This is a genomic window from Fusobacterium sp. IOR10 (genome assembly GCF_010367435.1).
Taxonomy (GTDB): domain Bacteria; phylum Fusobacteriota; class Fusobacteriia; order Fusobacteriales; family Fusobacteriaceae; genus Fusobacterium_B.
In genome coordinates this window covers 1-57,671 of record NZ_WJWY01000010.1, presented here as the reverse complement: position 1 = coordinate 57,671, position 57,671 = coordinate 1, and the positions used below count along the sequence as shown (strand labels likewise).

At 28.8% G+C, this 57,671-nt stretch carries 52 protein-coding genes and 3 riboswitches (1 of these 55 running past the window's edge); of the genes, 35 read left to right on the top strand and 17 right to left on the bottom strand.

What is annotated here, in order from left to right:
- The 14 genes from topA to GIL12_RS04235 form a co-directional block, all read right to left on the bottom strand.
- Positions 1-748, bottom strand: partial view of a type I DNA topoisomerase gene (gene topA / locus GIL12_RS04300; protein WP_163469127.1) — the beginning only. 1,601 nt of this gene lie to the left of the window's left edge; 748 of the gene's 2,349 nt are visible here — the first part of the coding sequence; the start codon lies at positions 746-748; its stop codon lies off the left edge, out of view.
- 100 nt (positions 749-848) lie between these two features.
- A complete protein-coding gene (gene dprA, locus GIL12_RS04295; protein ID WP_163469126.1) occupies positions 849-1,904 on the bottom strand; it encodes a DNA-processing protein DprA in 1,056 nt (351 codons plus the stop codon).
- A 16-nt stretch (positions 1,905-1,920) separates the two neighbouring features.
- Entirely contained in the window at positions 1,921-2,730 is an 810-nt protein-coding gene (locus GIL12_RS04290) for a tetratricopeptide repeat protein (protein ID WP_163469125.1), read from the bottom strand.
- A complete protein-coding gene (xseA, locus tag GIL12_RS04285) occupies positions 2,730-3,932 on the bottom strand; it encodes an exodeoxyribonuclease VII large subunit (RefSeq protein ID WP_163469124.1) in 1,203 nt (400 codons plus the stop codon). Before xseA ends, GIL12_RS04290 begins: the two co-directional genes overlap by 1 nt.
- A 14-nt stretch (positions 3,933-3,946) precedes the next feature.
- Positions 3,947-5,932, bottom strand: coding sequence for an excinuclease ABC subunit UvrB (gene uvrB / locus GIL12_RS04280; protein ID WP_163469123.1), 1,986 nt, complete (start codon positions 5,930-5,932; stop codon positions 3,947-3,949).
- 65 nt (positions 5,933-5,997) lie between these two features.
- On the bottom strand, positions 5,998-6,366 hold the full coding sequence (locus GIL12_RS04275; RefSeq protein WP_163469122.1) for an ankyrin repeat domain-containing protein: 369 nt from the start codon (positions 6,364-6,366) through the stop codon (positions 5,998-6,000).
- Positions 6,367-6,449: 83 nt separating this feature from the next.
- Positions 6,450-7,124 (bottom strand): tRNA1(Val) (adenine(37)-N6)-methyltransferase, encoded by a 675-nt coding sequence (locus GIL12_RS04270; RefSeq protein ID WP_239056062.1) that lies wholly within the window; start codon positions 7,122-7,124, stop codon positions 6,450-6,452.
- Between the two features lie 2 nt (positions 7,125-7,126).
- Positions 7,127-8,167, bottom strand: coding sequence for a stage 0 sporulation family protein (locus GIL12_RS04265; protein WP_163469121.1), 1,041 nt, complete (start codon positions 8,165-8,167; stop codon positions 7,127-7,129).
- A gap of 12 nt (positions 8,168-8,179) precedes the next feature.
- Positions 8,180-8,893 (bottom strand): DNA repair protein RadC, encoded by a 714-nt coding sequence (gene radC, locus GIL12_RS04260; RefSeq protein ID WP_163469120.1) that lies wholly within the window; start codon positions 8,891-8,893, stop codon positions 8,180-8,182.
- A gap of 14 nt (positions 8,894-8,907) precedes the next feature.
- Positions 8,908-9,966: a nicotinate-nucleotide--dimethylbenzimidazole phosphoribosyltransferase gene (gene cobT, locus GIL12_RS04255; protein ID WP_163469119.1), complete on the bottom strand. Its 1,059-nt coding sequence runs from the start codon at positions 9,964-9,966 to the stop codon at positions 8,908-8,910.
- Between the two features lie 3 nt (positions 9,967-9,969).
- Positions 9,970-10,563 (bottom strand): histidine phosphatase family protein, encoded by a 594-nt coding sequence (locus GIL12_RS04250; RefSeq protein ID WP_163469118.1) that lies wholly within the window; start codon positions 10,561-10,563, stop codon positions 9,970-9,972.
- 10 nt (positions 10,564-10,573) lie between these two features.
- Complete coding sequence (gene cobS, locus GIL12_RS04245; RefSeq protein WP_163469117.1) at positions 10,574-11,353, bottom strand: adenosylcobinamide-GDP ribazoletransferase; 780 nt, start codon at positions 11,351-11,353, stop codon at positions 10,574-10,576.
- A gap of 15 nt (positions 11,354-11,368) precedes the next feature.
- The gene (gene cobU, locus GIL12_RS04240) at positions 11,369-11,929 is read right to left on the bottom strand and encodes a bifunctional adenosylcobinamide kinase/adenosylcobinamide-phosphate guanylyltransferase (protein WP_163469116.1); all 561 of its coding nucleotides are present in this window, start codon (positions 11,927-11,929) and stop codon (positions 11,369-11,371) included.
- A 119-nt stretch (positions 11,930-12,048) separates the two neighbouring features.
- Positions 12,049-12,330, bottom strand: coding sequence for an HU family DNA-binding protein (locus tag GIL12_RS04235; protein WP_163469115.1), 282 nt, complete (start codon positions 12,328-12,330; stop codon positions 12,049-12,051).
- 214 nt (positions 12,331-12,544) lie between these two features.
- Positions 12,545-12,646: riboswitch (purine riboswitch) on the top strand.
- 232 nt (positions 12,647-12,878) lie between these two features.
- Between GIL12_RS04235 and purE the strand changes: the two genes are divergently transcribed.
- The 10 genes from purE to GIL12_RS04185 all read left to right on the top strand — a co-directional run bounded on the left by purE (position 12,879) and on the right by GIL12_RS04185 (position 27,592).
- The gene (gene purE / locus GIL12_RS04230; protein WP_163469156.1) at positions 12,879-13,367 is read left to right on the top strand and encodes a 5-(carboxyamino)imidazole ribonucleotide mutase; all 489 of its coding nucleotides are present in this window, start codon (positions 12,879-12,881) and stop codon (positions 13,365-13,367) included.
- Complete coding sequence (gene purK / locus GIL12_RS04225; protein ID WP_163469114.1) at positions 13,367-14,491, top strand: 5-(carboxyamino)imidazole ribonucleotide synthase; 1,125 nt, start codon at positions 13,367-13,369, stop codon at positions 14,489-14,491. Before purE ends, purK begins: the two co-directional genes overlap by 1 nt.
- Positions 14,492-14,518: 27 nt before the next feature.
- Complete coding sequence (locus tag GIL12_RS04220) at positions 14,519-18,211, top strand: phosphoribosylformylglycinamidine synthase (protein WP_163469113.1); 3,693 nt, start codon at positions 14,519-14,521, stop codon at positions 18,209-18,211.
- A gap of 93 nt (positions 18,212-18,304) precedes the next feature.
- Entirely contained in the window at positions 18,305-19,204 is a 900-nt protein-coding gene (locus GIL12_RS04215) for a GGDEF domain-containing protein (protein ID WP_163469112.1), read from the top strand.
- A 59-nt stretch (positions 19,205-19,263) separates the two neighbouring features.
- Positions 19,264-19,364: riboswitch (purine riboswitch) on the top strand.
- Positions 19,365-19,672: 308 nt separating this feature from the next.
- Positions 19,673-20,737 carry a phosphoribosylformylglycinamidine cyclo-ligase gene (gene purM / locus GIL12_RS04210; protein WP_163469111.1) on the top strand — a complete coding sequence of 355 codons (1,065 nt, stop codon included), beginning with the start codon at positions 19,673-19,675 and terminating at the stop codon, positions 20,735-20,737.
- The gene (gene purN, locus GIL12_RS04205) at positions 20,731-21,309 is read left to right on the top strand and encodes a phosphoribosylglycinamide formyltransferase (protein WP_163469110.1); all 579 of its coding nucleotides are present in this window, start codon (positions 20,731-20,733) and stop codon (positions 21,307-21,309) included. Before purM ends, purN begins: the two co-directional genes overlap by 7 nt.
- A 29-nt stretch (positions 21,310-21,338) precedes the next feature.
- Positions 21,339-22,874 carry a bifunctional phosphoribosylaminoimidazolecarboxamide formyltransferase/IMP cyclohydrolase gene (purH, locus tag GIL12_RS04200; protein ID WP_163469109.1) on the top strand — a complete coding sequence of 512 codons (1,536 nt, stop codon included), beginning with the start codon at positions 21,339-21,341 and terminating at the stop codon, positions 22,872-22,874.
- A gap of 16 nt (positions 22,875-22,890) precedes the next feature.
- Positions 22,891-24,126 carry a phosphoribosylamine--glycine ligase gene (gene purD / locus GIL12_RS04195; protein WP_163469108.1) on the top strand — a complete coding sequence of 412 codons (1,236 nt, stop codon included), beginning with the start codon at positions 22,891-22,893 and terminating at the stop codon, positions 24,124-24,126.
- Positions 24,127-24,324: 198 nt separating this feature from the next.
- On the top strand, positions 24,325-25,779 hold the full coding sequence (guaB, locus tag GIL12_RS04190; protein WP_163469155.1) for an IMP dehydrogenase: 1,455 nt from the start codon (positions 24,325-24,327) through the stop codon (positions 25,777-25,779).
- Positions 25,780-25,926: 147 nt separating this feature from the next.
- Positions 25,927-26,028: riboswitch (glycine riboswitch) on the top strand.
- 199 nt (positions 26,029-26,227) lie between these two features.
- A complete protein-coding gene (locus GIL12_RS04185) occupies positions 26,228-27,592 on the top strand; it encodes a sodium:alanine symporter family protein (RefSeq protein ID WP_163469107.1) in 1,365 nt (454 codons plus the stop codon).
- Positions 27,593-27,739: 147 nt separating this feature from the next.
- On the opposite strand, the gene GIL12_RS04180 is transcribed toward GIL12_RS04185, so the two are convergent.
- Entirely contained in the window at positions 27,740-28,456 is a 717-nt protein-coding gene (locus GIL12_RS04180) for an MgtC/SapB family protein (RefSeq protein WP_163469106.1), read from the bottom strand.
- Positions 28,457-28,727: 271 nt separating this feature from the next.
- Here GIL12_RS04180 and GIL12_RS04175 point away from each other — a divergent pair, with 271 nt between their 5' ends.
- The 17 genes from GIL12_RS04175 to GIL12_RS04095 all read left to right on the top strand — a co-directional run bounded on the left by GIL12_RS04175 (position 28,728) and on the right by GIL12_RS04095 (position 46,645).
- Entirely contained in the window at positions 28,728-29,288 is a 561-nt protein-coding gene (locus GIL12_RS04175) for a glycerol-3-phosphate responsive antiterminator (protein WP_163469154.1), read from the top strand.
- A 304-nt stretch (positions 29,289-29,592) separates the two neighbouring features.
- Positions 29,593-30,618: a C4-dicarboxylate TRAP transporter substrate-binding protein gene (locus GIL12_RS04170; protein WP_163469105.1), complete on the top strand. Its 1,026-nt coding sequence runs from the start codon at positions 29,593-29,595 to the stop codon at positions 30,616-30,618.
- A 177-nt stretch (positions 30,619-30,795) separates the two neighbouring features.
- Positions 30,796-31,287, top strand: coding sequence for a TRAP transporter small permease (locus GIL12_RS04165; RefSeq protein WP_163469104.1), 492 nt, complete (start codon positions 30,796-30,798; stop codon positions 31,285-31,287).
- A 15-nt stretch (positions 31,288-31,302) separates the two neighbouring features.
- A complete protein-coding gene (locus GIL12_RS04160; RefSeq protein ID WP_163469103.1) occupies positions 31,303-32,589 on the top strand; it encodes a TRAP transporter large permease in 1,287 nt (428 codons plus the stop codon).
- A gap of 104 nt (positions 32,590-32,693) precedes the next feature.
- Entirely contained in the window at positions 32,694-33,485 is a 792-nt protein-coding gene (locus GIL12_RS04155; protein WP_163469102.1) for an HAD-IIA family hydrolase, read from the top strand.
- A 266-nt stretch (positions 33,486-33,751) separates the two neighbouring features.
- Positions 33,752-34,480, top strand: a complete 729-nt coding sequence (locus GIL12_RS04150) for an MIP/aquaporin family protein (RefSeq protein ID WP_163469101.1) — start codon at positions 33,752-33,754, stop codon at positions 34,478-34,480.
- A gap of 55 nt (positions 34,481-34,535) precedes the next feature.
- The gene (glpK, locus tag GIL12_RS04145) at positions 34,536-36,032 is read left to right on the top strand and encodes a glycerol kinase GlpK (RefSeq protein ID WP_163469100.1); all 1,497 of its coding nucleotides are present in this window, start codon (positions 34,536-34,538) and stop codon (positions 36,030-36,032) included.
- A 105-nt stretch (positions 36,033-36,137) separates the two neighbouring features.
- The gene (gene dhaK, locus GIL12_RS04140) at positions 36,138-37,133 is read left to right on the top strand and encodes a dihydroxyacetone kinase subunit DhaK (protein ID WP_163469099.1); all 996 of its coding nucleotides are present in this window, start codon (positions 36,138-36,140) and stop codon (positions 37,131-37,133) included.
- 12 nt (positions 37,134-37,145) lie between these two features.
- A complete protein-coding gene (gene dhaL / locus GIL12_RS04135; protein WP_163469098.1) occupies positions 37,146-37,778 on the top strand; it encodes a dihydroxyacetone kinase subunit DhaL in 633 nt (210 codons plus the stop codon).
- Complete coding sequence (gene dhaM, locus GIL12_RS04130; protein ID WP_163469097.1) at positions 37,775-38,173, top strand: dihydroxyacetone kinase phosphoryl donor subunit DhaM; 399 nt, start codon at positions 37,775-37,777, stop codon at positions 38,171-38,173. The genes dhaL and dhaM overlap by 4 nt, the downstream gene beginning before the upstream one ends.
- A gap of 150 nt (positions 38,174-38,323) precedes the next feature.
- Positions 38,324-39,760 carry an NAD(P)/FAD-dependent oxidoreductase gene (locus tag GIL12_RS04125; protein WP_163469096.1) on the top strand — a complete coding sequence of 479 codons (1,437 nt, stop codon included), beginning with the start codon at positions 38,324-38,326 and terminating at the stop codon, positions 39,758-39,760.
- Between the two features lie 13 nt (positions 39,761-39,773).
- Entirely contained in the window at positions 39,774-41,033 is a 1,260-nt protein-coding gene (locus tag GIL12_RS04120) for an NAD(P)/FAD-dependent oxidoreductase (protein WP_163469095.1), read from the top strand.
- Positions 41,033-41,377 carry a DUF1667 domain-containing protein gene (locus tag GIL12_RS04115; RefSeq protein WP_163469094.1) on the top strand — a complete coding sequence of 115 codons (345 nt, stop codon included), beginning with the start codon at positions 41,033-41,035 and terminating at the stop codon, positions 41,375-41,377. The genes GIL12_RS04120 and GIL12_RS04115 overlap by 1 nt, the downstream gene beginning before the upstream one ends.
- A 132-nt stretch (positions 41,378-41,509) precedes the next feature.
- Positions 41,510-42,379 carry an RNase adapter RapZ gene (gene rapZ / locus GIL12_RS04110; RefSeq protein ID WP_163469093.1) on the top strand — a complete coding sequence of 290 codons (870 nt, stop codon included), beginning with the start codon at positions 41,510-41,512 and terminating at the stop codon, positions 42,377-42,379.
- Positions 42,370-44,154, top strand: coding sequence for an excinuclease ABC subunit UvrC (gene uvrC, locus GIL12_RS04105; RefSeq protein WP_163469092.1), 1,785 nt, complete (start codon positions 42,370-42,372; stop codon positions 44,152-44,154). Before rapZ ends, uvrC begins: the two co-directional genes overlap by 10 nt.
- A gap of 54 nt (positions 44,155-44,208) precedes the next feature.
- The gene (locus GIL12_RS04100) at positions 44,209-45,747 is read left to right on the top strand and encodes a PP2C family protein-serine/threonine phosphatase (protein WP_163469091.1); all 1,539 of its coding nucleotides are present in this window, start codon (positions 44,209-44,211) and stop codon (positions 45,745-45,747) included.
- A complete protein-coding gene (locus tag GIL12_RS04095) occupies positions 45,737-46,645 on the top strand; it encodes a DUF1385 domain-containing protein (RefSeq protein ID WP_163469090.1) in 909 nt (302 codons plus the stop codon). Before GIL12_RS04100 ends, GIL12_RS04095 begins: the two co-directional genes overlap by 11 nt.
- A 43-nt stretch (positions 46,646-46,688) precedes the next feature.
- Here the strand turns inward: GIL12_RS04095 and GIL12_RS04090 are convergent, their stop codons facing one another.
- Positions 46,689-47,102, bottom strand: coding sequence for a hypothetical protein (locus tag GIL12_RS04090; protein ID WP_163469089.1), 414 nt, complete (start codon positions 47,100-47,102; stop codon positions 46,689-46,691).
- Positions 47,103-47,325: 223 nt separating this feature from the next.
- Between GIL12_RS04090 and trmFO the strand changes: the two genes are divergently transcribed.
- Genes trmFO through GIL12_RS04060 form a run of 6 tightly spaced genes read left to right on the top strand, consistent with a single transcriptional unit; the run spans position 47,326 to position 53,149 of the window.
- Positions 47,326-48,636, top strand: coding sequence for a methylenetetrahydrofolate--tRNA-(uracil(54)-C(5))-methyltransferase (FADH(2)-oxidizing) TrmFO (gene trmFO / locus GIL12_RS04085; RefSeq protein ID WP_163469088.1), 1,311 nt, complete (start codon positions 47,326-47,328; stop codon positions 48,634-48,636).
- 22 nt (positions 48,637-48,658) lie between these two features.
- Positions 48,659-49,537: a tyrosine-type recombinase/integrase gene (locus GIL12_RS04080; protein WP_239056059.1), complete on the top strand. Its 879-nt coding sequence runs from the start codon at positions 48,659-48,661 to the stop codon at positions 49,535-49,537.
- A 19-nt stretch (positions 49,538-49,556) separates the two neighbouring features.
- Positions 49,557-50,090: an ATP-dependent protease subunit HslV gene (gene hslV, locus GIL12_RS04075; protein WP_163469087.1), complete on the top strand. Its 534-nt coding sequence runs from the start codon at positions 49,557-49,559 to the stop codon at positions 50,088-50,090.
- A 30-nt stretch (positions 50,091-50,120) separates the two neighbouring features.
- Positions 50,121-51,245 (top strand): ribosome biogenesis GTPase YqeH, encoded by a 1,125-nt coding sequence (gene yqeH / locus GIL12_RS04070; protein WP_163469086.1) that lies wholly within the window; start codon positions 50,121-50,123, stop codon positions 51,243-51,245.
- 11 nt (positions 51,246-51,256) lie between these two features.
- Positions 51,257-51,742: a hypothetical protein gene (locus GIL12_RS04065; protein WP_239056058.1), complete on the top strand. Its 486-nt coding sequence runs from the start codon at positions 51,257-51,259 to the stop codon at positions 51,740-51,742.
- Between the two features lie 9 nt (positions 51,743-51,751).
- On the top strand, positions 51,752-53,149 hold the full coding sequence (locus GIL12_RS04060) for an NAD(P)/FAD-dependent oxidoreductase (RefSeq protein WP_163469085.1): 1,398 nt from the start codon (positions 51,752-51,754) through the stop codon (positions 53,147-53,149).
- A gap of 97 nt (positions 53,150-53,246) precedes the next feature.
- Here GIL12_RS04060 and GIL12_RS04055 read toward each other — a convergent pair whose 3' ends face one another.
- Positions 53,247-54,308, bottom strand: a complete 1,062-nt coding sequence (locus GIL12_RS04055; protein WP_163469084.1) for a branched-chain amino acid aminotransferase — start codon at positions 54,306-54,308, stop codon at positions 53,247-53,249.
- Between the two features lie 470 nt (positions 54,309-54,778).
- On the opposite strand from GIL12_RS04055, the gene GIL12_RS04050 reads away from it, so the two are divergent.
- Positions 54,779-55,750, top strand: a complete 972-nt coding sequence (locus GIL12_RS04050) for a P1 family peptidase (protein ID WP_163469083.1) — start codon at positions 54,779-54,781, stop codon at positions 55,748-55,750.
- A 12-nt stretch (positions 55,751-55,762) separates the two neighbouring features.
- On the top strand, positions 55,763-57,526 hold the full coding sequence (gene ade, locus GIL12_RS04045) for an adenine deaminase (protein WP_163469082.1): 1,764 nt from the start codon (positions 55,763-55,765) through the stop codon (positions 57,524-57,526).
- The last annotated feature ends 145 nt before the right edge of the window (positions 57,527-57,671 follow it).

Below are 57,671 nucleotides of genomic sequence, written 5' to 3'. Positions count from 1 at the left end.
CTTTTTTATTAATTTTAGCTTTCTCCACATTAAATGTACTTTTGTTAAAAGATTTAATCTTTTTAACAACTGATTCGTCTTTAAGTTTATCAATTTTTTTATCATCAACTTTGTATAAATTTAATTTTATATTGTTTTCAAATTCACCATTAACATCCCAGTATTTTTCAGGAACAAATGCTTGTATTGAATTTTCAAGCTCACAAATTAATTTAAGAGCAACTGACTGAACTCTTCCTGCACTTGTGTTAGAGGAAATAGTTTTCCAAAGTAAAGGACTAATTCCGTATCCAACAAGTCTATCAAGAATTCTTCTAGCCTGTTGGGCATTAACTTTATTAATATCAATTTTTTTTGGGTTGTTAATAGCATCTGTAATTGCAGATGCTGTAATCTCATTAAATTCAATTCTATTGTTATCATTAGCATCTAATTTTAAAGTTTGTGCAATATGCCAAGCAATTGCCTCCCCTTCTCTATCTGGGTCAGAAGCAAGATAAACTTTTTCAGATTTCTTAGCAAGGTCTTTTAAAGTACGTGTAACGTCTCCCTTTCCACGAATTGTTGAATATTTAGGAATAAATCCATTTTCAATATCAACCCCCAATTTACTTTTAGGTAAATCTCTAATATGTCCAAAAGAGGCGGTAACTAAAAATTTATCTCCTAATATTTTTTCTATTGTTTTAGCTTTAGCGGGGGATTCCACAATAACTAAATTTTTTTTTGGTGCTTTTTTTCTCGCCATTTTCCCATCCCTTCAAACAAAACTATTTAAATTATATTTATAGTATATATTCTAATTATATTAGAACATACACAAAAAATCAATATTTCTTTAAAATGATTTATTTTTTTCGTCTATATTTACCACCACTAACGCTAGCAATAGCATTTTTTATTTCCATATTTATAAGAAGTGCAAGAATGATACTTGCTTTCATACCAGTGTCTATAATCAATTCATCCAAACTTTTTTCACCAGTGAGATTACTATAAATTATTAATTCTTCCTTTGTTAAATTTAAATCATTATCTTTGTAATTATTTTCCCAATTGAATTCTTTTAGTATATCCTCTCCACAAGAAACAAGTTTAGCTTCAGATTTTTTTATTAAATTATTAGTTCCAATTGAAACAGGAGAATATATGTCTCCTGGAACAGCAAAAATATCTCTTCCTTCTTCAAGGGCAATTGATGCTGTAATCAAACTTCCACCCTTTTCTTTACTTTCAACAACTAAGATTCCCTTGGAAATTCCAACAATAATTCTATTTCTCATGGGAAAATTATACGGTAAAGGTTTGGTACCTAAAGGGAACTCAGATAAAAGAAGACCCTTCTTGCTTATTTCATTCCAATATTTTTTATTTTCATAGGGATAAATTATATCTAAACCAGATCCAACAACAGCAATGGTGTTACCATTTAATTCAAGGGTAGTTTTATGACATATGGCATCAATACCAAGGGCCAGTCCACTAACAGTTGTTACTCCAGAATTTACAAGTTCAGTTGTAAACTTTTCACATGAAATCTTTCCATAGGTTGTAGGTTTTCTAGTTCCCACAATACCAATAATTTTATTTTTTAATAAATTAATATTTCCTTTGTAATATAAAAAAACAGGAGGATGGGAGATATTTTTTAAATAAATAGGATAATTGTCATCCTTAAAGGAAATAACCTTAATATTTTGATTTTTTAAAATTTCCAATTCTTCTTTTAAGTTTAAGCACCTAGAATTATAAATTTTATCAATGTCCTCATCCTTTAAAAAAAAATAAATAGTTAACTGTTCTCTACTAAGTTTAAAAATATCATTGTAGTTTTTAAGTTTCTTCATGAGATGAAGGATATGAGCATCCTTCAAATTAGCTAGTCTTAATCTGTACCAATCCATTTTAACCCTCCTAACTTTAATTTATATAGGATTTTTTTAGAAGTTCTTTCATTAATTTTGAATTTGGATATAAATTTCTTCCTTCATTTAAGATTCCATTAGCTTTTTTAAAATCTTTTCTTAGAATATAAATATTACCAAGTGCTAAATAGGCTTCTTCAGAATTGCTTCTTTTTTTATACTGAGTAAAATCAGAGAGAGCTTCCCTATATTGTCCTAAATTTCTGTAACAAATTCCTCTTCCTAAGTAAGGTTCACTTAAATCAGGTTCCCTATAAATAATTTCTCCATAATAATTTATAGCGTTTGTATAATTTCCTAAAAATTTATTAGTAACAGCTGCTCCAAAAAGATTTTCAACAATATCTGTATTTTTACTAAAAATCATTCTAGCTTTTTCATATTGCTTATTTTTAAAGTATTGGTTTCCAAGTAAATATATTTTTTTAGGATCGTTACTAATACTTTCAAGATATTCTTTAAAAGTTTTATTATAATATTTTAAAAGCACTACAGATTTTTCTCTCACAACTACACTGTTCATAATTTTTTCAATTGAAGCAATTTCTTGTGGTCTGTAATCTGTATTTTCAGTTTTTATTAAAGGAACTACAAATTCTTTTTCTATCCTTGTATCTTCTTCAATATATTTAAATTTAAGAGAATTCTTATCATTAATTATTAATTCTTCCTTTGAATTAGGTTTTTCAATAGGTTTTTCCTTTTTTGTTTTAAATATATCAAAAAAAGAAAAAGCAACTTTTTCTTCTCCCATGGAAGAAGTTCCCGAAGCTATAAAAATTAATAGAATAAATATTTTTTTCATTAAATTTTAATCTCCTTTATAGTACTAATTAATTCCCCTTCATACAATCTAGTTGAAATTTCATCTCCAACTTTCAAAAGATTACATGATTTTAAAATGGTATTTTCATATCTAGTTATAGAATATCCTCTTTTAAGGGTGGTAAGAGGATTTAAATTTATTAAAGTTTCTATTTTTAAATCTAAAGTTTGTTTTTTTCTTTCTAAGTTTAAATGTATAGCTCTATTTAATGCATCTTCTTTTAAAACTAAATTTTCTTTATAGTTGTCTAAATAATTTATAAATTTTTTAATTGTATAATTGTTTTTAAAAGAATTTAAACTATTTTCACAATTAATTAGTTTATTTTTCATTAAATTTTCAAGTTGATTTTTTCTATTGTTTAAAATTTCAAGAACTTCATACTTTGAAGGAATTGCAATTTCAGCACTTTGAGTAGGAGTAGCCGCTCTAACATCTGCAACTAAATCAGTAAGTAAGAAATCAACCTCATGACCAACTGCTGAAATTATAGGCTTAGTACAGTTATAAAAGGCCATAGCAGTTTTTTCTTCATTAAATGACCAAAGATCTTCAATACTTCCTCCACCACGCCCAGCTATAATTAGATCAATTTCAGGGATTTTGTCTAAAGTTTCAATTCCTTTTATAATTTCTTTAACTGATGATTCCCCTTGAACTTTAGCTGGGTAAAAATAAAAATTTAAACCTCCCATTCTTTTTCTAGCTGTAGTGACAATATCGTGGAATCCAGCTCCAATAGGAGAAGTTACAATTCCAATATTTTTAGGAAATCTAGGAAGTGGTTTTTTATGATTAAGTGAAAAATATCCCTTTTCCTCAAAGTCTCTTTTTACTTTTTCTAACTTTTCATAGAGAGATCCCAATTTATTATCCTTTTCTATGTGTCTAACAAGTATTTGAAGATTTCCTCTATTCTCATAGAATCCAACGTCTCCAAAAATTGTAACAGCATCCCCTTCTTTTAAATCATTTGGTATTTTTTTTAACTTATAATTAAAAGCTACACATTTTATTTGTCCCTTCTCGTCCTTTAAGGTGAAGTAAAGATGTCCACTTCTGTAATATGTAACTCCAGACAATTCTCCTTTTAAAAAAAAGTTATGAAAATTTTCATTTTTTTCCACAAAGGATTTTATTAATTTGTTAAATTCACTAACCTTATAAATTCTATCTGTCATATCTCTCCTTTATTTTAAAAGTCCATTAACATTTCTTTTAATTCTAGCATTTTATCTCTTTTTTTAATAGCCTTTTCAAAATCAAATTCCTCTGATAGTATTTTAATTTCTTTTTCTAACTTTTTAATTTCTCTTTCAATTTCTTTTTTAGAGGAATAATTTTTCAAGTTAGAAAATTTATTTAAGTCATTTTCAGAAATTCCATAATCTAAATTTAATATAGTTTTGGAAATTGAATTAACTATATTTGTTGGATTAATATTGTTAAATTTATTATATTCCCTTTGAACATTTCTTCTTCTATTTGTCTCTTCAATAGCTTCTCTCATGGATTTTGTTATTATATCCCCATAAAGTATAGCCTTCCCATTAATATTTCTAGCAGCTCTTCCAATGGTCTGGATAAAGGAACGGCGGCTTCTTAGGAAACCTTCCTTATCAGCTTCCAAGATAGCAACTAAAGATACTTCAGGGATGTCTAAGCCCTCTCTAAGAAGGTTTATTCCAACTAAAACATCGATCTCTCCATTTCTAAGTTCTTTTATTATTTCAATTCTTTCTAAAGTATCAATTTCAGAGTGCATATATTTTACTTTAATTCCAAGGTTAGAATAGTATTCTGTAAGTTCTTCAGAGGTTTTTTTAGTTAAAGTTGTAACTAGAACACGTTGGTTTATTTTTATTCTCAGTGTAATTTCATTTAGTAGGTCATCAATTTGATTGGTAGATTTTCTTACTTCAATTTCAGGATCAATAATTCCAGTTGGTCTTATTAGCTGTTCAGCTATATTTTTTTTAGAAACAGTTGACTCGTACTCTCCAGGAGTAGCAGACACAAAAATAGTTTGGTTGGACAGACTTCTAAACTCATTAAACTTTAGTGGTCTATTATCAAGGGCAGATTTTAATCTAAATCCATTGTCAACTAAATTTGTCTTTCTAGAGAAATCTCCCTTATACATTCCATTTATTTGAGGAATACTAATATGAGATTCATCAATTACAATTAAGAAATCCTTTGGAAAATAATCAATTAATGTATCAGGTCTTGTTCCAGGTTTTTTAAAAGTAAGATATCTAGAATAATTTTCAATTCCTTTACAGTGACCGATTTCTTTAATCATTTCTATATCATAATTTGTTCTTTGTTCAAGTCTTTGGGCTTCTAAAAGTTTCCCTTGATTTTTAAAATCACTAACTTCAATTATTAGATCCTTTTTAATTTCACTAATAATAGAGTCTATTTCACTAGTTTCAGTAACATAGTGATTTGCTGGGGGAATAATAATTCTTTGAATATTTCTTTTAATTTTTTGTCCAGAAAGAGTATCAATTTCAGATATTTCTTCAAGATCATCTCCAAAATATTCCAAACGATATCCTATCTTCATAGATGCTGGATAAACATCAATAACATCCCCTTTTATTCTGAATTTTCCCCTTTCAAAGGAAATATCATTTCGTTCATATCTTAAATTTATTAAGGAACCAATAAGTTTTTTTCTATTATATCCAGTTTTCAAATCCAATGGAATTGTAAGTTTTTTATATTTTTCAGGGGAACCAAGTCCATAAATAGCAGAAACAGAAGCTATAATAATAACATCTTTTCTATTTATAAGTGCAGCAGTGGCAGCATTTTTAAGTCTATCTATTTCATCATTTATAGCAGAATCCTTTTCAATGTATGTATCAGTTGATTTTATATATGCCTCTGGTTGATAGTAATCATAGTAAGAAACAAAATATTCAACTGCATTTTCAGGAAAGAATTTTTTATATTCTTGATATAATTGGGCAGCTAAAGTTTTATTAGGAGCTAGGATCAAGGTTGGTTTTTCAACATTTTTAATTACATTGGCAATTGTAAAAGTTTTACCAGAACCAGTAACCCCTAGCAAAATTTGATCTTGAACTCCATTATTTATATTATTAGTTAATGTTTCAATTGCAGATGGTTGGTCTCCTGTTGGATAAAAATTAGACTTTAACTTAAACATAGGTTCACCTCAAATAAAATTATAATTTAAAAAAAGCCAATCTATTGATTGGCAATAAGTTTAATTTATTCTTCTTCAATATTTTCAATAATTTTTAAAACTTTTTTGCTATGATATTCTTCTGCAATATCCTTAGGGATTTCATTGAAATTATTTTCTTGATACAAATCAGCACCATATTTTAAAAGTAATTCAAAAATTTCATCTGAATCTAGTCTAGCAGCCATATGTAAAGGTGTATCTTCCTCTTTGTTTTCAATGTTTGGATCAGCTCCATGATAAAGTAAAACTTCAACAAAGTTAATCTTTTTTTCTAAAACAGCAAAGTGAAGTATAGTATTTCCTTTTCGGTCTGTTTCTTCAATAGTGGAAATACTGAGATTCTCCTCAAAATTTTCTAAATCATTATTTTCTAAAAACGTTAACAACTCCATTATTTATTACTCCTAGTTATATTAAAAATTATTTTTATATTTTATAGTATCTATTATACTATAAAAATTATTAAATTCAAGTGTTAATAAGCTTTTTCTTCTAAAAAAAGTGGTGGAAGAAATTTCAGAATACATTTTTTGCCCTTTGAAGCCTGAATTAAAACTAAGTTAGAATCACTAGATTTATTAAAATATACAAATTTAACTGCTGAAATTGAAAGTCCAATATTTTCAAATTCCTTGGCAATTTCTAAAAATCTAAAACTTCGATGAACTAAAAATATCTCCCCCCTAGGTTTTAATAATCTTTTACAATTTATTGCTAAAGAATGTAAATCCAAAGAAATTTCATGTCTAGAAATCTGTTTGTTTTTATTAGAAGATATTTTTTTCCCATCTAAAGTCATATATGGTGGATTTGAAATGATATAATCAAAGGAGTTACCTTCTTTAAAGTCATTTACATCTCCTAAAATAACTCTCACTTTATTTTCAAGATGATTTTCCTTTAAATTTTTTTCAAGTAACTCAAAGGAATCCTCTTGAATTTCTATACCAGTTATATTTTCCATTTTCTTTTTTTTAGCCAAAAGAATTGGAATTATACCAGACCCACTTCCAATATCTAAAATTTTCTTAGTGGGATTTCCTTTGAAAAAGTCAACTAAAATAATAGGATCAACAGAAAATCTAAATCCATTTGTAAGCTGATAGATTTTAGTTTCATCTTGAAAGATAGTTAAGTCTATGTTTTCCATAATTATTCCTTTTCAAGTAAGTTTAAATGTTTAACATCATGTTGAGTAGGATTTTCATTTTTAATTTTTTTAGTTTCCTTTTTGTTAAACTTAACTTCTTGAATGCTAAATTTAGTAATTCCTTGGTTAGGAACATCAACATATAAAAATTCATTTAGAGGATTTATACTTATAACTTTTCCATCACCTTTAGCAGTTTTAACATATTGATTAACAGCTGGGAAGTTTTTAAGAGCTGCTTCATATTGAGAATACTCATAATTTATACAACATAAAAGTCTTCCACAAACTCCAGATATTTTAGCAGGATTAATAACTAGTCCTTGATCTCTTGCCATTTTAATAGATACAGAACTAAATTTATTTATAAATGTTCTACAACATAATTCTTTACCACAAACACCAATATCTCCAAGTATTCTAGCTTCATCTCTAACACCAATTTGTCTAAGTTCAATTCTAAGTTTGAAAATATTAGCAAGGTCTTTTACAAGATCTCTAAAGTCGATTCTTCCTTCTGCAGTAAAATAAAAAATAAGTTTTGTTTTATCAAAAGTAAATTCAGCATTAATAAGTTTCATAGGAAGTTCATGTTTTTTTATTTTTTCTTTTCCAATTTCATATGCTTTTTTAGCTTCTTCCTTTAAGGCATAATATTTTTCAATTTCTTTGTCACTTGCTTTTTTCAAAACAGGTTTTAAAGGTAGAACTAAATGTTTTTCAGAAAGGATCATAGGGGCAATATAAACTGTCCCAATCTCTTGACCTCTAATGGTATCTACAATTACTTTGTCTCCCTTTTTATAAGTTTCCTTGTCATCTACAACTTGAAAATAATATCTTTTTTTTGTAATTTCAAATATTATTCCTAAAACATTAAAAAACTTTTCCTCTTGTTTTTCTTTTTTAATTTCTTCCTTGGGAGTTGTATCCACTTTAACATTGTGTGTTTCAACATTAGCCTTTGATTTTTTGTTCGATTTTTTATTTATATTTTTATCAAGATTTACATGATTAGTTTTTTTCTCATTTATATTGTTCATTGGTCCTCCAATTTATATAATTCCTTCTTCTAGAAAACTAAAATAAGAATTTTTTCCTATTATAATATGGTCTATTATATTAACATCTACCATTTTAAAAAAATTTTCCATGGAACTTGTAAGCTCAATATCTTTTCTAGATGGATAAGTATTTCCAGAAGGGTGATTATGGGCAAGCACTATGGAACGTGCATTGTGATAAAGAACTCTTTCTAGTATTTTTCTTGGGTAAATAGCACTTTTATCAATGGTTCCTATAAATAATGTTTCAAAACTTATTATATTATTAGAAGTATCTAAAAATAAAACTTTAAAAGATTCATTTTTAGAAAATCCAATATTATTTTTCAAATAATTAATAAGTTGTTTTTTTGTTTTTATTTGTATATTATCATTAGATTCTAATTCTAATTTTAAATTTTCTTTTTTTATTTTATCTTCAAAAGAGTAAAGGGATAAATCTCCTAACAAATTCAAATAAATAGCGATTCTTTCAGTAATATTGTTGAATTTACAAAGGGATTTTATATCAGCCTTTAAAACTCCTTCCAGTGTGCCAAAATGACTTAAAAGATTTTTAGATATATCCTTAGTGTCCTTTTGAGGTATAACAAAGGTTAGTATTAATTCTAAGATTTCATAATCAAAAAATCCTTTATATCCAGAGGAAAGATATCTTTGTCTCAATCTTTCCCTATGACCTAAATAATTTTTATCTTTCACCATAGAACATCAAACTCCTATTTTTTAAAAAGTTTATATATTTCATCAGGGGTCTTCATTGTTTTGTAAATGTCTAAAGCACATTTCATCATTGGATGTGCTAAAACTGCTCCAGTTCCTTCTCCTAATCTCATATTCATAAATAAAAAAGGTTTAAGATTTAATTCTTCTATTATTAATTTCATTCCAGGTTCTTCACTTAAATGAGTTATAAGAATATAATTTTTAATTAAAGGGTTTAATCTACAGGCTACAAGTGCAGCAATTCCAGATATAAATCCATCAACAAGCATTATTTTTTTGCATTTAGCTGCTCCAATATATAGTCCAACTAAAAAAGCAATATCCAATCCCCCTACACAAGCCATTATTTCCAAAGGATCCAATTGAAATGTATTATATTTTATACAACTTTCAAAAATAATTTTCTTTTTTATACAAAGTTTTTCATCTGAAAGTCCTCCACCTTTTCCCACAGCACTTTCAATACTACATTTAGTAAGAGAATAAAGAATAGCTGAAGAAGTAGTGGTGTTTCCAATACCCATTTCTCCATTTGAAAATATATCATATTTATTTTCAAGACCTTCCATCATAATTATACCATTTTCAATAGTTTCAATTACTTGTTCTTTTGTCATAGCTTCTTTTTTATGAAAGTTGTTAGTACCCTTTAAATTTTTAAAATCATAGAAATTTCTAGAGTAGATATCTAAATTTTCACAGATACCAACATCTGCTAGTTTAAAATCAACATTTAAATTATTACACATGATACTTATAGCAGCACAATCATTTAGCATTGATTTTGAAACTAAAGAAGTATATTCTTTAGGACAAGAGGAAATCCCTTCCTCTACAACTCCATTATCTGCAGCAGCTACAATATGACAAGGTGTTAAATGAATTTTATCAAATCTATTTTCAAAAATCCCAGCAAGTTGTTTTAAAATATCTTCTAATTTCCCTAAACTTCCAATAGGTTTCATTTTCGAATTTAGTACTTTTTCGCATAAGTCTATAGAATTTTTATTTAAAGGAGTTATTTCCTTTAAACTTTCTTCAAATCTTTTCATAAATTAATTCCATCCTCCAATATTAAATCCTGCTAAAATCGGGAAATTATCCTTGGTAAATTCAATAATTACAATACCGCAGTTATCAATTTTAAATTTCCAATAAGCATTTAAATTGTAGGAAAAATAATAGCTTAAAATTGTACATATTACACCCCAGTGAGTAACTATTAAATAATTTAAATCTTTATCTAAAGAGTTTATAAACTGGACAGACCTTTTTTGTAATTCACAAGGACTTTCTCCTGTTTTAAAGTTATAATTTTTCCAATTTTTAGTAGCTTCTTTAAGTTCATAGAGATATTTATGTGAAATTTCTTCATAGGATAATCCTTCAAAAATTCCAAAATTAAGTTCCTTGATTTTATCAGAAAATTCAATATCCAGCTTCTTATAATTTAAAATTGTTGCTGTTTCATAGGCTCTCTTTAAAGGGCTTGAAAAAATTTTATCATAAGAAATATTTTTAATTATATTATAAGCTTTTTCAGCTTGTTTTATACCAGTTTCATTTAATGTGGGGTCAAGAATTCCATGATAAAGATTATCTCTATTCATGTTAGTTTCCCCATGTCTAACTAAAATAATTTTTCCCATAAAGTCTCCTTTAGAAACTGAAAGATATGTATAATCCTAAAAGAAATAATATTTCAGATAGTTCTAAAATAGCTCCTAAAGTATCCCCTGTAATACCACCTATTTTTCTATCCATAAGTTTAGCAAAGTAAATTCCTAAAACGTGGATAACAAATACAATATTAACTAAATGAATAGGATTTAGTTTAGGAAATAAAATTCCTTGAACTAAAAATAAAAATATTGTTGAAGAAAGTATTGCAAAAGTAGCCCCTTGTCTAGTTGTTTCTTTAACAAAATCCTTGGCCATACCAACAGATTTAGCATATTTCCCAACAGAGCAGTTAAGGACACTATTTGCCCTTGCTATTACTGGAGTCATAAGAACAGCAATACCCATTCCGTGAAAAGGGAAGCTAGTTTTAAGTCCAGCAAGTAAAAGTACCTTTAAAAAGAAATATATAATTAGAGCAAGTGCTCCATTAGTTCCCACTCTAGAATCCTTCATTATTTCTAACATTTTTTGTTTGCTACGATAACTAAAAATTCCATCAAAGGTATCAGCTAAGCCATCAAGATGTAGTCCTCCAGTCATAACTATCTCAGATAAAACTAAAATAGTAGCAAGAATATAAGGTGATGGTATAATTATTCTTCCGTAATAATATATAACATAGAGTAAAACTCCAATTATAATTCCAACAAATGGAAAGAATTTCATACTATTCCCTAGCTTTTTAGAGTCATATTCAGGCTCTATGGGAACAGGAAATCTAGTCATAAATTTTAATAGTAAAATGAATCCTTTCATAAATCCTCCTAAGTATTATTTCAACTTTATAGGTAAACCAGAAACTATGAAGTATGCTTCATCAGATTCTGTAGCTACAAATTGATTAAGTTTTCCATTTATATCTCTAAAAAATCTTCCAAGTGGATAATCAGGAATACTTCCCATTCCAACTTCATTTGAAACTATTAGGATATCAATGTTATTTTCTTTTGTAAAGTCAATAAGAGAAGAAATTTCTTTAAGTATTGTTTCCTTCATATTGTCAACTTCTTTAGGAATTGCTTTCTCCCAAATTATATCCTTGTTTCCAATCATATAGTTTGTAATTAAATTTGTTAAACAATCTAGTAAAATAATATCATATCCTTGAATATGATCCCTTAAAATATTTGCAAGATTTTTATAATTTTCAATTGTTTTCCAATTTTTACCTCTTTGCTTTTTGTGCTTCTCTATTCTGTCCTTCATTTCTTCATCAAAAGGAATTCCAGTGGCTAAATAAATTTTTTTAGAGTATCTTTTTTCTATATATTTTTCAGAAAAAGAACTTTTTCCACTTCGAGCTCCTCCACTAACATAAATAACTTTTCCCAAGGGTAACAACCTCCTAAATAAAAATATTTATATTGATAATTATAACATATATTTAAATAAAATTCTCAAAATAAAAAGAGCAATTAATATTAATTGCTCTTTCCTTGTATTGCATAATGTTATTTATTATTTAATCTATCTTCTAAATCTTTACCCACTCTAAATTTAATATATTTTTTAGGAGTAATCTTGATAGATTCACCAGTTCTTGGATTTCTTCCTTCTTTTCTTTTAGTAATTCTTCTTTCAAAAGTACCTAATCCTCTAAAAATTAGAACTTCGTCGCTTTCTAAAGCATCTTTCATAGTTTCAATAAATAGTTCAACTTGTCTTTTTGCTTCTTCCTTACTTTTCAATTCAGCTTTAACCATAAATAATTCTGCAAACTCTTTCTTTTTCATAAAATCTCCTTTTTAAAAAATGAATAAATAAGAAATATAAAACTCACCCTAATTACTTTACTATGACTGAGAAAAGAAAGGTTTTGTTTTAAAAAAATAAAAAAAATTTTTTTGTAAAATTTTAGTCAAGATTTTTTCATTCTTTAGGATGAAAAAAATTTTATTTTTTTATTATTCCCAGTTGAAAAAATCTAAGAAGTGTGATACTCTAGGGTTAATTAATTGAATAATAGCTTATATAAACGTCATAATACGGATGACAAGTTTCTACCTACTGACCTTAAATTAGTAGACTATAGGCACAAAGATATAATGAAAACTCGTTATAACTTAAGTTGCTTTTTCAAATGGTTGGTGTAATCATTTGTTTTTTTATAGATTAAAAAAAGGGGACTAAGCAATGTTTTTTATTAAAACAAAACAAGTTTTTAAAAAGATAAATTATAAATTATTAGACGTCATAATTTCAGGGATAGTTCGCCCTTGATTTATGGCGTTTTTTTTGATTAAAGTAAGCTAAAAATATTTAAATAAATTTTTTGGAGGTAATTATGTCAATGGTTAGTGTAATTATGGGGAGCAGATCAGACCTTCCAACAATGGAAAAAGCTGTTGAAATGTTAAAATTGTTTGGAATTGATTATGAAGTGAAAATAGTATCAGCTCATAGAACACCAGATTTAATGTATGACTATGCAAAAAAAGCAAGGGGTAGAGGAGTGAAAGTTATAATAGCAGGAGCAGGGGGAGCAGCTCATCTTCCTGGAATGGTGGCAGCTTTAACTACAGTTCCAGTTTTAGGTGTTCCAATAAAATCAAGAGCATTAAGTGGAAAAGATTCTTTGCTATCAATAGTTCAAATGCCAGGGGGGATTCCTGTTGGGACATTGGCCATAGGAGATGCAGGTGCTAAAAACGCAGGAATTCTAGCAGCTGAGATAATAGGGTTAATGGATGAAGAAGTTGCAGATAAAGTATTGAAATTTAGAGAAGATCAAAAAAATAAAGTATTAGAAACAAGTGAGGTAGACTTATAATGATTATTGAGAAAGGTAAAAGTATAGGAATTTTAGGTGGAGGACAACTTGGAAAAATGCTTTGTGAAAGTGCTATTAAAAAAGGATACAAAACTATAATTTTAGATCCAGGAAAGGATGTATGTGCTGCTTTAGTGGCACAAAAGCATATTCTAGGACCTTATAATGATAGGGAAAGTATTTTAGAATTGTCAAAAATATCAGATGTAATAACTTATGAATTTGAAAATGTAACTTCAGAATCAATAGATGTAATAGAAAATAATGGAGGCTATATTCCTCAAGGGATAAAGCCATTGTTCATAAGCCAACATAGGTTTAGGGAAAAAAGCAAGATAAAGGATTTAGGTATAAAAACAGCAAACTTTAAAATAATAAATGTGGAAAATTCCTTTGATAAGGGCATAAATGAAATAGGTTATCCTTGTATACTTAAAACTTGTACAGGGGGATATGATGGGAAAGGTCAATGGATTATAAAAACCAAAGAGGATAAAGAAAAAGTAGAAAAAGAACTAAAAGAAGAATTTAGAAAAAGAGAATATATATTAGAAGAAATGATAGATTTTAAGTGTGAATTATCTTGTTTTGTTGTAAAGAGCACAGATAAAAGTGTAGCTATTTTCCCAGTTGCTGAAAATATACATAAAAATAGTATATTACATTTAACAATAGTTCCCGCTAGAGTATCTAAAGAAGTAACTGACAAAATTAAAAAAATCAGTGAAAAAATAATAAATGGATTAGACTTTGTAGGACCCCTAGCAATAGAATATTTTTATGGGAAAGATGGAGAGATTTATGTTAATGAAATAGCTCCAAGACCTCACAATTCTTTTCATTATACAATGGATGCCTGTGATAATTCTCAGTTTGATATTCAAATTGATGCTATCTGTGGGAAAAAGATAAAAGATCCTAAACTTTTAAAGAATGTAGTTATGTTAAATATTTTAGGACAAGATGTAAAAAAAATAGAGAAAATATCCTTGAACAAAAATGAGATTTTACATATTTATGAAAAGGGTGAAAATAAGTTTAACAGAAAAATGGGACATTTAAATATAGTTGGAAATAATGTTGAAGATTTAATAATAAGAGCAAATGAAATATATAATAAATAATCATTATGAAAATATAAGGAGAAAAAAGTGAATAAAAGAATATACGTTTCTAAAAAAGAAGGATTTAGAGTTGAAGGGAAATCTCTTTTAAATGAATTAAAAGAAAATTTACATGAAGATAAAGTAAAGGATTTAAGATTATTCAATGTATATGATGTATTTAATTGTGAAGATGAAGATGTAATACTTTTAAAATCAAAAGTTTTATCAGAAGTAGTGACAGATAATGTGTATGATGAAATTAATTTAAATGGTAAAAATTATATTGCTATAGAAAATTTACCTGGGCAATATGATCAAAGGGCAGATTCAGCAGAACAATGTTTAGTTCTTCTAAATAATAAAGAAAATGTTAAAATAAAAAGTGGAAGAGTTATTGTACTAGAAGGGGATATAAATGATTTTGATAAAATAAAAAAATACATAATTAATCCTATAGAAACAAGGGAAAAGGATTTAAATGTATTAAGTAATGAAGAAGATATAACCATTGAAGATGTACCTATTGTAAAAGGGTTTATAAACTATTCTCAAGAAAAGTTGGAAAATTTTATAGATGAAAATGGACTTGCTATGAGTTTAGGAGATTTACAACATATTCAAAATTATTTTAGAGATCAAAAAAGAAATCCAACAGATACTGAAATAAAAGTTTTAGATACTTATTGGTCAGATCATTGTAGACATACAACATTTGAAACTTACTTAAAAAATATTCAAATAGTTAAAGGTAATATGACAGAGGGAATACAAAAGTCATATGATAATTATTTGAAACTAAGAGAACAAGTTCATGGAAATAGAAAACCTATGACTCTAATGGATATGGGAACTATAGGCGGGAAATACATGAGAAAAATAGGTAAATTAGATGATATGGAAATTACAGATGAAATAAACGCTTGTAGTATTGAAGTTGAAGTTGATGAGGATGGGAAACTAGAAAAATGGTTACTAATGTTTAAAAATGAAACTCATAATCATCCAACAGAAATAGAACCCTTTGGTGGAGCTTCAACTTGTGTTGGGGGAGCTATAAGAGATCCATTGTCAGGAAGATCATATGTATATCAAGCTATGAGAATTACAGGGGCTGGAAACATATGTGAAAAACTAGAAAATACATTACCTAATAAATTACCTCAATCTAGAATTTCCAAAGGAGCAGCTCATGGATATTCATCTTATGGAAATCAAATTGGATTAGCAACAACTTTTGTTAATGAAATATATCATGATGGATATAAGGCAAAAAGAATGGAAGTGGGAGCAGTTGTAGGAGCAGTTAAAAAGAAATATGTTTTAAGGGAAGAACCTAAAGCAGGAGATGTGATTCTTGTTTTTGGTGGAAAAACAGGAAGAGATGGAGTGGGAGGAGCCACTGGTTCTTCTAAAGAACATACAGATTCTTCTTTAACAAAGTGTTCTTCAGAAGTTCAAAAGGGTAACGCACCTGTGGAAAGAAAAATTCAAAGAGCTTTTAGAAATCCAGAAGTAACAAAACTTATAAAAAAATCAAATGACTTTGGAGCTGGAGGGGTTTCTGTTGCAATTGGAGAATTAGCTAGAGGGATAGAAATTGATTTAGACAAGGTTTCTGTGAAATATTTAGGACTTAGTGGAACAGAGCTTGCTATTAGTGAATCACAGGAGAGAATGGCAGTTGTAGTAGCTCCAGAAAATGTTGAAAAATTTGGGGAACTTTTAAGAAAAGAAAATTTAGATATAAACATTGTGGCCAAGGTTACAGAAAATGAAGATTTAATAATAAAATTTAGAGGGGAAACAATAGTTAATCTATCTAGAGAATTTTTAGATACAAATGGTGTAACTCAAGAACAAAATGTAAAAGTTTCACTAGAAGACAATACAAATATATTTAAATCTAATAAAACAGGAGATTTAAAAGAGAAATTAACATCAACATTAAAGGATATGAATGTTGCTTCTCAAAGAGGAATGGTTGAAATGTTTGACTCAACAGTTGGAAGATCAACAGTTTTAATGCCATATGGAGGTAAATATCAACTTACAGAAAGTGAAGCAAGTATACAAAAATTTCCAACAAATGGTTATACAAATACAGCTTCAATAATGGCATATGGATTTAATCCTTATATAAGTGAAAAATCACCATATTTAGGTGCCATATATGCAGTTGTAGAATCATTAGCTAGAATAACAGCTGTAGGGGGAGATTCCACTAGGGCAAGATTAACATTCCAAGAATATTTTGAAAAATTAGGTAAAGAAGATATAAGATGGGGGAAACCATTTATGGCTTTACTTGGAGCATTGGAAGCTCAAGTTCAGTTTGAAACTCCAGCAATAGGTGGAAAAGATAGTATGAGTGGAACTTTTAAGGATATAGATGTTCCTCCAACATTAATTTCCTTTGCTGTTGTAACAGAAAATGTAAATAATATTATATCTTCAGAGTTAAAAGAAGAGGGAAATTATATATACTTAGTAAAACCACAATACAAAGATGACTTTACTCCTGTATATTCTAGCTTGAAAAATAATTTTAAAAATGTAAGAGAGAAAATAAGAGAGAAAAAGATAGTGTCTTCTTCAGTTATTAAGTTTGGAGGGATATCAGAAGCTCTAATGAAAATGTCCTTTGGTAATAAATTAGGAATTGAGATAGAAACAGAGGAAAATTTATTTGATTTAATTCCTGGGGGAATAATTGTAGAATCAAAAGAAAAATTAAATTTTGGAATATTACTAGGAACAGTTAGTAAAAATAAAATTATAAAAATAAATAATGTAGAATTAAATATAGATGATGCTATAGAAATTTGGGAAGAAAGATATTCAAAAATCTATCCAACTAAAAGTCATGAAATAAAGAGTAAATTAATTGTTCCAAAGGAAAAAGTAGTAGAAATGCCTCAAAAAGCAAAGAAACTATATGATAATCCTAAAGTTCTAGTAATAACATTTCCTGGTACTAATTCAGAATACGATACAGCTAAGGCCTTTAATAGAGCTGGAGGAAAATCAGAAATTTTTGTTATTAATAATTTAACAGTTGAAGATCTTAATAATTCAATGAAAGAGTTGGCAAATAAAATTTTAGAATCTCAAATCATTGCAATTCCAGGTGGATTTAGTGCTGGGGATGAGCCAGATGGATCTGGGAAATTTATAACAAATATATTATCAAATAAAAAAATAAAAGAAGCAATTAAAGTATTCTTAAAAAATGAAGGACTAATGTTAGGTATATGTAACGGATTCCAAGCTCTAATAAAATCAGGACTATTACCATATGGAGATATGGATAAATTAAATGAAAACTCTCCTACACTATTTAAAAACGATATTAATCGTCATGTTTCTAGAATGGCTTATACTAGAGTTTCTTCAAATTCTTCTCCTTGGTTGTCATCATTTAACATAGGGGATGTTTTCCCAATGACTTTATCCCATGGGGAAGGGAAATTTGTAGTTAGTGATGAGTTTGCTAAGGAACTATTTGAAAATGGTCAAATAGGGACTCAATATTGTGATTTAAATGGAGAACCTACTTTAGATACAGAATATAATTTAAATGGTTCGTACTATGCAATAGAAGGGATCACTTCTAAAGATGGAAAAATCTTTGGAAAAATGGGACATTCAGAAAGATATGAAGAGGGATTATACAAAAATATATATGGGGAAAAAATGCAAGATATTTTCAAAAATGGAGTTAATTTCTTTAAAAAATAATGAAATCATTTAAAAATTTAGAAAGGATAGTTTTAAAACTATCCTTTCTTTTATGGTATAATCAAATATGGGAACTTAAAGTGGAGGTGTTAAATGGATGAAAAAAAAATATATACAAAAATATTAAATGGAATTAGTGAAGGAGTTTACTTTGTAGATATAAACAGAAAAATAAGTTTTTGGAATAAAGGAGCAGAGAAAATAACAGGATATTTATCAGAAGAAATAGTTAATAGATATTGTTGTGATAATATCTTAAATCATGTGGATGAAACTGGGAAGAAATTATGCATATCAGGTTGTCCCTTGCTAGATACTATGAATGACGGGAAACCAAGGGAACAAAAATTATATTTAAGACATAAAAATGGTTTTAGAATTCCTGTTATTGTTAAAGTTATTTCTATTTATGAAAAAGGAAAAATAATAGGTGCTGTTGAAACTTTCACAGATGTATCTCCAAATAAAATGTTACTTCAATCTAATAATAATTTAATGGAAAATATTTTTAAAGATGAGTTAACAAAACTTCCAAATAGAAAATATTTAAATGTTCATTTAAATTCAGTAATGTTGAAATACAAAAATTTAAAAACTCCCTTTGGGTTAATGTTTTTGGATATAGATTTTTTTAAAAAAGTTAATGACAATTATGGTCATAATATAGGGGATGAAATTTTAAAGATGGTTGGTAAAGTTTTTACTAGTGCCTGCAGAGATAATGATATAATTGGTAGATGGGGTGGAGAAGAGTTTATAGGAGTTTTTGAAAATATTGATGAAAAAAGAATAATTGAAATTGCAGATAGAATTAGAATGCTTATTGAAAATAGCGAATTAGATATAGATAATGAAAAAATAAAAGTTACTATTTCCATAGGTGTTTCTCTTATTAAAAATGATGAAATAATTGAAAGCTTAATAAAAAGAGCTGATGAAGGGGTTTATTTGGCAAAGAAAAATGGAAGAAATAGAGTTGAGTTTAAAAAATAAATTTTTATTATTTTGTAGTTGTAAAAATAAGGAAAATATGATATTCTTAGGAAGTAAATAGATGAATAAAAGTTTACGCTTATATAATAGTCGTGATATGGACGACGAGTTTCTACCTGCAACCTTAAATTGGCAGACTATAAGCAAAAGAATACAATATTAGACAGGGTGACTGTCTTTTTATTTCATTGTAATTATTTTGCTTTGTAATGGTTAAAAAATCATTAAAAAAAAGGAGATAAATACAATGTTTTTTATTTTTGGTGTAAAAATAAAAAGAATGGTTAAAAGTATAACAAATAGTTTTTCCATAAAATTCAAACTTGTAAAGTTTGGAATTGTTTTTATGTGCATTGAAAAATATAAAAAAAACATAAATATTTTAACAAGTAACGCTACAAAATCATTATGCTGTGAGGCAATGTTTTGTAGCGTATTTTTTTATTAAAAAATTTGGAGGAAAATAAAATGGTGGAGAATTATATGGAAGATGTAAAAAGTAGTAAAAAATATGCTGAATCTGGTGTTAATTTAGAAGCTGGTTATGAATCTGTAAGAAGAATTAAATCCCATGTTGAAAGAACAAGAGTAAAGGGAGTTATGGACAGTATAGGAGCCTTTGGTGGAATGTTTGATCTTTCTGCTTTAGGATACAAAGAACCTGTTTTAATAAGTGGAACAGATGGAGTGGGAACAAAATTAATGTTAGCTTTCCAAATGGAAAAACACGATACTATAGGGCAAGATGTTGTGGCAATGTGTGTAAATGATGTTTTAGTTCAAGGGGCTATGCCAATATTTTTTCTTGACTATGTAGCAGTTGGAAAGAATTTTCCTGAACAAATAGAACAAATAGTAAAGGGTGTTTCAGATGGATGTGTTCTATCAGAATGTGGACTTATTGGTGGAGAAACTGCAGAAATGCCAGATATGTATAAAATAGGTGACTATGATCTTGCAGGATTTTGTGTTGGAGTAGTTGAAAAATCAAAACTAATAACAGGGAAAAAAGTTAAAAGTGGAAATAAAATAATTGGAATTCCTTCATCAGGTGTTCATTCAAATGGATTTTCCCTTGTAAGAAAAATAATTATGAAAGATAATCAATTTGATTTAAATGGATACAGAGATTTATTTGATGGAAAATCATTGGGAGAAGCTCTTCTTACACCAACAAGAATATATGTTAAAACAATAAAAGCTTTACTTTCTAAATTTGAAATAAACGGAATGTGTCATGTTACAGGTGGTGGATTTTATGAAAATATACCTAGAGTACTTCCTGAAGGACTAAGAGCTAAAATTGATACTAAAGTTATTGATACACCTAAAATATTTAAATTTTTAGAAGAAAAAGGTGAACTAGAAAAGGAAGAATTATACAATGTATTTAATATGGGAATTGGATTTATTTTGATAGTTGAAGAAAACAAAAGTGAAGAAATTGTTTTGGAACTAGAAAAATTAGGTGAAAAACCTGTAGTTCTTGGGGATATTATAGAAGGAGAAAAAGGAGTAGAGTTAGAATGGTAAAAATCGCAGTCTTTGCTTCTGGAAATGGTGGAAATTTTCAAAGTATAGTTGAAAAGAGCAAGGAAGATAAGTATATAAATTACTCAGTGGAGCTTTTAATAGTTGATAAAAAAAATTCCTATGCTGAAAAAAGAGCTAAGAATTTAGGGATACCATGCTATATAGTTATTCCTAAAGAATTTTCAACTAAAGAAAATTATGAAAAAAAAATAATAGAAATTTTAAATGAAAATGAGATAAGATTAATTGCCTTAGCAGGTTACATGAGAATCATATCATCTACTTTGTTAAAGGCCTATGAAAATAAAATTGTAAATATTCATCCAGCTTACTTGCCTAATTATCCTGGAAAAGATGGAATAGGAGATGCTTTTAAAGCAGGAGCTAAAGAAACAGGGGTAACTATTCATTATGTTGACGAAGGGGTAGATTCTGGTGAAATTATTTACCAAGAAAAATTAAAAATAAAAGATGGATGGAATATAGAAAAGTTAGAAGAAGAGATTCATAAAATAGAGCATAGAATTTATCCAGCTATATTAAATGAACTAAGTAAAAAAATAAAAGATTAGAATCATATAAACTTTGGAGGTAATCATAAATGAAAAGAGCTTTAATAAGTGTATCAGATAAAACTGGAATAGTTAATTTTTCAAAGGAACTTACTAGGTTAGGTTATGAGATAATTTCAACAGGTGGAACTAAAAAAGCTTTAGATGAAGCTGGAATAAAAACTATAGGGATATCTGAGGTTACTAAATTTCCTGAAATGATGGACGGAAGAGTGAAAACACTTCATCCAAATGTTCATGGTGGACTTCTATGTGTTAGAGATAATAAAGAACATATGAAAGATTTATTAGATAATAAAATAGAATTAATAGATTTAGTTGTTGTAAATTTATATCCATTTAAAGAAACTTTGAAAAAAGGTGGAACTCATGAAGAATTAATTGAAAATATTGACATAGGTGGACCAAGCATGCTTAGGTCAGCTGCTAAAAATCATAAATTTGTAACAGTATGTGTAGATCCTAGTGACTATGATAAAATTTTAGAAGAAATAACAGAAAATGGAGACACAAGTTTAGATTTCAGATGTAAATTAGCTGCAAAAGTTTTTAGAACAACAGCAGCTTATGACGCTTTAATAGCTGATTATTTAACTAAAAAGGAAAATATAGAGTTTCCTGAAATATTAACAATGACCTATGAAAAGGTTCAAGATTTAAGATATGGAGAAAATCCTCATCAAAAGGCTGCTTTTTATGCAGCTCCAATGACAGGATATTCCCTTGCTAGTGCAAAACAACTTCACGGAAAAGAGTTGTCTTACAATAATATTCAAGATGCCAATGGTGCAATTGATATATTAAGAGAATTTTTAGGAGGAAATAAAAAAGTTGTAGTGGGAGTAAAACATACGAATCCTTGTGGAATTGGAACAGGAGAAACTATGTTAGAAGCTTGGAAAAAAGCATATGATGCAGATCCTATATCTATTTTTGGTGGAATAATAGCTGTAAATGATGTTATTGATGAAGATGTGGCCCTAGAGTTACATAAGTTATTTTTAGAAATAGTTATTGCACCTGCTTATACAAAGAAGGCTCTTGAAATTTTAAGTAAGAAAAAAAATATAAGACTAATGACTTTAGATATAAATCAAGAAATTTTAAATAAAAAGAAAATTTTAGGTGTAAATGATGGTATTTTAATTCAAGATATGGATTTTGGAGAAATAAAGGCTGAAGATTTACAATGTGTAACAGAAGCTAAACCAACAAAAGAAGATATTGAGGAATTATTATTTGGATGGAAAGTTGTGAAAAATGTAAAATCAAATGCTATAGTAGTAACTAAATTAGGGCAAACAGTTGGAGTTGGAGCAGGACAAATGAATAGAGTTGGAGCAGCTAAAATTGCTTTGGAACAAGCTGGAGAAAAAGCGAAAAATTCTTATCTTGCTTCAGATGCATTTTTCCCAATGCCTGATACAGTGGAGTTAGCTATAGAAAATGGTGTTAAAGCTATAATTCAACCTGGAGGGTCAATTAAAGATCAACTTTCAATAGATGTGTGTAATAAATATGGAATACCAATGTTGTTTACTAAAATGAGACATTTTAAACATTAATTTATAGGAGGATGAAATGAAAGTTTTAATTGTAGGAAAGGGTGGAAGAGAACATGCTTTAGCTTGGAAAACAAGTGAAAGTCCTTTAGTTAATAAAGTCTATGTTGCTCCGGGAAATCCAGGAACTAGTAAATTTTGTGAGAATATAAATATAAAAGATAATGATATAGAAGCTTTAGTTGCTTTTGCTAAAAAAGAAAAAATAGATTTAACTATAGTTGGTCCAGAAACAACTTTAGCTTTAGGTATTGTAGATGTTTTTCAAGAGAATGATCTTAAAATATTTGGCCCTAAAAAATCAGTGGCTAGATTGGAAAGTAGTAAAGATTTTGCAAAGAAAATAATGGAAAAATATAATATTCCAACTGGCTCTTATAAAACTTTTTATAATTTAGAAGAAGCTAAATTGTATGTTGAAGAAAAAGGAGCTCCAATAGTAATTAAAGAAGATGGATTAAAAGCAGGAAAAGGTGTAACAGTTGCTCTTACTAAAAAAGAAGCTTTAGAGGCTTTGGAAATAGCCTTTGGAATCCCTGATAATAAAGTTGTAATAGAAGAATATTTAGATGGCTTTGAATTTTCTTTAATAGCCCTTGCCCATGAAGATAAAATTATTCCATTGGAAGTTGGACAAGATCATAAGAGAGTATTCAATGGGGATAAAGGACCAAATACTGGTGGAATGGGAGTTTATTCCCCTGTTAAAAGAGTAACAGATGATGTAATAAAGGATAGTGTTGAAAAGATAATAAGACCAACATTAAGAGGTCTTCAAAAAGAGGGACTTCCATTTACTGGTTTTATATTTGCAGGAATAATGGATACAGCTGAGGGAGTTAAAACCATAGAATTTAATGTTAGATTTGGTGATCCAGAAGCAGAAGCAATACTTCCTAGAATGAAAAGTGATTTAGTTCAATTAATTTTAGATATAATGGAAAATAAAGAGACTGTTGTTGATTGGAGTAAGGAAACTTCTTGTGGAGTAGTATTGGCCTCAGAGGGATATCCTTCTAGTTCTTCAAAAAATGCAGAAATAATAATTCCAGAGGATGTAAAATCTTTAATTTTTCATATGGGAACAAGGGAAGAAAAAGGAAAATTATACACAGATGGGGGAAGAGTTTTAATTGTAGTAGGAAAGGGGGAAAATCTAGAAGAGGCAAAAGAAAAGGCTTATATAGATGTTAAAAAAATAAATTGCAGTAAATTATTTTATAGGGACGATATAGGAGATAAAGACTTAATTTAAAGGAATTCCCATAAAAAAAGATAGAAAAAATAGGACAATTATGCTATAATACATCAATTAAACTAAAATATAGTTTAGTAAGAAATTGTATTTGAATATTGAGTATATAATTTATGAGGCTGTTAGAATTTGACGGCCTCTTTGTTGAATAATTTAAATTGGATAAATAAAGAATAAGGAGAAGATAGAATGTATACAATGAATGGAAAAATAACAAAGGAAGCAATAACATTTGATGATGTATTACTAGTACCAGCAGAGTCCTATGTTCTGCCTCAAGACATACAACTTAAGGCATATCTTACTGATACAATTGCACTAAATATACCAATAGTAAGTGCAGCTATGGATACAGTAACAGAGGCTCATTTAGCAATAGCTTTAGCAAGACAAGGTGGATTAGGTTTTATTCATAAAAATATGTCAATTGAAGAACAAGCTAAAGAAGTAGATAAGGTTAAAAGAAATGAAAGTGGTATGATTCAAAATCCAATAACTTTGTATAAGGAAGCTACTCTTGGAGATGCTGATGAATTAATGGGACAATATAGAATTTCAGGATTACCAATTATAGAAGCTGATGGAAAATTAATCGGAATAATAACAAATAGAGATTTAAAATATAGAAAAGATTATGAAACTGCTGTTGTTGAAGTTATGACAAAGGATCATTTAATTACAGCTTCAGTTGGAACTACTTTAGATGAAGCAAAGGAAATTTTACTTTCTCATAGAATAGAAAAATTACCTATAGTTGATGAGGAAGGATATTTAAAGGGATTAATAACAATAAAAGATATAGATAAAATTGTAGAATATCCAAATGCTTGTAAAGATGAACATGGTAGATTAAGAGTTGGAGCAGCAGTAGGGGTAGGTACAGATACACTTGATAGGGTAAGAGCTTTAGTTAATGCAGGAGTAGATGTTATAACTGTTGATTCAGCTCATGGGCATTCTATGGGAGTTGTAAAAAGAGTTAAAGAAATAAGAGATAATTTCCCAGATGTTCAATTAATAGCAGGAAATATAGTAACAGCAGAGGCAGCAAAGGCTTTAATTGGTGCAGGAGTAAATGCAGTTAAAGTAGGAGTTGGACCAGGTTCAATATGTACAACAAGGATTGTAGCTGGAGTTGGTGTTCCACAACTTAGTGCAGTAAATGATGTATATGAAGTTTGTAAAAAAGCTGGTGTGAGAGTTATTGCTGATGGAGGAATTAAGTATTCTGGAGATATTGTTAAAGCTTTGGCAAGTGGAGGAGATTGTGTAATGCTAGGAAGTATATTAGCAGGGACAAGTGAAGCTCCTGGTGAAGAAGTTATATATGAAGGAAGAAAATTCAAAATATATGTTGGGATGGGTTCTATGGCAGCTATGAGAAGAGGATCTAAAGATAGATATTTTCAAAATGATGCTAAAAAATTAGTTCCAGAAGGAATTGAAGGAAGAATAGCTTTTAAAGGTGAATTGAAAGATGTTATATTTCAATTGTGTGGTGGAATTAGAGCAGGTATGGGTTATTGCGGAGCTCCAACAGTTGAACATTTAAAAGAAAATGCTAAATTTGTAAAAATAACAGGGGCAGGACTAAGAGAAAGTCATCCTCACGATGTTCAAATAACAAAGGAAGCACCTAATTATTCTAAATAAAATTTGCATTTAGGTCTAGTTTGTGATATATTAGTGACATTCAAAAAACAACTGAATATAAGTGGATGAATTGTATGGGAGAATGTAGAAATACATACCGAAGGAGTTAAACTCTCAGGTGCTTTTAATTAAGTGAGGACCGTACAAGGACACAACTCTGGAGAGTCCCTTAAACGGGCGCCGAAGGTGCACAGATTTTAATTTTTATTTTAATCTTTATCTCTCAGGCAAAAGGACAGAGGAAATATAGATTATTAATACTTTATACTATTAATAACTTTATAAATTCAATTATATGAACAACTAATTAAATTTAGTAATTTTTAAATAAATTACTACTTTATTTAGTTGTACTTATATAAGAATTTGTAAATTTCCAAAAATCTAAAACTATCTTCAGAGTGAAAACTCAGTTGATAGTTTTTATATTTTATAGGAGGGTTTATTTATGGATTATTTAAAGTTATTAAATAGTATTGACAGTTTTGTTTGGGGACCACCACTTTTAATTTTACTTGTTGGAACAGGTATTATGTTAACATTGAGATTGAAATTTTTACAAGTTTTCAGTTTACCAAAAGCATTAAAATTAATTTTCACTAGTATGAAAGATGAAGGAGATGAACATGGAGATATTAATAGTTTTCGTGCTCTTTGTACAGCATTAGCAGCAACTATTGGTACAGGAAACATAGTTGGTGTTGCAACTGCTATTAAAGTAGGTGGACCAGGAGCATTGTTCTGGATGTGGATTGCAGCATTTTTTGGTATGGCAAGTAAATATTCAGAATGTTTACTTGCTGTTAAGTTCCGTGGTATTGATGCAAATGGAGATGTTGTAGGTGGACCGATGCATTATATAGAAAATGGTTTAGGTAAAAAATACAAACCTCTAGCAGTAATGTTTGCAGTATTTGGAGTATTAGTTGCTTATTTTGGAATAGGTACATTTGCTCAAGTTAATGCAATTACAGAAATAACTAATTTATCATTTGGGATCCCTATAAAAGTAGTTGCAGCTGTTTTAACAATTTTAGTAACTGCAGTAACAATTGGTGGATTAAAATCTATTTCAAAAGTTGCAAGTAAAGTGGTTCCAACTATGGCATTAATTTATTTCATTGCAGTGATAGGATTTTTAATTATTTTTGCAGATAAGGTTCCAGGGGCAATTGAACAAATTATTACAAGTGCTTTTAGTCCAACAGCAGCAAAGGGTGGATTTTTAGGTTCAACTGTTATGCTTGCAATGCGTAGTGGTGTTGCTCGTGGAGTTTTTTCAAATGAATCTGGATTAGGAAGTGCTCCTATTGTAGCAGCAGCAGCAAAAGTTAAGTGGCCAGCACAACAAGGTCTTATTTCAATGACAGGTACATTTATTGATACAATAATTATATGTACTTTAACTGGTTTAACACTTATAATTAGTGGATTGTGGACTGGAGATTTAAATGGAGCAGCGCTTACACAAGCTGCTTTTTCAACAGGATATCCAGTTATTGGTAAATATATTCTAACAATTGGTCTTGTATTATTTGCTTTTACTACTATTCTAGGATGGAATTATTACGGAGAACGTTGTATAGTATATTTAGTTGGAGTAAGAGGAATTTTACCTTATAGAGTTATTTTCATTGTTTTAATTGCTTGTGGAGCATTTATAAAGTTAGAAGCAATTTGGACACTTGCAGATATTGTGAATGGGCTTATGGCTATTCCTAACTTAATAGCTTTAATAGGTCTGTCTGGTGTAGTTGTAGCAGAGACAAAGGCCTATAAAAATCATTTGGAAAAAACTAGAAATAAAGATTAATAACTTTAAAATAGAAAATAAAAAATAAGCTTGAATTTCAAGCTTATTTTTTATTTAAATATAATAATTCAGTAACTTTTAATATCAATTAAGGGATTAAACTAATGGGTAAAATTCACATAAAAGTCACTGAGTTATTTTTATAAATTATAGACGTGTAACCTGTTTAACGCATGGTGATTTAGCTATTTCTGAAATCAAATCCATAGGTTTTAGTTGTTTTGGTATAATTAATATATACCTAGCTTTATTTTCTTCTGAATTTTTTTTAATATCTTTGATTTTAGATTTAATATTTGAATATTTAAGTAATTCATAAATCATTAATATATTTTGAGCATAAGCATTTTCATCTGTAAAAAAAACTTCTAATTTGACAATATGTTTTTTATCTATTACTGAAACTTCTAATTTTTTAAAAGTAACTAAAACAACAATAACTGCGATTCCAGAAGTTATTGAAAGTGTGTAAAATCCCCAGCCAATACCAAGTCCAATACAACCAGTGGCCCAAAGAGATGCAGCTGTTGTTAAACCTTCAATTGTTCCTCTTTCCTTCATTATTGTACCAGCACCTAAAAACCCAATACCACTAATAACTTGGGCACCTAATCTACCTAAATCACTTCTAAAATTTTGACTAAGACTAGGATTATCAATTGCTAATTTTATTATGTTAACTCTTAGTTGTTCTTGTATTAAAGAAACTATAGCAGCTCCTAAACAAACTAATATATGAGTTCTAAAACCTGCTGGACGATTATTACAACCTCTTTCATAACCAATCATTCCTCCGATTATTATAGCTACGAAAATTCTTGTGAAAATTTGTACATTTCCTAATGTTAAACTAAATGGAGTCATTCAACCACCTCATTATAAAATAAAATAAAAAAGAGCACAAAAATAGAAAAGACAAAAGTCTTCTAAAATTTAGCTCACTATAAACTCCGCCTTATATTCTTTTTTAATAGGATAACAAAAAAAAGCTAAAATGTCAACTGAAAAAGTAAAAATTATTGAAAAAAATGAACAAAATAGGTTAAAAATGAACTATATTTTTCTTTAGAATAATTATAATTTTATGGTATAATTTATATAATAAATTATAAAAGGCGGTAGAAATATTATTATGATTAATATAAAGGAAATATTAGAAAGGAATCCAGTTATTCCAGCAATAAAAAATAAGGAAAATCTAGCTGAAGCTATAAATAGTAACAGTGAGATTATATTTGTGATAATGTCTAATCTTATAAATATAGATGAGATAGTCTCTGAGCTAAAGGAAAAGGGGAAAATAGTATTTGTGCATATAGACATGGTAGAAGGATTATCTAATTCTAGCTATGGAATAGAATATTTAATTAATAGAACTAAATTTGATGGAATAATTACAACTAAACATAATATAGTTTCTTTTGCCAATAGAAATAAGATTCCAGTTATACAAAGATTTTTTATACTAGATTCATTTTCTTTTAAAAATACAATGTTACACATAAGAGAAAACAGACCTAATGCAGTTGAAATTTTACCAGGAGTTATGCCAAAAATAATAAAAAGAATATGTAATCTAGTAAATGTGCCTGTTATTACAGGTGGGTTAATTGATGACAAAGAAGATATAATAAACGCTTTAACAGCAGGTGCAGAGGGAGTTTCCACAACTAAAATAGAACTATGGACAATGTAACAAAAGGATAAAATTTGACCAAAAAAAGATTCAAAATATTCCAATTATAAAAAAATATGCTGAAATATAAAGATAGATGATGGTGAAAAAAGAAACAAACATACGAAAAAAAAACTTAATCATTTAAAATTAGTACAAAAAATTTGACAAATACATATTAAAAAGGGTAAAATGTTTATAATTGAAAACAGAATAGAGCTGTAGAGAAAGGAGAAGCTAGATAGAGACTTTAGGAAAATTACTGAAGTTATTTTTAGTTTTTTATTTTTTTTCTTCTTTATTCAAAAAACAGGGAGGACAAACTATGAATAAGTTTAAAGGTTTATTGTGTGCGTCACTATTATCTTTATTAGTAGTAGGATGCGGTGGCGAAAAGAAAGATGAAGGTAAAGTTGAAGCTCGTGTAATTAAAGTAACAACTAAATTTGTTGATGCTGAACAAACTTCAAAATCATTGGTAAAAGTAGTTAAAGCTGTTAATGAAAGAAGTAAAGGAACACTAGAATTACAACTATTCACAAGTGGTACGTTACCAATAGGTAAAGATGGAATGGAACAAGTTGCAAATGGATCAGATTGGATCCTTGTTGACGGAGTTAACTTCTTAGGAGATTATATTCCAGACTACAACGCTATAACAGGACCAATGTTATATACATCATTTGAGGAATATTTAAGAATGGTTAGAACTCCTCTAGTACAAGATTTAAATGAAAAAGCTTATGACAAAGGAATTAAAGTATTATCTATGGACTGGGTATTTGGATTTAGAAGTTTAGAAACTAATAAAGTAATAAAAACTCCAGAAGATTTAAAAGGTGTTAAATTAAGAGTTCCTACAAGTCAATTATATACATATACATTAGAAGCTATGGGTGCAAATCCAGTGGCTATGCCTTATCCAGACACTTATGCAGCAATTCAACAAGGTGTTATTGAAGGGGTTGAAGGTTCTATCCTTTCTTACTATGGAACTAAACAATACGAAAATGTTAAAAATTATTCTTTAACTAGACATTTATTAGGTGTTTCTGCAGTTTCTATTTCTAGAAAATGTTGGGAAAGTTTAACAGATGAACAAAGAACTATAATTCAAGAAGAATTTAATAAAGGTGCTGAAGATAATCTTAGCGAAACTAATAGATTAGAAGAAGTATACATTGGAAAATTAAAAGAAGCAGGTGTTGAATTCAACGAAGTTGATACAGCAGCCTTTAACAAAGCAGCATCAGTAGTATTTACTAAATTCCCTAAATGGACACCAGGAATTTATGATAAAATAATGGAAAATCTTACTCAAATTAGAGAAGATATAAAAAACGGTAAATAATTAAGTATAATATTTGTATAAGGAGAGACTAGATGTTGGAGTTAGTCCGACATCTAGCTTTTTTTATAAATTATATACTAAAAATAAATACATTTTTAATAGAATACTCAATTTATTAAAAAAGTGTTTATTTTTAAATGGACAAAAAAAGGTAATATATTATATGAGGAGTGGACAATGAAAAAAGGATTAAATGATTTTCTGAAACATTTTGAGTTGTATCTTGGAAGTTTATTTATAAGTGTAACTGTTGTTATAGTTATAATGAATGTATTTACAAGATATTGTTTAAATTTTACTTATTATTGGACAGAGGAAGTGGCAGTAGGTTGCTTTATTTGGACAATTTTTTTAGGAACTGCAGGAGCTTACAGAGAAAAAGGACTTATAGGTGTTGAAGCTTTAATGATTTTATTGCCAACTAAAATAAGAAATGTAGCGGAGTTTTTCACATCAATTATTTTATTAGGTTTAAATGTTTTGATGTTTGTATTTAGTTATGGTTATGTTTCAGGTTCAACAAAGATAACTTCAGCCTTGGAGATGTCTTATTCGTATATTAATGCGTCTTTAGTTGTATCTTTTGGATTAATGACATTATATTCTTTATTATTTATGATAGAAGCGTTTAAAAAAGCATTTTTACACGTTGATGAGAAAAAAGATTAGGGGGGTATTAGTAATATGAATTCGTTTTCTCCAATAGTGGTTTTATTTATTTTATTCTTTTTGAATATACCAATAGGTTTTGCTCTTATGGGATCAGCATTGTTTTACTTTATATTTATAAATCATATCATGGAAATGAATATGATTATTCAAAGATTTTCAACATCAGTTGAATCATTTCCATATTTAGCGGTACCTTTCTTTATAATGGTTGGTTCAGTTATGAATTATTCAGGTATTAGTGAACAATTAATGAATATGGCTGAAGTTTTAGCAGGGCATTTAAAAGGTGGACTTGCTCAAGTTAACTGTTTACTTAGTGCTATGATGGGTGGAATTTCAGGTTCTGCCAATGCAGATGCAGCAATGGAATCTAAAATATTAGTTCCTGAAATGTTGAAGAAAGGGTTTACAGCTCCCTTTGCAGCAGCAGTAACAGCAGCTTCTTCATCAGTTAGTCCAGTTATTCCACCAGGAACTAACTTGATATTATATGCTTTAATTGCAAATATACCTGTGGGGGATATGTTCTTAGCAGGGTATACTCCTGGAATATTAATGACAGGTGCCCTAATGATAACAGTTTACATAATATCAGTGAAAAGAGGTTATGCTCCAACTAGAGCAAAAGCAGCCACTCTTCCTGAGATAGGAAAACAAGCTTTAAAATCAGTATGGGCTTTAGCAATACCATTTGGAATTATTTTAGGAATGAGAATTGGAATGTTTACTCCAACAGAAGCAGGGGGAATTGCAGTATTTTTCTGTTTTGTAGTAGGAACATTAATTTATAGAAAACTAAAATTTAAACATATTCCTATAATTTTAACAGAGACAGTAAGAAGTACAGGATCTGTTATGATTATTATAGCATCAGCTAAAGTTTTTGGTTATTACTTAACATTAGAGAGAATACCTCAAATGATAACTAATGGTCTTATGACTTTTACAGATAATAGATTTGTATTACTTATGTTGATTAATGTTATGCTTTTATTTATAGGAATGTTTATAGAAGGTGGAGCAGCTTTGGTTATATTAGCCCCATTGTTAGTTCCTGCAGTAACAGCTTTAGGAATAGATCCTTTACATTTTGGTGTAATATTTATAGTTAATATAATGATAGGTGGATTAACACCACCATTTGGATCAATGATGTTTACAGTATGTTCTATAGTTGATGTAAAGCTAGAGGATTTCATAAGCGAAATCTGGCCATTTGTAGTGGCTTTATTAATAGTTTTAGTTATGGTAACATATTCTCAAAGTATAGCATTGATTATTCCAAATTTATTTAGTTAAAATAAACTTAATTTTGATTTGAGATTTTTTAATGTAATTCAAAGGGTTGTCTTTTACAAGATTAAATTTGTAAGATACAATCCTTTTTATTTTAAGGGGGAAAGATGGGCAAACTTAAAGAGAAGGAATGTTTTTTATTGGATATGGATGGGACTATATATCTAGGAGATGAATTAATTTATGGAGCAAAAGAATTTTTAAAGAAAATAAAAGAAAAAAATAAAAAATATTTATTTTTAACTAATAACTCATCTAAAAATAAAGGTTCCTATGTTGAAAAATTAGGAAAACTTGGAATAAAAGCTGAAGAAAATGAAATATTTACTTCTGGAGAAGCCACTACTATTTATTTAAATAAAATAAAAAAAGGTGCAAGAATATTTTTATTGGGAACAAAGGCTTTGGAAGATGAATTTGAAAAAGCTGGATTTAAACTAATTAAGGAAAGAGATCAAGAAATAGATTTTGTTGTACTTGGTTTCGATACAACTTTAACATATGAAAAATTATGGATTGCATGTGATTATATATCTGAAGGAGTTAAATACATAGCAACTCACCCAGATTATGTGTGCCCTTTAGCAGGGAGGAAATGTATGCCAGATGTTGGATCTATCATAGCTTTAATAAAAGGAACCACAGGAAAAGAACCTTTAGTTGTGGGAAAACCAAATAAATACATAGTGGATGGGATTTTGGAAAAATATAAATTAAAGAAGGAAGATTTATGTATTGTTGGAGATAGACTTTATACAGATATAAGAACAGGACTAGACAATGGGTTAACTTCTATATTGGTTATGAGTGGGGAAACTAACAAAAAAATGCTAGCTAGTACTGAATTTGTGCCAGATTATGTGTATGATTCAATAAATGAAATGATTGAAGAAATTTAAATAATAAAAAAATCTGGAAATTTTCCAGATTTTTTTTAGCTCTAACCGTAAATAAATAGTCTTATTGTTATTATATTAGAACAAAAAATTCCTTAATAGCTTACATAACCTGTTGACAAAACAAAAAACATGGGGTATTCTTAGATTAATAGAATATAGCTGGGAGAAAAAGGAGGCTTGAAAGAATAATTTGAAAAAGTTATAGTTTAAGGTTTTCTTTTTTTATTAAGTATTTTGTTGTTTTTAGATTAAAAGGAGGGACAATTATGACACCAGGAGCAATGTATTTAGGAGAATTTATAGGAACAGCAGCACTTTTATTTTTTGGTAATGGAGTTAATATGACCACTAGTTTAAATAAAAGTTATGGTAAAGGTTCAGGATGGATAGTAATATGTATGGGATGGGGTTTATCAGTTACAATGGCAGTTTATATGGTTGGATGGGTTAGTGGAGCTCATTTAAATCCAGCAGTAACATTGGGATTAGCAGCAGCAGGTTCTTTCCCTTGGAAATTAGTACCTGGATACATTATTGCTCAAGTTATAGGAGCTTTTGTAGGAGCTTGTTTAGCGTGGTTAAGTTATAAGGATTTAATGGATGAAGAACCAGAAGCAGGAACAAAATTAGGAGTTTTTGCAACAGGACCAGCTATTGATAATAAACCAATGAACGCAGTAACAGAGTTTCTTGGAACTTTCTTATTAGTTGCAGGAATTTTAGCAATAGGATATGGAAACGGAGTCACAGGTGGAATGGCACCATTTGTTATAGGTATGCTAATCGCAGTTATAGGTATGGCACTAGGTGGAGCAACAGGATTTGCTATAAATCCTGCTAGAGATTTAGGACCAAGAATAGCTCATGCTATGTTACCAATAAAAGGAAAAGGTGGATCAAACTGGGGATATGCTTGGGTTCCAATTGTAGGACCAGCACTTGGTGGAATAGTTGGAGGAGTTTTCTATGTGTGGTTCATTGCAATGGCAGTATAAATTTTAATTTAAATACAACTTTGAATAGTGATAAATTTATTAGGAGGATAATGAGATGAAATATATTGTAGCTTTAGATCAAGGGACAACATCTTCAAGATCAATAATTTTTGATGAACAACAAAATATGGTAGGAGTAGCTCAAAAGGAATTTACTCAAATATATCCAAAGGAAGGATGGGTAGAACATAATCCTATGGAAATTTGGTCTAGCCAAAGTGGAGTACTTGCTGAAGTAATAGCAAGAACAGGAATTTCTCAACATGATATTATAGGATTGGGAATTACAAATCAAAGAGAAACTACAATAGTTTGGGATAAAAACACAGGGGAACCTGTTTATAATGCAATAGTTTGGCAATGTAGAAGAACAGCTGAAATTTGTGATGAATTAAGAAAAAAAGAAGGTTTAGTAGAATATATTAAAGAAAATACAGGATTAGTATTAGACGCTTATTTCTCAGGAACAAAAATAAAATGGATATTAGACAATGTTGAAGGGGCTAGAGAAAGAGCAGAAAAAGGAGATTTATTATTTGGAAATGTTGACAGTTGGTTAATATGGAAACTTACAAATGGTAAAGTTCATGCAACAGATTATACTAATGCTTCAAGAACTATGATTTATAATATTAAAGAGTTAAAATGGGATGAAAAATTACTTAAAGAATTAGGAATTCCTAAATCAATGCTTCCAGAAGTAAAAGATTCTTCAGGAACATTTGGTTATGCTAACTTAGGAGGTAAAGGAGGTCACAGAGTTCCAATTGCAGGAGTAGCTGGTGACCAACAAGCTGCATTATTTGGACAAGCTTGTTTTGAAAAAGGAGAAGCTAAAAATACATATGGAACAGGTTGTTTCTTACTTATGAACACAGGAGAGGAAATGGTTCAAAGTAAAAATGGATTACTTACAACTATAGCTATTGGTCTTGAAGGAAAAGTTCAATATGCTCTTGAAGGAAGTATATTTGTAGGAGGAGCAAGTGTTCAATGGTTAAGAGATGAATTAAAACTTGTTACAGAGTCAAGTGATACAGAATACTTTGCTAAAAAAGTAAAAGACAGTGCAGGGGTATATGTAGTTCCAGCATTTGTAGGATTAGGAGCACCTTATTGGGATATGTATGCAAGAGGAGCAATTTTAGGATTAACTCGTGGAGCTAATAAAAATCATATAATAAGAGCTACATTGGAATCCATTGCTTATCAAACAAGAGATGTACTAGAAGCAATGCAAGAGGATTCAGGAATTCAATTAAATGGGTTAAGAGTTGATGGAGGAGCAGCAGCAAATAATTTCTTAATGCAATTCCAATCTGATATTTTAGGTAAAACAGTAAGAAGACCAACTTATTTAGAAACTACTGCTTTAGGTGCAGCATACTTAGCAGGGCTTGCAGTTGGAATGTGGGAAACTAAAGAAGAAATTAGAGAAAAATGGGTATTAGATAGAGAATTTTCTCCTAATATGGATGAAGATATTAGAGCTAAAAAATATAAGGGATGGAAAAAAGCCGTTAAGAGAGCAATGGCTTGGGAAGAAGATTAGAATAATATAAAGTTATGATAATTACTGAACTTTTAAAATAATACCAGGCTAGGTAAAGATAAAGTATTTCTTTATCTAGCCTAAATTTCTTAAATAGGAGGAATCATGAAAAAAATATTAAATAATGTAGATAATATAGTTGATGAAATGCTTATAGGAATGGTAGATGCTCATGGAAATTTATTAGATAGAGTTGAAGGTAGAAATATAATTATAAGAAAAGAAAAAAAAGTAGGTAAAGTAGCTTTAATAAGTGGTGGTGGAAGTGGTCATGAACCAGCTCATGCAGGATATGTTGGAAGAGGAATGTTAGATGCAGCAGTTTGTGGACAAATTTTTTCATCTCCAGGTGCAGACGAAGTTTATGATGCAATAAAAGCAGTTGCAACAGATGCAGGTGTATTGTTAATTATAAAAAACTATAGTGGAGATGTTATGAACTTTGAAATGGCAGCAGAATTAGCAACAGCTGACGGAATAAAAGTAGATAAGGTAGTTGTAGATGATGATGTAGCTGTTGAAGATAGTACATATACAGTTGGTAGAAGAGGAATAGCTGGAACTGTTTTTGTTCATAAAATAGTTGGAGCAGCAGCAGAAAAAGGATATTCTTTGGAAAAATTAAAAAAATTAGGAGAAAAAGTTATACATAATGTTAAAACTATGGGAATGTCTTTAGAACCTTGTTTTGTTCCTACAACAGGAAGAAAAAGTTTTGATATAGCTCCAGATGAAGTTGAAATAGGTTTAGGAATTCATGGGGAACCAGGAACTCATAGAGAAAAAATTAAAACTGCAGAAGTTCATGCAAAACAACTTTTAGATGAAATTTTTAAACATTCTGAAATAAAACCAGATGATGAAGTTGCAGTTATGGTTAATGGTTTAGGTGCAACAACTTTAATAGAATTATATATTGCAAATAAGACAGTTAAAGAAGTTTTAGATAAAAAAGAAATAAAAATTTATAAAACATTGGTTGGAAACTTTATGACTTCTATTGATATGGAAGGTTTCTCAATAAGTTTATTAAAATTAGATGATGAAATGAAAGAATTATTGGATGCTCAAAGTGATACAGTTGGAATGAAAAACCTATAAAAAGGAGATAATATGCAAAAAATAATTATAGAAATGATCAATAAAATTGCAGAAACAATAAAGGAAAATAAAGATTATCTAACAGATTTAGATAGAGCTATTGGAGATGGAGATCACGGAGTTAATTTAAATAGAGGTTTTACAAAATTAAAGGAAGAATCAGAAAAATATGTTGAATTAAGCAATAATGAAATAATAACTAAAATAGCAATGACATTAATATCCAATGTTGGTGGAGCTTCAGGAGCTCTTTATGGAACAGCCTTTATGAAGATGGGAATATTCATGAAGGGAAAAGAAAATATTTCAAAAGAAGATATTCCTGAAATAATTAATATTGGAATAGAAGGAATTAAAATGAGAGGAAAATCTGATATAGAAGAGAAAACTATGTTAGATACTTTAGTTCCATTTTGTAATTATCTAAAAGAAAATATCAATAAAGAAATAAAGATAGGATTACTTTTTTCAGAAGCTTTAGAAAAAGCAAAATCTGGAAGGGATTCAACTATAGAAATGATTGCAAAGAAGGGAAGGGCAAGTTATTTAAAAGAAAGAAGTATAGGCCATTTGGATCCAGGTGCAGCATCTTCTTATATGATTTTAGAAACTATAACAGAAGTATTGCGAGGTAATGGAATATGATAGGAATAGTGATAGTGTCTCATAATGAAAAACTAGGAGATGAAATAATAAATCTTTGTAAAGAAATGCAAAACAAACCATTTAAAATATTAAATGGTGGGGGAATGGATGATGGAGCTTTTGGATCTAATCCAATGGTGATAAAAAAATCAATAGAAGAAGCTTATGAAAAGGATGGAGTTTTAATTTTTTGTGATTTAGGAAGTTCAATATTAAATTCAGAAATGGCAATAGAATTTATTGAAGATGATAAATTTAATAAAGATTTAATAAAGATAGCAGATGCCCCAATAGTAGAGGGAGCTATTTTAGCTGTTTCAATGAATGACGATGATATTAATATAGGTGACATTCAAGAAGAATTAGAAGATTTGAAATCTTTTAAAAAAGTATAAAAACAGATTGACAAAATATCCTAAATAAGAGATAATTAACTGCAGAAATATAATATTGACTAGAGATTAAAGAGAGTCAAACAAAGGAAAGGGATATTGTCTTCTTTTCTTTGTTTGACTATTTTTTTTTAAGATTTTAGGGAGGTAAAAATGTTAGACGTGTTAGTGATAGGTGCTGGAATAATGGGAGCGTCAGTTTCAAGAGAGTTGTCAAAGTATAATTTAAACATAGCTGTATTGGAAAAAGAAAACGATGTTTCAAATGGTACAACAAAAGCAAATTCAGCAATAGTTCATGCAGGTTATGATGCAAAAGAAGGATCTTTAATGGCCAAATATAATGTAGAAGGGTGCGCAATGTATGAAGAGTTAAGCAAAGAAATAGATGCCCCATATAGAAATATAGGGTCATACGTTATGGCTTTTTCAGAAGAAGAAAGAAAACATGTTGAAACTTTATATGAAAGAGGTTTAGCAAACGGTGTTCCTAACATGAGAATTATGGAAAGAGAAGAAATTTTAGAAAAAGAGCCAAATATAAATAAAAATGTTGTATGTGCTTTATGGGCTCCTTCAGCTGGAGTAACAGGACCTTATGAACTTTGTATAAAGTTGTTTGAAAATGCAGCTGAAAATGGTGTAGACATAGTACTTAATGCAGAAGTAAAAAATATAGAAAAAAAATCTGGAAGTTATAAAGTTATATTAAAAGATGGAAGAGAATTTGAAACAAAAGTAGTTATAAATTCATCAGGTGTTTATGCAGATAAAATAAATGATATGGTTAGTAAAGAACATTTTGATATTCATCCTAGAATAGGAGAATACTATATTTTAGATAAAGTTGAAACTCATTTAACAAATAGTGTTATTTTCCAATGCCCAACTGAAATGGGAAAAGGAGTTTTAGTTGCTCAAACAGTACACGGGAATATAATAGTTGGACCAACAGCTCATGATGTTCAAGATAGAGATTGTGTAGCAAGTACTCAAGAGGGATTAGATGACATTAAAAGACAAGCAGAAAAAAGTATAAAAAATATAAATTATAGAGATAATATTAGAAATTTCACAGGAATTAGAGCAGAACCTAGTACAGGAGATTTCATAATAGGAGAAGCTAAAGATGCAGAAGGGTTCTTTAATATAGCGGGAACAAAATCTCCAGGACTTTCTTCAGCTCCAGCAATTGGAAAAGATGTTGCAAAAATGGTAGTAGAAAAATTAAAAGCAACTAAAAAAGAAAACTTTAAAAATAACAGAAAAAGAATTCATTTCATGGAATTGTCTCAAGAAGAAAAAGCAAAATTAATAGAAAAAGACCCTAGATATGGAAGAGTTATTTGTAGATGTGAAAGTATAACAGAGGGTGAAATTGTAGATGCTATACACAGAAAAGTTGGAGCTCACACAGTTGACGGAGTTAAAAAAAGATGTAGACCTGGAGCAGGAAGATGTCAAGGTGGATTCTGCGGTCCAAGAGTGCAAGAAATTTTATCAAGAGAACTTGGAAAGAATTTGAACGAAATAGTTCAAGATAAAAAAGGTTCATACATTTTAACAAATGAGACTAAAGAAGTTAAATAGGGAGGGACAAGAAATGAAATATGATTTAGTTATAGTTGGGGGAGGACCAGCAGGTTTAGCTGCCGCAGTTGAAGCAAGAAAAAATGGAATTGAAAGTATATTAGTAATAGAAAGAGATAAAGAATTAGGTGGAATTTTACAACAATGTATTCATAATGGATTTGGTCTTCATGAATTTAAGGAACAGTTAACAGGACCTGAATATGCAGGAAGATTTATAAAACAATTGGAACAAATGAATATAGAAATTAAACTAGATACTATGGTATTAGATGTAACTCCACAAAAACAAATTCATGCAATAAACACAAAAGATGGTTATATGTTAATAGATGCAAAAGCTATTATTTTGGCTATGGGATGTAGAGAAAGAACAAGAGGAGCAATTTCTATTCCAGGAGAAAGACCATCAGGAATATTTACAGCAGGAACAGCTCAAAGATATGTAAATATGGAAGGTTATATGGTAGGTAAAAAAGTTCTTATTTTAGGATCTGGAGATATTGGTCTTATAATGGCTAGAAGAATGACATTAGAAGGAGCTAAAGTTGAAGCAGTAGTTGAACTTATGCCATTTTCTGGAGGATTAGCAAGAAATATAGCTCAATGTTTAAATGATTACGATATACCTTTATATTTATCTCACACAATAATAGATATTAAAGGAAAAGAAAGATTAGAAAGCGTTACTATAGCTGAAGTTGATGAAAATAGAAAACCAATTTCAGGAACAGAAAGAACATATGAAGTGGACACATTATTGTTGTCAGTTGGTCTTATTCCAGAAAACGATATTTCAAGAGCTACTGGTGTAGAAATTGATAGAAGAACCAATGGAGCAGTTGTAAATGAAATGATGCAAACTAATATAGATGGAATATTTGCTTGTGGAAATGTACTTCATGTTCATGATTTAGTGGATTTTGTAAGTGCAGAGGCAAGAAAAGCTGGAATTTCAGCATCTAAATATATAAAGGGAGAAGTTTCTGATGGAGAATATAAAGAAATCAAAAATGGTTTTGGAATAGGCTACACAGTTCCTCAAAAATTTAGAATGAAAAATATAGATAAATCTCTTGAAGTATTTATGAGAGTTAAAAATGTTTATAATAATATGAAGCTTGAAATAAAAGATGGGGGCAATGTAATTATGAGTCTTAAAAAATCACATGTAGCTCCAGGAGAAATGGAAAAAGTAATAATACCTAAAGTTATTTTAGATAAAATTCAAGGAAACGAGATAATAGTTGAATTAGTTAGAGGTGAGGAATAATGAAAAAAGAAATGATTTGTATAGTTTGTCCAATAGGATGTCATCTATCAATTGATACAGAGTCTTTACAAGTGACTGGAAACAACTGTCCAAGAGGTGAAGTATATGCTAAAGAGGAATTAACAGCTCCAAAAAGAGTTATTACTTCAACTGTTAAAATAAAAGGTGGAATTTATAAAAGAGTTCCAGTTAAAACAGATGGTTCTATTCCTAAAGATTTTAATTTTAAATGTATGAAGGAACTAGATAAAATAGAACTAGTTTCACCAGTTAAGGTTGGAGATATTGTAATCGAAAATCTTTTAGATACTGGAGTAAATGTAGTAGTATGTAGAGATATGTAAAGATAAAATTACATATAAACGAAACAATCGCCCAAAAAACCACAGAATTTATTCTGTGGTTTTTTCTTTGAAAATTTAGTATAATGAAGGTAATAAATATATTTTATTTATGTGGTGAATAAGGAGTATATAATGAAAGTAATGATTGTAACAGGATTAAGTGGAGCAGGAAAAACTATAGCATTACATGCCTTGGAGGACAAGGGTTATTTTACTATGGACAATACTTTATGCAGAATTGCAATTTTTCTTTTACAAAATATAGAGAAGGGTGAAACAGAGCTGAATATAGATAAATTAGCACTGGGAATAGATAATAGAGCTATTTCATCTGACAAGGAATTTGCATTATTACTTCAATGCTTAGAAAGTATTGCAGTTGACTATGAAATTTTATTTTTAACAGCATCAAATAAAACTATATTAAATAGATATAGTTTAACAAGAAGAAGACATCCCTTTGGAGCTTCAACTTTATTAAAAAGTATAAAAGAAGAAAGAAAAGCAATGACCAATGTTAGAGAAAAATCTACATTTATTTTGGATACTTCTGAAATGTCAGCTAAGGATTTAGCAAGTATGATAGGAGAAATGGGTTCAATTAATAAAAAGCAACAAATTAGTATTCATATTAGATCTTTTGGATTTAAATATGGGGTTCCAATGGATACAGATTTAGTTTTTGATGTTAGAATGTTACCGAATCCATTTTATATAGAAGAATTAAGGGAAAAAACTGGAAAGGATAAAGAGGTTTCAGATTATGTTATGAAATTTAAAGAATCAAAGGAATTATATTCTAAGATATTAGATATGATAAAATTTTTATTACCTTTATATATTAAAGATAGCAAACATCATTTGACTATAGGAATAGGTTGTAGTGGTGGGCAGCATAGATCGGTTACCTTTGTAAATAAATTGTCCGAAGATTTAGATTATAATAAAGTGGGAAAGATTTATGTGAGTCATAGGGAAGAGGAAAATAACCATTGGAAATAAAAAATTATAATATTCCTAAATTACCAGGAGTATATTTAATGAAGAACAATAATAAGGTAATTTATGTTGGAAAGGCAAAAAATTTACAAAAAAGAGTTTATTCCTATTTTTTTTTAGATCACAAGGATGAAAAAACTAAAAATTTAGTTAGAAATATAGAGGATATAGAGACAATTATTTGTAACAGTGAAGTGGATGCTTTTATTTTAGAAAATAATTTAATAAAAAAATATTCTCCAAAATACAACATTCAACTAAAGGATGAAAAAACATATCCATATATAAAAATTTCCAAGGAAAAATTTCCAAAAATATCAATTATAAGAACAACAAAATTATTAAACCCAAAAACTGGTTATTATTTTGGCCCTTATCCAAATGGAGCTTGGAAATTAAAAGAGACAATGGTTAAGTTGTTTAAAATAAGAGATTGCAATAGGGATATGAATAAAAAATTCAACAGACCCTGTTTAAAATATTATATGAAATTTTGTAGTGGTCCTTGTGTTTTTAAAGATATAGAAAAAGAATATAATGAAAAAGTTAATTTTTCAAAGGAAATTTTAAATGGGAAGGGAAAAAAAATAATAAAAGAGTTAGATACTCTTATGAAATTATCAGCTGAAAATATGGAATTTGAAAAGGCAATAGTATATAGAGAACAAAAGAAAGAAATAGAAGAAACAGTTAATAATCAAGTTTCCCAGTATGGAAAGGGAATAGATGAAGATGTATTTTGTATGGCAAAGGATGGAAGTAGAATATTTATTTGTATATTAAATATGAGGGAAGGTAAAATTTTAGGAAAAAATTCCATAACCCTAAGTTTAAATGGAAAAATAGAAAGTAATATATTTCAAAATGTTGTTAGGGGTTTTTATACAAATCATCCAATACCAAATAGTATTGTTTTTCAATATGAATATAAAGAAAATCAAGCTTTATTAGAGGAATGGCTTAGAATAAAAAAAGGTAAAAAAATTCAATTGAATTTTCCATTAAGGGGAGGAAGAAGAAAAAGTATTCTTAATATGGCCTATTTAAATTTAAATAAAGATATAATTAGTTTCTATAATAAAAAAAATATTATAGAAGAATCAATGTCAAAACTATATAATGGACTAAATTTAAAGAGGTATCCTAGAAAAATAGAATGTTTTGATATTTCCAATATCCAAGGAAAGGATGCAGTTGCTTCAATGAGTGTTTCAATTGAAGGAAGGGCTTCAAAAAAAGATTATAGGAAATATAAAATTAATTCCAAAGACACACCTGATGATTTTCAAATGATGAAAGAGGTTATAGAAAGAAGATATTCTAAACTAAAAAAAGAGGATTTTCCAGATATAATATTAATTGATGGGGGATTAGGTCAAATAAATTCAGTTGGACAAATATTAGAGTCAATAGGTAGGGATAATATTTCTGATTTATTAAGTATTGCTAAAAAGGAAGAATTAATTTATAAGTATAAGGAAAAGGAACCATATAAGTTTTCCCAATCAGATGAAACTTTAAAAATTTTAATAAGAGCCCGTGATGAAGCACATAGATTTGGAATTACTTATCATAGAAAACTTAGAAAAAAAAGAATTATAAAAAGTGAATTAGATGATATTGAGGGAATAGGGGAAAAAAGAAGAAATAAATTATTAAGGTATTTTGGTTCTGTGGAGGGAATAAGAAATTCCAGTGTGGAAGAGATATCTAAAATAATCCCTTTGAAGATTGCAGAAAAAATAATTGAAAAATTAAAAAATACAGATAATAATTAGAAATATTTGATATAATATACTCTAAGGTTATAAAATTGAATTTGGAGGGCTTTAATGGCAATATACTTAACTATATTAATTTTAATTGGGATATTTATTTTTCTTTTGAAAAATCAAGAGAAGGAAAGTATTATTACAATTGAAAAAATTTTAAAAAGTTTAAAAGATAAAAAATTCTATGAAAAAATACCACAAGAATTAAAGGAACAGTACATAGAAACTTTGAAGAAAATTATCAAGCAAGACTTAGAGTTGGATAATTCCCTAGAAGAGCTTAGGGAATATAGAAAAGAATTGGAAGTTACATATAATTCTTTGTTTGAAAAATCTAAAAAATTAGAATATAGTAATCAAATACTAGAAACAAGAGTAACAAATCTTTCCAATATAAATGCCCTATCAAGAACAGTGCTTTCAATAATAGAATTAGAGCATATTATAAATATAATTTTAGATGCTTATTTTGTACTAACAGGGGCAAAGAAAGTTTCCTTATATCTATGGGAAAATGGAAAATTAACCAACAAACAAATAAGAGGTAGTATTAATTTTAAAGGTGAAATTTCTTATTCAGAGGATATATTAAATAAATTTACATATCAAGATTATAAAAAAATATATGAGGATTTGAAAAAAGGATTTGCTTTGGAAAAGGATGAAATTGTAATAACTTCTCCCCTTTTAGTTAAAGGAAAAGAATTTGGTGTTATTTTTATAATAGAGGATAAAAACAAGTTTACAGATAGTGATGAAGAAACAATTTCAGCTTTAACTATTCAAGTTGCAATAGCTATTAATAATGCTAAAATTTATGCAGATTTAAGAATTAAAGAAAGAATTTCTCAAGAATTAGAAGTTGCAGCTAGAATTCAACAAAAAATAATACCTAAAAATATCAAAGAAATATATGGTCTTAGAATAGCAAATTATTTCAATCCTGCAAAGGAAGTTGGAGGAGACTATTATGATTATAATGTTTTAGATGAAGAGAATTTTTCAATAACAATTGCAGATGTTAGTGGGAAAGGTGTTCCAGCAGCATTTTTAATGGCCTTGGGAAGATCCATATTGAAAACTTTAGAAATTCAACATATAAATCCATCTAAAAATATGAAAAAATTAAACAGCATCATTTATCCAGATATAACAGAGGATATGTTTATAACAATGATGCATACAAACTTCAACTATAGAACAAAAATATTAACTTATTCAAATGCTGGACATACACCTCTTATTGTATACAAGGCTAAAAAGGATAAAGTTGAGTTTATAACAGTAAAGGGAGTAGCTATAGGATTTTTATCTGAATACAATTATAGACAAGGGGAATTAAAATTAGATAAGGGAGATATAGTTATTTATTATACAGATGGTATAACAGAGGCAGAGAATCCTAACAAAGAATTATTTGGATTTGATAGGTTGAAAGAAGTTGTCTATAACAATAAAAATAATGATGTTGAAGTTATAAAGAAAAATATATTAAATGAAATTGAAATATTTTGTAAAGGTTATCAACAGGTTGATGACATAACTTTTGTAGTAATAAAGAATACAGAAGAAAATAAAGGGGAGATAGATGAAAAATAAATGTTCTAATGTAGGGGGGCAAGCTGTTATAGAAGGTGTTATGATGAGAAATGGTTCCTTGCTTGCAACAGCAGTTCGAAAAACAAGTGGGGAAATAGTTTATAAAAAAACTCATTTTTCAGAAAATAGAAAAAAATTAGCTAAAATTCCTTTTATTAGAGGAGTTGTAGTTTTATTTGATTCCCTTGTAACTGGAATTAAGGAATTAACATTTTCAGCTAATGAAAGTGAAGAAAATGAAGAAGAACAAATGACAAATAGAGATGCAATACTGACAACTATTGTATCCTTAGGACTAGGTATATTATTATTTATAGTTTTACCGTCTTTGTTAGGAAGTTTTGTTTTTAAATCAAGTAGAGGTTATTCAAATATACTTGAAGGAGTTTTAAGATTAGTATTCTTTTTATTATATGTATGGATAATTTCATTTTCTAAGGATGTAAAAAGAGTGTTTGAGTATCATGGAGCAGAGCATAAAACAATTTATACTTACGAAAATGAGTTAGAATTGACTCCAGAAAATGCTAAGGAATTTACAACACTACATCCAAGATGTGGAACTAGTTTTTTATTAACAGTAATGTTAATTGCAATAATAGTTTTCAGTAGTATAGACTATTTATTGCCAATACCAACAACATTTATAGGGAAAATATCTCTTAAAGTTTTGTTAAGAGTTTTCTTAATGCCTTTAATAGCAGGATTATCATATGAATTCCAAAGATTTACAAGTAATCATTTGGACAATAAAATTATAAAATCATTAGCTCTTCCAGGTTTATATCTTCAAAAATTAACAACAAAAGAACCAGATGAAAAACAATTGGAAGTTGCAATAGTTGCATTAAAAGTAGCTTTAGATAAGGAAGTAACAAACGCAAGGGAAGTTTTTTAGTATAATAAAAAAGACTAAAGTATAATCTTTAGTCTTTTTTTCTTTAGTTGAATAATTCTTCAAAGGAAAAAACAAGTTCTTCTCTTTTTTCTTTAAAGTTTTTAAGTTTTCTAATGGGAAAATCATCTCCAAAAAGCTTAATGAAGAAGTTAAGGATTTCTTTTTCAAGATTTCTTTTATTTACTTTACGATCATCATAAAGTAAAGCTCTTTTTTCAACCTTGTCTCCAATTTTAATAAGGAGCATTCCTCTTCTAAAACCAACAATTTCAATAGCTCTGCATTTATCTTGATATTCATTTTCAAGATTTTTGAATTTTCTTTTTTCAGAGTTAACTCTTTTATTTTCAGTTCTTTGTTTAATTGCTTTCTCTTCTAAAATTTTAGTTTGTTTTCTTTTTGCTTTTATAACTGCAAATTCTTTTCCCTTAGGTTTATTTTTACTAATAACTTCCAATTTTTCACCTCTTTAAAATAAAAATATATACAATAATTATAAATTAATTGACATATGAAATGTTAGTAATTATACCATAGTTAATGATTAAAATCAATATAATTAAATAAATCACAGGAGAGCTTTCATTTAAATAATTTCCGATAATATGGAAATTATATATAAAATGTAGTATAATTATTTGTAAAAACAAAAATAAATATTATAGAGGAGAAAGATGTAAATGAGAAAGGAAGTAATTGTTATAGGTGCTGGTTTAGCAGGTAGTGAAGCAGCATATCAACTTGCAGAAAGAGGAATAAAAGTTAAGTTATATGAAATGAGACCAAAAATTAGTACAGAGGCCCATAAAACAGAATATTTTTCAGAACTAGTTTGTAGCAATTCTTTAGGGGGAGATCATTTAGGAAATGCCTCAGGGCTTATGAAGGAGGAATTGAGACGTTTAGGTTCACTTAACACGAGAATAGCTGATGAATTTAAAGTCCCTGCAGGACAAGCTCTAGCAGTTGATAGAAATCTTTTTTCTGAAAAAATAACTAACATATTAAAGCATCATGAAAATATAGAAATAATAAATGAAGAATTAAAGGAAATTCCTAAGGATAAAATAGTTTTAGTTGCCAGTGGGCCCTTAACTTCAGAAGCTTTATCAGAAAATATAAAAGAATTAACTCATGGGGAACAGTTATATTTTTATGACGCAGCAGCTCCAATTGTAACATTAGCATCAATAAATTTAGATAAAGTATATTTTCAATCTCGTTATGACAAAGGAGATGGAGAGTATATAAACTGTCCCATGAATGAAGAAGAATATAATAAATTTTATGAAAATTTAATCAATGCAGAAAGAGCTCCACTTAAAAAATTTGAAGAGGAAAAATTATTTGAAGGTTGTATGCCAGTTGAAAGAATAGCAACTAGGGGAATAAGGACTTTATTATATGGACCTTTAAAACCAAAGGGGTTGACTAATCCAAGAACAAATTCTAGGGATCATGCAGTGGTTCAACTTAGACAAGATGATAAAGAGGGAAGATTATATAATTTAGTTGGATTTCAAACTAATTTAAAATGGGGGGAACAAAAAAGAGTTTTCTCAATGATTCCAGGTTTAGAAAATGCAGAATTTGTGAGATATGGTGTAATGCATAGAAATACATTTATTGATTCTACTAAATTATTAAAAGGGAGTTTAAATTTAAAAAATAATGAAAATATTTATTTTGCAGGACAAATAACAGGGGGAGAAGGTTATGTTTGTGCAATGGCCACAGGTTTAATGGCTGGGATTAATATATATAATAAAATTATGGGAAAAGAAGAATTTATACTAGAGGATTTAACTGGTATAGGTTCAATTATAAAATATATAACTGAGGAAAAGAAGAATTTCCAACCAATGGGGCCTAATTTTGGTATAATAAGAGATCTAGAAGGAAAAAGAATCAGAGATAAAAGAGAAAGATATCATAAGGTTGCCAAGATAGCATTGGAATATCTAGATGAAAAAATTAAAGAAATAAATTAAAAAGTAAAATGGAGGGAAAATTGTGTTTCAAAAAATCATAAAGAATTTTTTATTTTATTCAGAATTCACGGAAAATAAAAGTGAAAACACAATAAAATCCTTGAAAAAAGATTTAGAGCAGTTGGAAGAATATTTAAAAGATAATATGATTGAAAATTTTAAAGATATAAATTCAGTTGATTTGAGAGGATTTATAGTAAGACTGCAAAAAAATAGAATATCAAAGAGAAGTATGAGTAGAAAAATATCTTCAATTAGAGTATTTTTTAGATATTTAAAAGATAATAATATAATTGATAAAAGTTTAGCAGAACTAATAGTGGCCCCTAGTTTTCAAGTTGAAATTCCAGAGATTTTATCAATGGATGAAATAAAAAAACTAAGAGAGATAATTGATACATCAAAATGTAATGGGATTAGAGATAGATTAATACTAGAATTTTTGTTTTCTTCTGGAATAACTCCAATGGAATTAATAATGTTAAGTGAAGGAGGGATAGATTTAGAAAAACGAGAGGCTGTTGTAAAAAATGGAAAAAGAATCAGGGTAGTTTTCTTTAGTGAAACAGCAAAAAAATATTTAGAATTATATATAGAGGCTAAAAAATTAAAATATAATGAGAAATATACAAAAAATATAATTTTTGTTAATGGGGCAGGAACAAGACTAAGTGATAGATCTCTAAGGAGATTATTAGTTAGATATGGGAAAAAAGCGGGAATAAAAAAAGAAGTAAACCCTTTCATATTTAGACATACATTTGGTGCATATATGTTGTCTCACGGGATGAATATAAATTATTTAAAGGAACTTATGGGACATAGAAATTTAGAAACTACAAAAATATATCAAGAATTAATAAAGAAACCAACAGTACTTAAAAATTTAAATATTAATTGAAAGTGGAGGAATATTTAATATGGAACAAATGAGAGCAACTACAATAATTGTAGCTAAAAGAGGAAAAGAAGTTGCAATAGGTGGAGATGGACAGGTAACATTGGGAGATACAGTTTTTAAATCAAGGGCTAAAAAAATAAAAAAAATAAAAAATTATAATGTTTTAACAGGTTTTGCAGGGGGAGCAGCAGATTCCTTTTCATTATCTGAAAAATTTGAAAAATATTTGGAACTATATAATGGAAATGTAAAAAAAGCTTCTGTTGAGCTTGCAAATGAATGGAGAGAAGATAAAGCTTTAAGAACTTTAGATGCTATGTTAATTGTAGCTAGTGAGGAAGATATTTTAGTTTTATCTGGAAATGGTGATATAATTGAACCTGATGAGGATATAATAGCAATAGGAAGTGGAGGGAATTATGCCTATTCAGCTGGAGTAGCCCTTTTAAAGAATACTGATTTTAGTCCAGAAAAAATAGTATTAGAATCTTTGAAAATAGCGTCATCAATTTGTATTTATACAAATTCAAATATATCTGTAGAGAAAATTTAAATTAAATAATTTTTAATAATTGGAGGAGTAATGTCAAAAAAATGTGTTGGGTGTGGAATAGAGCTTCAAAGTAAAGATAAGAATAAAAATGGGTACCTTCCTAAAAGTGCTTTGGAAAATAAAAGTAATAAGGGAAAGGATTTATATTGTCAAAGATGTTTTAAAATTAAAAACTATGGGGAATATATTCCAGTTGAAATGACAAGGGAAGATTATAAAAAGGAAGTTCAAGAAACAATTAAAGATGTGAAATTAGTTTTAGCAGTTTTTGATGTTATTGACTTTGAAGGATCCTTTGATGATGAAATATTAGATATATTAAGGGAAAAGGATTCAATTGTAGTATTAAACAAGATTGATTTAATACCTGGAGAAAAACATCCTTCTGAAGTTGCAGATTGGGCAAAATATAGATTAGGGGAAGAGGGAATAGCTCCTTTGGACATTGCAATAGTTAGTAGTAAAAATACATATGGAATAAGTGGAATATATAAAAAAATAAATCATTTTTATCCAAGGGGAGTAAAGGTTGCTGTACTAGGAGTAACAAATGTAGGGAAATCAAGTATAATAAATAGACTTATTGGGCATAAAATAGCTACTGAATCTAAATATCCAGGAACTACTTTAAAAAGTTCTAGAAATAAATTAAGAAATGCTGATATTACTTTAATAGATACTCCAGGTCTTATACCAGAGGGAAGATTTTCAGATTTAGTTTGTGAACAATGTAATTTAGATATAGTTCCTACAAATGAAATTTCAAGAAAAACTTATAAAGAAGGAAATGACAGGGTAATATTTATAGGAGGGTTAGTAAAAATAAGAATAATAGGTGATAATGAATTGAAACCTATTTTCTCAGTTTATGCTTCAAAAAATGTTAGTTATCATGATACTAATTTAGAAAAAGCAAAGGAATTAATGGAAAGTAGTAGAAGTGATATTTTTTATCCACCATGTGAAAATTGTTTTGAAGAGTTAAAAAAAGAAAAAATAGTTGTGAAAGAATTTGAAATTGAAACAGGTGAAGAAATGGCCTTTAAAGGTTTAGCTTGGTTGTCAGTTAAAAGAGGCCCTTTAAAATTAGAAGTAACTTATCCTGAAAAAGGTGAGATAGTTATAAGAAAGGCATTTATAAAACCAAAAAGATAGGGGTATTATATATGGAAGATAAGAATAAAATAAAATCTTGGCTAATGCAGATATCTTTAATAGCTGTAGGAATATTATTTTTAATTATTTATGTTGTCATACCTGGATCTCAAGACATTAAATATACTGAAAAAGCTGAAAAGGCTCAGAAAAAGTTAATAGAATTAAGGGTGGCTCTTGATAAATATTATAAAATTTCAGGGAAATATCCTGAATTAACTAGGGATGGAGCTAATAATAATTTAAGAATACTAGACTACACTGATAAAAATGGAAATATTATTTCCTTTGCTAAAATATATAATAAAAATTCAATAGAATATACAGAGGGAACTGATCAGCTAGGCAAAAACAATAAGGTTTTTGACACTAACGATTTTAAGAAAAACAATGGTTTAGCAGGATGGAACTATGACTACAGTGGACAAACAGGAGAAATCCATCCTAATTTACCTGTGGATATGTATAGACAGAAAATAGACTGGAGTGAACAATAGGAGGACATAATGAAGTATGATATAATTTTTTTAGGTGGAGGACAAGCAGGAGTTTTTGGAGCTTACGAAGCTGTAAAATTAAATCCCAAATTAAAAGTATTGGTTATAGATAAAGGAAGAATGCTAAAGGAAAGAGTATGCCCCAAAGAAACATTGGGTAAATGTGTAAATTGTCCCACTTGTGCAATAATTTATGGTGTTAGTGGTGCAGGGGCTTTTTCAGATTCAAAGTTCAATTTAGATTATAAAGTTGGTGGAGATGTTCATAAATTAGTGAGTAAAACCATTGTTAACGATACAATTAATTATGTTGTTAATATTTATAAAAAATTTGGATTTATGGAAGAAGCTACAGGGTTAAAATACAACACGGCTATGGAAGAAATAAAAAGAAAATGTATAGAAAATAGAATTCAATTAGTTGGTACTCCAACAATGCATTTAGGAACTGATGGTTCAAGAAGATTATATACAAAGTTAATAGACGAACTTCTAGAAAAGGGAGTTGAATTTAAAACAGAAAGAGATATAGAGGAATTAATAATAGAAGATGGAAAAATAAAAGGAGCAAAATGCTTATATAAAAATAAAATGGAAGAATATTATTCTGATAATGTTCTCCTTGCAATGGGTAGAAGTGGAGCTCATAAAGTTATGGAAATAAGTCATAAATATGGAGTAAACTGCACTAATGGAGCTATTGATATTGGAGTTAGAGTTGAAATTCCAGATATTATAATGAAAGAGATTAATGAAAATTTTTATGAGGCTAAAATGATTTATTATACAAAAACATATAGGGATAGAATGAGAACTTTTTGTAGTAATCCAAGTGGATTTATAGCAGCAGAAAAACATTCAGATAGTATAGTACTAGCTAATGGTCATGCTTATAAAAATAAAAAATCTAAAAATACAAATTTAGCATTGCTTTGTACAAAAACATTTACAAAACCATTTGATCAACCCTTTGAATATGCAGAAGCTATTGCAAAAATGTCTTCCATGCTCACAGGAGGAAAATTATTACTTCAATCTTATGGAGATTTAAAAGAAGGAAGACGTTCAACAGATGAAAAATTAGAAAGGCTTAATATTGTTCCAACAACTACAGATTATGTTGCTGGGGATATTTCTCTAGCTTGTCCTAAAAGGATATTAGATAATGTAATGGAATTTATTGAAGCTCACGATAAAATAACACCAGGTTTTGCTTCTTCAGATTTATTGTTATATTTTCCAGAAATAAAGTTTAGAAGTACTAGAATGACTTTAGATGAAAATATGATGACAAATATAAAAGGACTATATGCTGCAGGGGATGGGTCAGGGTATGGAAGTGGACTTAATATAGCAGCAGTAATGGGAATTTTATCTGTAAGAGATATGGTAAAGAAATTAAGTTAAATTAATAATAAAAAGGGTTAGCCCAACCTATTGGTTAGATAGATTGGGCTAAGGATGTATGATCAAACAGTTTCATATGAAACTGTTGTGAACTAAATTATAGTTTTTTTGTCCAATTAAATGGGTCTTTAGCTCTTCCCCATTGGATATCAGTAAGAGTATCATAAAGTTTTTGAGTAACCTCACCAGTTTTAAAATCATTAATAATAACAGTTTCTCCCTTGTAGAAAAGTTCTCCTATAGGAGATATAACTGCAGCAGTTCCAGTTCCAAAAGCTTCTTCTAACCTTCCAGTTCTTCCTGCTTCCATAAGAAAATCTATTGAGAAATGTTCTTCAACAACTTCATATCCCCACTTTTTAAAAAGTGCAAGACAAGAATCACGAGTTATTCCAGGAAGTACTGTTCCATCAATTGGAGAAGTATAAATTTTACCATCTATTTTAAACAATGCATTCATAGATCCTACTTCTTCAACATATTTTCTTTTTTCTCCATCTAGCCAAAGTACTTGTGTATATCCTTTTTCCTCAGCTTGAACTTGAGCAAGCATACTAGCAGCATAGTTTCCACCACATTTTGTAAATCCTGTTCCACCCTTTGAAGCACGTACTAGTGTGTCTTCAACATATATTTTAACAGGGTTAACTCCCTCAGGATAATAATTACCAACAGGACAAAGTATAACAACAAATTTGAAATTTCCAGCTGTATGAAGTCCAACTGTTTCCTCAGTTGAGAAAATAAAAGGACGAATATATAAAGATGTTCCATCAACATGAGGAACCCAATCTTTTTCAACATCTAAAAGAGAATTTATAGTTTCTAAAAAAACATCTTCAGGAATTTTAGGAATGCATAGTCTTTCACAAGAACTTTGTAATCTTCTAGCATTCATTTCAGGCCTGAAAAGTTGTATATCATTGTTAGGAGTTCTGTAAGCTTTCATTCCCTCAAAAACTTCTTGAGCATAGTGAAGAACAAAGGATGCAGGACTTAAAACTAAAGGACCGTAAGGCATTATTTGAGCATTATGCCATCCTTTTTCTGTAGTATAATTCATAGTCAGCATATGGTCAGTAAAATATTTACCAAATCCTAAATTACTTTCATCTGGTTTTGTTTTCAAATTCTTAGATTTTTCAAGTTTAATATCCATTATAAAGCCCCCTTAAAGTAATAAAAAAAACACAATCTTAAACAAGATTGTGTAAATGATTAATAAAATTATCAAAATATTTAAATGGAAATAAAAATTTAAATACTATTATTTGATAAAGATGGAAAAACATTTATTATCTTGTTTGGCATAATTTTTTTAAAAGCATGTATCAGAAATATTATTATGACGCTAAGTATTATTATTGATATAGAAATTATGACGTTAAGTAATAGCATGTTTGTTCCTCCTCGTAAATTTTTATTTATTAAAAACAAGTATAAATGAAATCAATGAAAAAAGCAAGTAAAATTTATTTTTTTTGGGGAATATTTTTTCAAATAATTCTTAATGAATTTAAAAATAATAAGTTAAGCAAAAAAAAGAAATAAAATGCCAATAAAAATTTTTATATAAAAAAAATATAGGGTATAATAGTTCTATATAAAAATTAGTAAAGGGGTAAAACATTGAAAAAAATAAAAATAACTGAAATAAAGGGAGTAAAAATAGGGCATGCTCAAAATATAAAAGGAGCAACTGGGTGTACAGTAATATTATGCCAAGAGGGTGGAGTTGCAGGGGTAGATGTTAGAGGAGGAGCCCCAGCTTCTAGAGAAACAGAACTTTTAAAGTCAGAAAATACTGTTGAAAAAGTACATGGAATATTTTTAAGCGGTGGAAGCGCCTACGGTCTAGATGCAGCAGCAGGTATAATGGAATACCTAGAAAAAAATAAAAAAGGTTTTAAGGTTAGAGGAGAAATTGTTCCAATTGTTTGTGGTTCATCACTTTTTGATCTAATAGTGGGAGATCCCAAATGTAGACCAGATAAAAAAATGGGTTATGAAGCTTGTTTAAATTCAGAAAAAGAGGAAATTAAAGAAGGTAATGTAGGAGCAGGAACAGGGGCAAGTATAGGTAAAATTAATGGGATAGAAAATGCCATGAAGGGAGGCCTTGGAATTTACGCTATTCAGCTTGGAGAATTAAAAGTTGGAGCTGTGGTGGCGGTAAATGCTTTTGGAGATGTTATAGATATTGATACAAATGAAATTTTAGCAGGTTTATTAAATAAAGAAAAAAACAAATTAATTAGTACAGAGGAAGAGATGTATTCTCAATATGAAAATTTAAGTAAGGATACTTTTAGCGGAAATACAACAATAGGTTGTATTATAACAAATGCTAAATTAACAAAGGCACAAATGAATAAGTTAGCTTCAATTTCTCACAATGCTTATGCTAAAGCAATTTCTCCTGTTCAGACAACAGTGGATGGAGATGCAATTTTCACATTAACAACAGGGGAAGTTGAAGTTAATCTAGATGTTGTAGGTGCGTTAGCTACTAAAGTTATGGGAAAGGCAATAAATAGGGGAATTTTAAAAGCAAAATCAGCATATAACTTAAAATCAGCAGAGGAAATGAGAAAAATCTAAAATGGAGGTATTATGAATAAAATTGAAAGAAGAAATTTAATAAAAGCATCCCTTGGGTTATTAAATAGCACATTAAAATTAGAAAATGCAAATTTGATCAATGTTTTTTCAGGGGAAATATACTTAGCAAACATATATATTTATAAAGAATTTATTGTTGATGTGGTTCAGTGTTCAAAGGATAAAAATAAACCAGCAGATAAAATAATAAATTTAAAGGGAAAATATTTAGCTCCAGGATTTATAGATTCTCATATGCATATAGAAAGTACTCATTTAACTCCATATAATTTTGCTCAAATAGCAATTCCAAAAGGTACAACTACTGTAATTGCAGATCCCCATGAGATAGTTAATGTTTTAGGGGAAGAAGGACTAGACTATATGTTGCAAGCATCTGAAAATTTACCTATGAATCAATATTTTTTAATTCCTTCCTGTGTTCCATCTGTTTTAAATTTAGAAAATTCAGGGGCAGTTGTAGGGGCAAAGGATATTGAAAAATGGTTAAATAAGGATAGAATTTTAGGTCTTGGAGAAATTATGGACTTTTTGGGAGTTATTAATTGTGAAGAAAGAATGGAAGATATAATAGATGTTGCTTACCAAAAGGGGAAATTTTTACAAGGTCATGCTCCAGGACTGACAGATGAAAAACTATCAGCTTATTTATGTGGAGGACCAGTTTCTTGTCATGAAACAAGGGATGGTTTCAAAGGCATAGAAAAAATAAGAAAGGGAATGTTTGTTGATGCTAGGGAAAGTTCAATGTCAAAAAATATAACTTCAATAGTTGAAAATATTTTAAGTAAGGGTCTTAAATCTCCTAGAAATTTTACCCTTTGTACAGACGATAGGGAACCTAAAGATATTATAGAAAATGGACATATAAATAATTGTTTGAAAATTGCTGTAAAGGCTGGATTAGATCCAATTGAAGCAATAAGAGCAGTAACTATTAACCCAGCTCAAGAGGTTGGGCTAGAAAAGTTAGGGGCAGTGGCTCCTGGTTATTTTGCAGATATGGTTGTTTTTGATAATTTAAAGGATTTTAATGTTGAAAAAACTTTTTATAGGGGAGAATTAGTTTCTGAATTTGGAGAAATGAAAAAATTAATAGAAAAAAAAGAATTGGAAATAGAAAAAAGAAATACAGTTTATATTTCAAATATAAGTGAAGAACAATTAAAGATAAGAACTCCTAAAAGGGAAGGGATTATTAAAATAAAGGGTATTTACTATGAGGATACTAAGAGAACTTTTACAAGATTAAAGGAATTTCAAGTTCCAGTAAAGGATTATTTTGTTGATTTATCTTCAACAGAATTAAATTTTGTGGCTATTATTAATAGACATAAGGGAAATAGTAATATTTCACTGGGAATTGTTGAAAATTTTACAATGAGAAAAGGAGCAGTTGGGACTACATATTCTCATGATTCTCACAATATGACAATAATATATAAGGATCCAAAGGATGCTCTAGTTATAGCTAATAGATTAAAAGAAATTGGTGGTGGAGTAGTTATAGGAGAAAATGGAATAATAAAAGATGAGGTTAATTTTCCAATTGCAGGGATGTTATCAAATGAAAATGCCTATGATACAGGAAAAAATATAGAAAGAATAAATTTACTTCTTAAGGACATGGGATTAGAATGCGATAGCCCTATAACAAGGCCAAGTTCCTTAGCTTTAATTGTAATTCCTGAGGTTAAAATAAGTGATGTTGGTATAATTGATGTATCTAACAAAAAAATAATAGAACAATTTTAAATAAAAAAAAGCCTCATTATGTAGTGCACCCAAAATCTTAGACAAATAAGATGGAGGGTGCATTTCTTATGTCCAAATTAACAAATAAACAAAAAATAGAAATTTATGAAAGAAGGTTGAAAGGAGAAACAGTAAAATCTTTAGC

What these genes read in the sequence shown, in the direction of transcription:
- dprA (WP_163469126.1), bottom strand. Translation starts at nt 1,904, where the DNA reads ATGGATTGGTACAGATTAAGACTAGCTAATTTGAAGGATGCTCATATC.
- GIL12_RS04290 (WP_163469125.1), bottom strand. Translation starts at nt 2,730, where the DNA reads ATGAAAAAAATATTTATTCTATTAATTTTTATAGCTTCGGGAACTTCT.
- xseA (WP_163469124.1), bottom strand. Translation starts at nt 3,932, where the DNA reads ATGACAGATAGAATTTATAAGGTTAGTGAATTTAACAAATTAATAAAA.
- uvrB (WP_163469123.1), bottom strand. Translation starts at nt 5,932, where the DNA reads ATGTTTAAGTTAAAGTCTAATTTTTATCCAACAGGAGACCAACCATCT.
- GIL12_RS04275 (WP_163469122.1), bottom strand. Translation starts at nt 6,366, where the DNA reads ATGGAGTTGTTAACGTTTTTAGAAAATAATGATTTAGAAAATTTTGAG.
- GIL12_RS04270 (WP_239056062.1), bottom strand. Translation starts at nt 7,124, where the DNA reads ATGGAAAACATAGACTTAACTATCTTTCAAGATGAAACTAAAATCTAT.
- GIL12_RS04265 (WP_163469121.1), bottom strand. Translation starts at nt 8,167, where the DNA reads ATGAACAATATAAATGAGAAAAAAACTAATCATGTAAATCTTGATAAA.
- radC (WP_163469120.1), bottom strand. Translation starts at nt 8,893, where the DNA reads ATGGTGAAAGATAAAAATTATTTAGGTCATAGGGAAAGATTGAGACAA.
- cobT (WP_163469119.1), bottom strand. Translation starts at nt 9,966, where the DNA reads ATGAAAAGATTTGAAGAAAGTTTAAAGGAAATAACTCCTTTAAATAAA.
- GIL12_RS04250 (WP_163469118.1), bottom strand. Translation starts at nt 10,563, where the DNA reads ATGGGAAAAATTATTTTAGTTAGACATGGGGAAACTAACATGAATAGA.
- cobS (WP_163469117.1), bottom strand. Translation starts at nt 11,353, where the DNA reads ATGAAAGGATTCATTTTACTATTAAAATTTATGACTAGATTTCCTGTT.
- GIL12_RS04235 (WP_163469115.1), bottom strand. Translation starts at nt 12,330, where the DNA reads ATGAAAAAGAAAGAGTTTGCAGAATTATTTATGGTTAAAGCTGAATTG.
- purK (WP_163469114.1), top strand. Translation starts at nt 13,367, where the DNA reads ATGATTATTGAGAAAGGTAAAAGTATAGGAATTTTAGGTGGAGGACAA.
- GIL12_RS04215 (WP_163469112.1), top strand. Translation starts at nt 18,305, where the DNA reads ATGGATGAAAAAAAAATATATACAAAAATATTAAATGGAATTAGTGAA.
- purM (WP_163469111.1), top strand. Translation starts at nt 19,673, where the DNA reads ATGGTGGAGAATTATATGGAAGATGTAAAAAGTAGTAAAAAATATGCT.
- purN (WP_163469110.1), top strand. Translation starts at nt 20,731, where the DNA reads ATGGTAAAAATCGCAGTCTTTGCTTCTGGAAATGGTGGAAATTTTCAA.
- purH (WP_163469109.1), top strand. Translation starts at nt 21,339, where the DNA reads ATGAAAAGAGCTTTAATAAGTGTATCAGATAAAACTGGAATAGTTAAT.
- purD (WP_163469108.1), top strand. Translation starts at nt 22,891, where the DNA reads ATGAAAGTTTTAATTGTAGGAAAGGGTGGAAGAGAACATGCTTTAGCT.
- guaB (WP_163469155.1), top strand. Translation starts at nt 24,325, where the DNA reads ATGAATGGAAAAATAACAAAGGAAGCAATAACATTTGATGATGTATTA.
- GIL12_RS04185 (WP_163469107.1), top strand. Translation starts at nt 26,228, where the DNA reads ATGGATTATTTAAAGTTATTAAATAGTATTGACAGTTTTGTTTGGGGA.
- GIL12_RS04180 (WP_163469106.1), bottom strand. Translation starts at nt 28,456, where the DNA reads ATGACTCCATTTAGTTTAACATTAGGAAATGTACAAATTTTCACAAGA.
- GIL12_RS04170 (WP_163469105.1), top strand. Translation starts at nt 29,593, where the DNA reads ATGAATAAGTTTAAAGGTTTATTGTGTGCGTCACTATTATCTTTATTA.
- GIL12_RS04165 (WP_163469104.1), top strand. Translation starts at nt 30,796, where the DNA reads ATGAAAAAAGGATTAAATGATTTTCTGAAACATTTTGAGTTGTATCTT.
- GIL12_RS04160 (WP_163469103.1), top strand. Translation starts at nt 31,303, where the DNA reads ATGAATTCGTTTTCTCCAATAGTGGTTTTATTTATTTTATTCTTTTTG.
- GIL12_RS04155 (WP_163469102.1), top strand. Translation starts at nt 32,694, where the DNA reads ATGGGCAAACTTAAAGAGAAGGAATGTTTTTTATTGGATATGGATGGG.
- GIL12_RS04150 (WP_163469101.1), top strand. Translation starts at nt 33,752, where the DNA reads ATGACACCAGGAGCAATGTATTTAGGAGAATTTATAGGAACAGCAGCA.
- glpK (WP_163469100.1), top strand. Translation starts at nt 34,536, where the DNA reads ATGAAATATATTGTAGCTTTAGATCAAGGGACAACATCTTCAAGATCA.
- dhaK (WP_163469099.1), top strand. Translation starts at nt 36,138, where the DNA reads ATGAAAAAAATATTAAATAATGTAGATAATATAGTTGATGAAATGCTT.
- dhaL (WP_163469098.1), top strand. Translation starts at nt 37,146, where the DNA reads ATGCAAAAAATAATTATAGAAATGATCAATAAAATTGCAGAAACAATA.
- dhaM (WP_163469097.1), top strand. Translation starts at nt 37,775, where the DNA reads ATGATAGGAATAGTGATAGTGTCTCATAATGAAAAACTAGGAGATGAA.
- GIL12_RS04125 (WP_163469096.1), top strand. Translation starts at nt 38,324, where the DNA reads ATGTTAGACGTGTTAGTGATAGGTGCTGGAATAATGGGAGCGTCAGTT.
- GIL12_RS04120 (WP_163469095.1), top strand. Translation starts at nt 39,774, where the DNA reads ATGAAATATGATTTAGTTATAGTTGGGGGAGGACCAGCAGGTTTAGCT.
- GIL12_RS04115 (WP_163469094.1), top strand. Translation starts at nt 41,033, where the DNA reads ATGAAAAAAGAAATGATTTGTATAGTTTGTCCAATAGGATGTCATCTA.
- rapZ (WP_163469093.1), top strand. Translation starts at nt 41,510, where the DNA reads ATGAAAGTAATGATTGTAACAGGATTAAGTGGAGCAGGAAAAACTATA.
- GIL12_RS04100 (WP_163469091.1), top strand. Translation starts at nt 44,209, where the DNA reads ATGGCAATATACTTAACTATATTAATTTTAATTGGGATATTTATTTTT.
- GIL12_RS04095 (WP_163469090.1), top strand. Translation starts at nt 45,737, where the DNA reads ATGAAAAATAAATGTTCTAATGTAGGGGGGCAAGCTGTTATAGAAGGT.
- trmFO (WP_163469088.1), top strand. Translation starts at nt 47,326, where the DNA reads ATGAGAAAGGAAGTAATTGTTATAGGTGCTGGTTTAGCAGGTAGTGAA.
- hslV (WP_163469087.1), top strand. Translation starts at nt 49,557, where the DNA reads ATGGAACAAATGAGAGCAACTACAATAATTGTAGCTAAAAGAGGAAAA.
- yqeH (WP_163469086.1), top strand. Translation starts at nt 50,121, where the DNA reads ATGTCAAAAAAATGTGTTGGGTGTGGAATAGAGCTTCAAAGTAAAGAT.
- GIL12_RS04065 (WP_239056058.1), top strand. Translation starts at nt 51,257, where the DNA reads ATGGAAGATAAGAATAAAATAAAATCTTGGCTAATGCAGATATCTTTA.
- GIL12_RS04060 (WP_163469085.1), top strand. Translation starts at nt 51,752, where the DNA reads ATGAAGTATGATATAATTTTTTTAGGTGGAGGACAAGCAGGAGTTTTT.
- GIL12_RS04055 (WP_163469084.1), bottom strand. Translation starts at nt 54,308, where the DNA reads ATGGATATTAAACTTGAAAAATCTAAGAATTTGAAAACAAAACCAGAT.
- ade (WP_163469082.1), top strand. Translation starts at nt 55,763, where the DNA reads ATGAATAAAATTGAAAGAAGAAATTTAATAAAAGCATCCCTTGGGTTA.